This is a genomic window from Streptomyces sp. NPDC002446 (assembly GCF_053595675.1).
This window is the reverse complement of record NZ_JBSFYC010000002.1, coordinates 55,855-113,031: the sequence shown is the minus strand read 5'-3', so window position 1 is coordinate 113,031 and position 57,177 is coordinate 55,855. Positions and strand designations below refer to the sequence as shown.

49 protein-coding genes and 1 pseudogene (2 of these 50 cut by a window edge) are annotated in these 57,177 nt (G+C 70.1%); 18 read left to right on the top strand and 32 right to left on the bottom strand.

The window, feature by feature from the left end; translation table 11 throughout:
- Positions 1-383, top strand: the 3' portion of a protein-coding gene (locus ACWD6P_RS02185) for an ATP-binding protein (protein WP_451442069.1). The gene continues 2,164 nt to the left of window position 1, outside the view; the window shows 383 of its 2,547 coding nt (coding positions 2,165-2,547); its start codon lies off the left edge, out of view; it ends in the stop codon at positions 381-383.
- Here ACWD6P_RS02185 and ACWD6P_RS02180 read toward each other — a convergent pair.
- The 4 genes from ACWD6P_RS02180 to ACWD6P_RS02165 form a co-directional block, all read right to left on the bottom strand.
- Positions 373-1,185 (bottom strand): alpha/beta fold hydrolase, encoded by an 813-nt coding sequence (locus tag ACWD6P_RS02180; RefSeq protein WP_451442068.1) that lies wholly within the window; start codon positions 1,183-1,185, stop codon positions 373-375. The two genes, ACWD6P_RS02185 and ACWD6P_RS02180, sit on opposite strands and share 11 nt — an antisense overlap.
- Before the next feature lie 43 nt (positions 1,186-1,228).
- Positions 1,229-2,023: a methyltransferase domain-containing protein gene (locus ACWD6P_RS02175; protein ID WP_451442067.1), complete on the bottom strand. Its 795-nt coding sequence runs from the start codon at positions 2,021-2,023 to the stop codon at positions 1,229-1,231.
- A gap of 156 nt (positions 2,024-2,179) precedes the next feature.
- Positions 2,180-3,118, bottom strand: a complete 939-nt coding sequence (locus ACWD6P_RS02170; protein ID WP_451442066.1) for an RNA polymerase sigma-70 factor — start codon at positions 3,116-3,118, stop codon at positions 2,180-2,182.
- A gap of 180 nt (positions 3,119-3,298) precedes the next feature.
- Entirely contained in the window at positions 3,299-3,772 is a 474-nt protein-coding gene (locus tag ACWD6P_RS02165; protein WP_451442259.1) for a carboxymuconolactone decarboxylase family protein, read from the bottom strand.
- A 252-nt stretch (positions 3,773-4,024) separates the two neighbouring features.
- Between ACWD6P_RS02165 and ACWD6P_RS02160 the strand changes: the two genes are divergently transcribed.
- Positions 4,025-4,441 (top strand): MmpS family transport accessory protein, encoded by a 417-nt coding sequence (locus ACWD6P_RS02160; protein ID WP_451442065.1) that lies wholly within the window; start codon positions 4,025-4,027, stop codon positions 4,439-4,441.
- A gap of 106 nt (positions 4,442-4,547) precedes the next feature.
- Here ACWD6P_RS02160 and ACWD6P_RS02155 read toward each other — a convergent pair whose 3' ends face one another.
- From ACWD6P_RS02155 to ACWD6P_RS02125, 7 genes are all read right to left on the bottom strand, one after another.
- Positions 4,548-5,447, bottom strand: a complete 900-nt coding sequence (locus ACWD6P_RS02155) for a TauD/TfdA dioxygenase family protein (protein ID WP_451442064.1) — start codon at positions 5,445-5,447, stop codon at positions 4,548-4,550.
- A gap of 96 nt (positions 5,448-5,543) precedes the next feature.
- Positions 5,544-6,602, bottom strand: coding sequence for an ABC transporter permease (locus ACWD6P_RS02150; RefSeq protein WP_451442063.1), 1,059 nt, complete (start codon positions 6,600-6,602; stop codon positions 5,544-5,546).
- A complete protein-coding gene (locus tag ACWD6P_RS02145) occupies positions 6,599-7,450 on the bottom strand; it encodes an ABC transporter ATP-binding protein (protein WP_451442062.1) in 852 nt (283 codons plus the stop codon). Before ACWD6P_RS02145 ends, ACWD6P_RS02150 begins: the two co-directional genes overlap by 4 nt.
- A gap of 3 nt (positions 7,451-7,453) precedes the next feature.
- Complete coding sequence (locus ACWD6P_RS02140) at positions 7,454-8,551, bottom strand: ABC transporter substrate-binding protein (protein ID WP_451442061.1); 1,098 nt, start codon at positions 8,549-8,551, stop codon at positions 7,454-7,456.
- 427 nt (positions 8,552-8,978) lie between these two features.
- Entirely contained in the window at positions 8,979-9,059 is an 81-nt protein-coding gene (locus tag ACWD6P_RS02135; RefSeq protein WP_451442258.1) for a putative leader peptide, read from the bottom strand.
- Between the two features lie 225 nt (positions 9,060-9,284).
- Complete coding sequence (locus ACWD6P_RS02130; RefSeq protein ID WP_451442060.1) at positions 9,285-9,941, bottom strand: HNH endonuclease family protein; 657 nt, start codon at positions 9,939-9,941, stop codon at positions 9,285-9,287.
- Between the two features lie 97 nt (positions 9,942-10,038).
- Entirely contained in the window at positions 10,039-11,199 is a 1,161-nt protein-coding gene (locus ACWD6P_RS02125; RefSeq protein WP_451442059.1) for an alkaline phosphatase PhoX, read from the bottom strand.
- A gap of 306 nt (positions 11,200-11,505) precedes the next feature.
- On the opposite strand from ACWD6P_RS02125, the gene ACWD6P_RS02120 reads away from it, so the two are divergent.
- Together ACWD6P_RS02120 and ACWD6P_RS02115 are read left to right on the top strand one after the other, a co-directional pair.
- A complete protein-coding gene (locus ACWD6P_RS02120; protein WP_451442058.1) occupies positions 11,506-12,000 on the top strand; it encodes a hypothetical protein in 495 nt (164 codons plus the stop codon).
- A gap of 109 nt (positions 12,001-12,109) precedes the next feature.
- Positions 12,110-12,706, top strand: coding sequence for a hypothetical protein (locus tag ACWD6P_RS02115; protein WP_451442057.1), 597 nt, complete (start codon positions 12,110-12,112; stop codon positions 12,704-12,706).
- Positions 12,707-13,095: 389 nt separating this feature from the next.
- Here ACWD6P_RS02115 and ACWD6P_RS02110 read toward each other — a convergent pair whose 3' ends face one another.
- The gene (locus ACWD6P_RS02110) at positions 13,096-14,199 is read right to left on the bottom strand and encodes a PP2C family protein-serine/threonine phosphatase (protein WP_451442056.1); all 1,104 of its coding nucleotides are present in this window, start codon (positions 14,197-14,199) and stop codon (positions 13,096-13,098) included.
- A gap of 386 nt (positions 14,200-14,585) precedes the next feature.
- The gene (locus tag ACWD6P_RS02105) at positions 14,586-15,533 is read right to left on the bottom strand and encodes a LysR family transcriptional regulator (RefSeq protein ID WP_451442055.1); all 948 of its coding nucleotides are present in this window, start codon (positions 15,531-15,533) and stop codon (positions 14,586-14,588) included.
- A gap of 139 nt (positions 15,534-15,672) precedes the next feature.
- Between ACWD6P_RS02105 and ACWD6P_RS02100 the strand changes: the two genes are divergently transcribed.
- From ACWD6P_RS02100 to ACWD6P_RS02090, 3 genes are all read left to right on the top strand, one after another.
- The gene (locus tag ACWD6P_RS02100; protein WP_451442054.1) at positions 15,673-16,833 is read left to right on the top strand and encodes a diaminopropionate ammonia-lyase; all 1,161 of its coding nucleotides are present in this window, start codon (positions 15,673-15,675) and stop codon (positions 16,831-16,833) included.
- Between the two features lie 205 nt (positions 16,834-17,038).
- Positions 17,039-19,267 (top strand): RNA polymerase recycling motor ATPase HelR, encoded by a 2,229-nt coding sequence (gene helR, locus ACWD6P_RS02095; RefSeq protein WP_451442053.1) that lies wholly within the window; start codon positions 17,039-17,041, stop codon positions 19,265-19,267.
- 165 nt (positions 19,268-19,432) lie between these two features.
- Positions 19,433-20,863 (top strand): hypothetical protein, encoded by a 1,431-nt coding sequence (locus ACWD6P_RS02090; RefSeq protein ID WP_451442052.1) that lies wholly within the window; start codon positions 19,433-19,435, stop codon positions 20,861-20,863.
- 84 nt (positions 20,864-20,947) lie between these two features.
- Here ACWD6P_RS02090 and ACWD6P_RS02085 read toward each other — a convergent pair whose 3' ends face one another.
- The 6 genes from ACWD6P_RS02085 to cseB form a co-directional block, all read right to left on the bottom strand.
- The gene (locus tag ACWD6P_RS02085; protein WP_451442051.1) at positions 20,948-21,118 is read right to left on the bottom strand and encodes a hypothetical protein; all 171 of its coding nucleotides are present in this window, start codon (positions 21,116-21,118) and stop codon (positions 20,948-20,950) included.
- Between the two features lie 111 nt (positions 21,119-21,229).
- Positions 21,230-23,728 carry a SpoIIE family protein phosphatase gene (locus ACWD6P_RS02080; RefSeq protein ID WP_451442050.1) on the bottom strand — a complete coding sequence of 833 codons (2,499 nt, stop codon included), beginning with the start codon at positions 23,726-23,728 and terminating at the stop codon, positions 21,230-21,232.
- 192 nt (positions 23,729-23,920) lie between these two features.
- Positions 23,921-26,485 carry an FtsX-like permease family protein gene (locus ACWD6P_RS02075; RefSeq protein WP_451442049.1) on the bottom strand — a complete coding sequence of 855 codons (2,565 nt, stop codon included), beginning with the start codon at positions 26,483-26,485 and terminating at the stop codon, positions 23,921-23,923.
- A 70-nt stretch (positions 26,486-26,555) separates the two neighbouring features.
- Entirely contained in the window at positions 26,556-27,368 is an 813-nt protein-coding gene (locus ACWD6P_RS02070; protein ID WP_451442048.1) for an ABC transporter ATP-binding protein, read from the bottom strand.
- 186 nt (positions 27,369-27,554) lie between these two features.
- The gene (locus tag ACWD6P_RS02065) at positions 27,555-28,817 is read right to left on the bottom strand and encodes a sensor histidine kinase (RefSeq protein WP_451442047.1); all 1,263 of its coding nucleotides are present in this window, start codon (positions 28,815-28,817) and stop codon (positions 27,555-27,557) included.
- 5 nt (positions 28,818-28,822) lie between these two features.
- On the bottom strand, positions 28,823-29,491 hold the full coding sequence (gene cseB / locus ACWD6P_RS02060; RefSeq protein WP_451442257.1) for a two-component system response regulator CseB: 669 nt from the start codon (positions 29,489-29,491) through the stop codon (positions 28,823-28,825).
- Between the two features lie 356 nt (positions 29,492-29,847).
- Here cseB and ACWD6P_RS02055 point away from each other — a divergent pair, with 356 nt between their 5' ends.
- The gene (locus ACWD6P_RS02055; RefSeq protein ID WP_451442046.1) at positions 29,848-30,600 is read left to right on the top strand and encodes a DUF6796 family protein; all 753 of its coding nucleotides are present in this window, start codon (positions 29,848-29,850) and stop codon (positions 30,598-30,600) included.
- Positions 30,601-30,614: 14 nt separating this feature from the next.
- Here the strand turns inward: ACWD6P_RS02055 and ACWD6P_RS02050 are convergent, their stop codons facing one another.
- From ACWD6P_RS02050 to ACWD6P_RS02040, 3 genes are all read right to left on the bottom strand, one after another.
- Complete coding sequence (locus ACWD6P_RS02050; protein ID WP_451442045.1) at positions 30,615-32,027, bottom strand: WD40 repeat domain-containing protein; 1,413 nt, start codon at positions 32,025-32,027, stop codon at positions 30,615-30,617.
- Between the two features lie 169 nt (positions 32,028-32,196).
- Positions 32,197-32,502 carry a hypothetical protein gene (locus tag ACWD6P_RS02045; protein ID WP_451442044.1) on the bottom strand — a complete coding sequence of 102 codons (306 nt, stop codon included), beginning with the start codon at positions 32,500-32,502 and terminating at the stop codon, positions 32,197-32,199.
- A 201-nt stretch (positions 32,503-32,703) separates the two neighbouring features.
- A complete protein-coding gene (locus ACWD6P_RS02040) occupies positions 32,704-33,393 on the bottom strand; it encodes a YqeB family protein (protein ID WP_451442043.1) in 690 nt (229 codons plus the stop codon).
- A 92-nt stretch (positions 33,394-33,485) separates the two neighbouring features.
- Here ACWD6P_RS02040 and ACWD6P_RS02035 point away from each other — a divergent pair, with 92 nt between their 5' ends.
- Positions 33,486-33,659 (top strand): hypothetical protein, encoded by a 174-nt coding sequence (locus ACWD6P_RS02035; RefSeq protein WP_451442042.1) that lies wholly within the window; start codon positions 33,486-33,488, stop codon positions 33,657-33,659.
- A gap of 125 nt (positions 33,660-33,784) precedes the next feature.
- Here the strand turns inward: ACWD6P_RS02035 and ACWD6P_RS02030 are convergent, their stop codons facing one another.
- From ACWD6P_RS02030 to ACWD6P_RS02015, 4 genes are all read right to left on the bottom strand, one after another.
- On the bottom strand, positions 33,785-35,425 hold the full coding sequence (locus ACWD6P_RS02030; protein ID WP_451442041.1) for a glycoside hydrolase family 13 protein: 1,641 nt from the start codon (positions 35,423-35,425) through the stop codon (positions 33,785-33,787).
- A gap of 61 nt (positions 35,426-35,486) precedes the next feature.
- A complete protein-coding gene (locus ACWD6P_RS02025) occupies positions 35,487-36,320 on the bottom strand; it encodes a carbohydrate ABC transporter permease (RefSeq protein WP_451442040.1) in 834 nt (277 codons plus the stop codon).
- Positions 36,317-37,333 (bottom strand): carbohydrate ABC transporter permease, encoded by a 1,017-nt coding sequence (locus tag ACWD6P_RS02020; RefSeq protein WP_451442039.1) that lies wholly within the window; start codon positions 37,331-37,333, stop codon positions 36,317-36,319. Before ACWD6P_RS02020 ends, ACWD6P_RS02025 begins: the two co-directional genes overlap by 4 nt.
- A 14-nt stretch (positions 37,334-37,347) precedes the next feature.
- Positions 37,348-38,658, bottom strand: a complete 1,311-nt coding sequence (locus ACWD6P_RS02015) for an ABC transporter substrate-binding protein (protein ID WP_451442038.1) — start codon at positions 38,656-38,658, stop codon at positions 37,348-37,350.
- A gap of 438 nt (positions 38,659-39,096) precedes the next feature.
- On the opposite strand from ACWD6P_RS02015, the gene ACWD6P_RS02010 reads away from it, so the two are divergent.
- The gene (locus tag ACWD6P_RS02010; protein WP_451442037.1) at positions 39,097-40,146 is read left to right on the top strand and encodes a LacI family DNA-binding transcriptional regulator; all 1,050 of its coding nucleotides are present in this window, start codon (positions 39,097-39,099) and stop codon (positions 40,144-40,146) included.
- Positions 40,147-40,246: 100 nt separating this feature from the next.
- Here the strand turns inward: ACWD6P_RS02010 and trpS are convergent, their stop codons facing one another.
- Positions 40,247-41,356, bottom strand: coding sequence for a tryptophan--tRNA ligase (gene trpS, locus ACWD6P_RS02005; protein WP_451442256.1), 1,110 nt, complete (start codon positions 41,354-41,356; stop codon positions 40,247-40,249).
- A 495-nt stretch (positions 41,357-41,851) separates the two neighbouring features.
- Between trpS and ACWD6P_RS02000 the strand changes: the two genes are divergently transcribed.
- A complete protein-coding gene (locus ACWD6P_RS02000; RefSeq protein WP_451442036.1) occupies positions 41,852-43,561 on the top strand; it encodes a PKD domain-containing protein in 1,710 nt (569 codons plus the stop codon).
- Positions 43,562-43,836: 275 nt separating this feature from the next.
- Positions 43,837-44,448 (top strand): hypothetical protein, encoded by a 612-nt coding sequence (locus ACWD6P_RS01995; protein ID WP_451442035.1) that lies wholly within the window; start codon positions 43,837-43,839, stop codon positions 44,446-44,448.
- 105 nt (positions 44,449-44,553) lie between these two features.
- Here ACWD6P_RS01995 and ACWD6P_RS01990 read toward each other — a convergent pair whose 3' ends face one another.
- The 3 genes from ACWD6P_RS01990 to ACWD6P_RS01980 form a co-directional block, all read right to left on the bottom strand.
- On the bottom strand, positions 44,554-45,501 hold the full coding sequence (locus ACWD6P_RS01990) for a zinc metalloprotease (RefSeq protein WP_451442034.1): 948 nt from the start codon (positions 45,499-45,501) through the stop codon (positions 44,554-44,556).
- A 72-nt stretch (positions 45,502-45,573) separates the two neighbouring features.
- Positions 45,574-46,338, bottom strand: coding sequence for a hypothetical protein (locus ACWD6P_RS01985; RefSeq protein ID WP_451442033.1), 765 nt, complete (start codon positions 46,336-46,338; stop codon positions 45,574-45,576).
- Between the two features lie 88 nt (positions 46,339-46,426).
- A complete protein-coding gene (locus tag ACWD6P_RS01980) occupies positions 46,427-46,879 on the bottom strand; it encodes an Lrp/AsnC family transcriptional regulator (RefSeq protein WP_451442032.1) in 453 nt (150 codons plus the stop codon).
- A gap of 115 nt (positions 46,880-46,994) precedes the next feature.
- On the opposite strand from ACWD6P_RS01980, the gene ACWD6P_RS01975 reads away from it, so the two are divergent.
- Positions 46,995-47,612 carry a LysE family translocator gene (locus ACWD6P_RS01975; RefSeq protein ID WP_451442031.1) on the top strand — a complete coding sequence of 206 codons (618 nt, stop codon included), beginning with the start codon at positions 46,995-46,997 and terminating at the stop codon, positions 47,610-47,612.
- 66 nt (positions 47,613-47,678) lie between these two features.
- Positions 47,679-47,765: pseudogene (locus ACWD6P_RS01970) on the top strand (DUF4442 domain-containing protein); the annotation flags it as partial.
- A gap of 115 nt (positions 47,766-47,880) precedes the next feature.
- Here the strand turns inward: ACWD6P_RS01970 and ACWD6P_RS01965 are convergent.
- On the bottom strand, positions 47,881-51,564 hold the full coding sequence (locus ACWD6P_RS01965; protein ID WP_451442030.1) for a protein kinase domain-containing protein: 3,684 nt from the start codon (positions 51,562-51,564) through the stop codon (positions 47,881-47,883).
- Positions 51,565-52,500: 936 nt separating this feature from the next.
- Positions 52,501-53,646, bottom strand: a complete 1,146-nt coding sequence (locus ACWD6P_RS01960; protein WP_451442029.1) for an FAD-dependent oxidoreductase — start codon at positions 53,644-53,646, stop codon at positions 52,501-52,503.
- A 191-nt stretch (positions 53,647-53,837) separates the two neighbouring features.
- On the opposite strand from ACWD6P_RS01960, the gene ACWD6P_RS01955 reads away from it, so the two are divergent.
- The 4 genes from ACWD6P_RS01955 to ACWD6P_RS01940 all read left to right on the top strand — a co-directional run.
- Positions 53,838-54,620 (top strand): TetR/AcrR family transcriptional regulator, encoded by a 783-nt coding sequence (locus ACWD6P_RS01955; protein WP_451442028.1) that lies wholly within the window; start codon positions 53,838-53,840, stop codon positions 54,618-54,620.
- 134 nt (positions 54,621-54,754) lie between these two features.
- Positions 54,755-55,414 carry a GOLPH3/VPS74 family protein gene (locus ACWD6P_RS01950; RefSeq protein ID WP_451442027.1) on the top strand — a complete coding sequence of 220 codons (660 nt, stop codon included), beginning with the start codon at positions 54,755-54,757 and terminating at the stop codon, positions 55,412-55,414.
- Between the two features lie 272 nt (positions 55,415-55,686).
- Positions 55,687-56,484 carry a carbon-nitrogen family hydrolase gene (locus ACWD6P_RS01945; protein WP_451442026.1) on the top strand — a complete coding sequence of 266 codons (798 nt, stop codon included), beginning with the start codon at positions 55,687-55,689 and terminating at the stop codon, positions 56,482-56,484.
- Between the two features lie 190 nt (positions 56,485-56,674).
- Positions 56,675-57,177: the 5' end (the start) of a glycoside hydrolase family 15 protein gene (locus ACWD6P_RS01940; RefSeq protein ID WP_451442025.1), read on the top strand. 1,351 nt of this gene lie beyond the right edge of the window; only the first 503 of its 1,854 coding nucleotides appear in the window; its start codon is at positions 56,675-56,677; its stop codon lies off the right edge, out of view.

The following is a 57,177-nucleotide window of genomic DNA, read 5'->3' as shown; positions in this document are numbered from 1 at the left end:
CCGTCGACCCCGGACTGCTGGAGCGATCGGTGGCCAACATCGTCGAGAACGCGGTGAAGTACAGCCCCGACGGCGAGACCGTCCTGGTGTCCGCCAGCACTCTCGGCGACCGTGTGGAGATCCGCGTCGCCGACCGCGGCCCCGGCGTCCCCGACGACGCCAAGGACCGCATCTTCGAACCCTTCCAACGCTACGGCGACGCCCCGCGCGGCGCCGGTGTCGGCCTCGGCCTGGCCGTCGCCCGCGGCTTCGCCGAAGCCATCGCGGGCACCCTCACCGCCGAAGACACCCCCGGTGGCGGCATGACCATGGTCCTCACCGTCCCCACCGCCGCCGGCCACCCGCCGGCCCGGCCCGACCTCCCGGCCGCGGTCACCTCGTAAGCAGATTTCCGATACCGCTGTCCAGGAAGGAACGAACGGCTCGGGCGAACCCGTCAGGGTCGTCGGCGTAGAGCCAGTGTCCGCAGCCGGCGAGTTCGACCAGCTCCGTATGTGGCCGTTCCTGAGCCATCCGGCTCGCCGTTTCGCTGGTGAGGACGAAGCTCTCGCCGGCCCTGAGCAGCAGGGCCGGCTGCCGCGATGCGGCCCACGCGGCAGAGTGGTCCCCGGTCAGGGCGCGTTGAGAGGTCATCATCTCGGCGGTGTCGAAGAGCAGTCCCCAGCCGTCGTCGGACTCGACCGCGCTGTCGAGAAAGTAGCCGGCGTCAGGAACACCGTGCGCTTCGATCGCAGCTCCTAGTTCCTCGCGCGACGCCGCCGTGCGCGGCCAGCCCGAGACGTCGAGAACGGGGCGCGTCTCGGGCTCCTCATTGCGTACGGTCATGTCCGCGACGACCAGCGCGGTGACGAGTTCGGGGTGGCGCTCGGCCAGGAGGTAGGCGATGGCACCCCCCATGGAGTGCCCCAGAACCGTGGCCGGTGCGAGAGCGAGGGCGCGTAGGAAGGCAGCCGCATCCTCAACGTACTCGTCGGGGGTGAGCTCACCGCCGTGGTCCGACAGGCCGTGGGCCCGCTGGTCGAGCGCGATGACGCGATACCGCCCGGCCAGTGCTTCTGCCAGAGGGGCGAAGATCCGCCCCCTCCCGAAATGGCCGTGCAGGGCAAGGACGGCGGGTCCGGGCCCACCGAAGTCCAGAAAGGCGAAGCGACGACCACGAAGACGGATGAAGGACTCGGGCGGCACGGTGGGCTCCCTTGACGTGTGCGGGGGGGCGATGCCCCTGCCCCTACCCCTGATCCTCGTCTTCTTCTTCGTCTTCGTCCTCGTCTTCGGTGCGGTGAGCGATGAGGTGGAAGTGGCGGGCGATGTGGCGGTAGGGAGTGCGGCGTCCGGCCTCCCACTCGGCGTCCAGTACCTGGTCGAAGTCCTCGCTCACCGGCTCATCGCCGAGGTGGTCGGTGAAGACGCGCACGCCGTACCAGCGGATGGGGTGGATGTGGTGCGCGGCGAGGAGGCGCATGACCTCCTCGCGGTCGACGCCGCGGCTCGGCCCCGCCTCGGTTTCGGTGCGCAGCGCCTCCTGGGCACGTGGCCAGTCGCGTTCCAGCCCCGGGCGCATGGCCAGTGCCTCCTGCTGCCTGGCGAGCACTGAGGTCAGGCCACCGCTCGTGACGCAGTGGGCGAGGCCGCGTAGCAGGGGTGCGAGGTCGTCGACGTACATCAGCACGCCGTGGCACAGCACCGCGTCCCACCCGGTGCCGGCGAGCTGCGGCGCTTGCTCGCCGGTGCCGTGCAGGAAGGACAGAGTGCCGTGGGCGCGCTCGGCATACGGGAGCCAGGCGGCGCGGGCCTGGGCGAGCGCGGTCTCGTCTGGGTCGAGAAGGGTGACGTGGTGCCCGCGCTGGGCGAGGCGTTGGGCCTGGATGCCGGCGCCGCCTCCGATGTCGAGGATGTGCTGCGGTTCGGCCGGGAGATGCTCGGCCAGGGCCCGGTCGACCAGGGCGTGCCGGAGGGCGCCGCGCAGCGTGCCGCAGTGGCGACCGTACGCGGCAGCAAGATCGGTGTTCCACGTGTTGGTCACCTGGTGGTGCTCCTCAAACAGGTCAGGGACGAGCCGGGCACGGGCACACGGGCCGGGCCGTAGGTAGCCTCCCCCGACCGGCGGCTGCGGCCGCGCACGTTTGCGGGCGTGTCCTGAGCTGCCGTTGAACGAGCCGGACCGGGCCGCTTCTCGGCGTCAGTTCGGCTGCCGGCGGGCCTGCTTCACCTCGCGGTCGACGGCCCAGGCGTCGGCGACCGGCCCGATGTGGCCGAGCTTGTCGGGGTTGATCACCGAGCGGATCGTCTGGATCTGTCCGTCGAGTACGTCGAGCACCATGGTGTTGAGGACCTTGCCGTCGCGGTCGCGGAAGATCGCGCCCGGCTGGCCGTTGACCTCGTGCGGCTCCCACGTCACGTCGATCCGGGCTATCGAGGGGAAGACGGCGGCAAGCAGTCGGGCCACGTTCTGGGCGCCGAGGACGGCCCTGGCCAGCTGCGGGGCCTTGCCGCCGCCGTCGCCGACCATCGATACGTCGGCGGCGAGCAGCTCCTGCAGGCCGGCCACATCGCCTTCGCGGAGGGCGTCGAAGAACCGCGACGCCAGTTCCTCCCGTTCCTCGCGGGCCGTTTCGAAGCGCGGCCGCCCGGCCTCCATATGCCGCCGCGCCCGCACCAGCAGCTGCCGGCACGCCGCCTCCGACCGCCCCACCGCCGCGCCGACCTCGTCGAACCCAAAGCCGAACACCTCCCGCAGCACGAACACCGCCCGCTCCAGCGGGCTGAGCCGCTCCAGTAGCAGCAGCGCCGCCATCGACACCGAGTCCGCCAGCTCCACCGACCGCGCCGGATCCTCATAGGGGTCGCTCAGCAGCGGCTCGGGAAACCAGGGCCCCACGTACTCCTCCCGCCGCGCCCGCGCCGAACGCAGCACATCGATCGAGATCCGCGTCACCGCGGCCGACAGAAAGGCCCTGGTCGACGTGGGCCGGGTCGATGAGCCGTCAAAGCGCAGCCAGGTCTCCTGCACCGCGTCCTCGGCCTCCCCCACGCTGCCCAGAATCCGATAGGCAATCGAAAACAGCAGCGGCCGCAGCTCCTCGAACTCCTCGACCTTGGACTCCTCGACCTTGCTCACGCCGAATCCCCTCCCCTTGCAGCCCTCCCAGCGGGCCGTACTCGCCGGCGCGGACCTCTTCGGGTGATCATCCGGGCCACGGGCAAGCCAGAGTAATGCTCCCGAGACCGGGGCCCGGAGTCCGCAACCGGACCCCGAGCCAGGTGCCGATCCCGATGCCGATGCCGATGCCGATGCCGTTCAGTGGAACTGCCCGGCCTCGTAATCGCCGGCCGGCTGCTGGGTGATGACGTTCAGCCGGTTCACCATGTTCATGAAGGAGACCAGGACCACCAGGGCGGTGAGCTGCTCCTCGTCGTAGTGCTTGCCGGCGTTCGCCCACACCGCGTCGCTGACCCCGCCGGCCGCGTCCGCGACCCGGGTCCCCTCCTCCGCCAGCTCCAGCGCGGCACGCTCGGCCTCGGTGAAGACCGTGGCCTCCCGCCACGCCGCGACCAGGTTCAGCCGCACCGAGGTCTCGCCGGCCGCGGCGGCCTCCTTGGTGTGCATGTCGATGCAGACGGCGCAGCCGTTGATCTGGCTTACGCGAAGTGCCACCAGTTCCTGCGTCGCGGTCGGCAGCGGCGACTCCTTGAGCGCCTTGCCCGCCGACATCAGGTACTTGAAGGCCTTGGGGGCGGTCGGGCCGGTCACGTAGTTCAGCCGCGCGTCCATGGTGTGCTCCTTCGTGGTCATCAGTGCCTACACCCCTGAGACGAGGTAGCCCGACGCCCTGTGACATACGCGAAGGTGACCTGCGTCTCCCCGCCGTCGGCACCCGTCAGCCGACGAAGCAGTCACCGTCCCCGTCCACGACCCTCACCAAGCCCCCGGACGACACCGAGTCCCCGAGTCCCACCGCCCTGACCTGCAGTCATTACCCCATCAGATATTGACTTTACGCGAACTTTACTGTTGTCTGCGGGCATGAACAGACGTATCCGCACCGCCGTGTGCGTCCTCGCCACCGCCGGTCTCGCGCTGGGCCTCGGCGCCTGCTCCGCGGCCGAGGAGAAGGCCGTCGACGCGGTCGACAAGGCCGTCAACGAGACCTACCAGGTGACGTACGAGGTCTCCGGCAAGAACGTCGACGAGATCGAGTTCTCCGCCGGCGCGGGCTCCGCGGCCAACCCGAAGCTGGAGAAGGTCGCCAAGCCGCGGCTGCCGTGGAAGAAGACCGTGACCCTGCGCGGGATCATGCCGCCCACCGTCGTCCCCGTCTCGACGGACCCGACTGGTGCCGGCCTCACCTGCAAGGTGATCTACAAGGGCAAGGTCATCAAGGAAGCCTCCGGCGACAACGTCGTGACCGGCTGCATCGCCGTCTCGCCGATCAGCGGATAGGTCCGCGACAGACCGGCGGATACCTCGACAAGGTCCTGCCGAGCACCTCCGGGGGTCCCGCAGGAGGTGCTCGAACGGACCTCGGCGACTGACGGACCGGGGGGCGTCAGGCCACGGCGGGCGTGTAGTGGTCGGCGTCACCGCCTTCGAGGGCGCGGCTGGCGGACCCGTCGATGCCCACCGGAGCGTCCCCGGCGACGGTCACCCGGTGCAGCAGGCGCGGCAGGTCGCCGTAGTCGTCAGGGGCGTAGTGCTGGGTGATGCGGTTGTCGAACAGGACGACGTCGCCGGGTGTCCAGGCCACCCGGACGATGTTCTCCGGCCGCGTCACATACGACTGGAAGATGCGCAGCAGGTCCCGGGATTCGGCGGGGCCCAGGCCCTCGATGGTCTGCGCGAAGCCTCCGATGAACAGGCCGCGCTCCCCCGTCTCGGGGTGCACGCGTACCACCGGGTGGGCGGTGCGGTACTTGCGCGAGACGAACTGCCTGCGGTGCTCGGCCGCCTTGTCGTTCTTCGGCACGGCGTAGTCGTAGTCGTTGGTGTGCACCGCCCACAGCGTGTCCGCCAGCTCGCGCAGCGGCTCGGGCAGGTCCCGGTAGGCCGCGGCCGAGTTGGCGATCAGCGTGTTGCCGCCGTAGGGCGGGACGACGATGCTGCGCAGGGTCGACGCCTTGGGGGGTGTGCGGACGAAGGTGACGTCGGTGTGCCAGTGGTTGGCGCGGATGCCCTCGTCGCCGTCGACCGGCAGGATGTGGGGCTGCCCGTCCACGGACGGGACGGTGGGGTGGGCGGTGGTGAGCTCGCCGAAGTGGGAGGCGAAGCGCAGCTGGGCCGCGTCGTCCAGCTGCTGGCCGCGGAAGACGAGCGCCTTGTGTTCCAGCAGAGCCGCGTTGATCTCGGCGACGATCGCCGGGTCGAGGTCGGCGGAGAGGTCGACGTCGACGATCTCGGCGCCGATGCGTCCGCCGATCCGGCGGATGTCGAAGCCTGTACTGGTGCTCATGTGTGAGTTCCTTTCGGGATTTTCGGCTGTCTCAGGAGGTGAGGGCACAGGAGGTGAGGGCGAGGGAGGTGCCGTGCGCTGGGGCGGCTGCGAACGTCAGCTCGTCGCCGGGACGCGCCACGAGCTGAGCCGCTTCTCCACGGCCACCAGCAGCTGGTTGAAGGCCACGCCGATGACGGAGATGGTGACGATGCCCGCGTACATCTGCGGAATGGCGAAGTTGTACTGGGACGCGTTGATCAGATAGCCGAGACCGGCCTTGGCGCCGATCATCTCGGCGGCGACCAGGACGACGATGGACACCGCCCCGGCCAGCCGGATTCCGGTGAAGATCGTCGGCACCGAGGCCGGCAGGATCACCTTCTGGAACAGCCGCGGGGCGGACAGGTCCATGGACTTCGCCAGCCTCAGCAGGGTGGGGTCGACGGTGCGTACCGCGCTGATCGTGTTGAACAGGATCGGCCATGCGCACGCGTACACCACGATGGAGATCTTCGACGTCTCGCCGATGCCGAGCAGCAGGACGAACACCGGCAGCAGGGCGAGGGCGGCGGTGTTGAGGAAGACCTGCAGCAGCGGGTTGAGGAGATCGGCGACCGGCCGGTACCAGCCGATGAGCAGGCCCAGCGGTACGGACACGCCCACGGCGATGCCGAATCCGCTGAACGAACGCACCAGGCTCGCCTGCGCGTTGTCCGCGAGCTGACCGTTGGCCACGAGTTCCCACCATGCCTGGGCGACCTCGCTGAACGGCGGCAGGAAGGTCCGGTCCACCAGACCGAGGCGGGGCGCCAGCTCCCACGCGAGCAGCAGGGCGACGATCGCCGCCGACTTGGTGGCGCCGGTCAGTGCCGCGCGCAGGAGGCGGGGCACCACGGAAGCACGGCGGAGCCGCGGTGCGCTCAGGGCGATCGGCAGGGCGGCCGCGGGCTCCCCAGCGGACTCCGACGGAGTGCCGGTGGTCGCCGACGGAGTGTCGGTCGTCGCCGACGGAGTGCCGGTCGTCGCCGTGGAGAGTCCCTCCAGATGATCGGGTTCCTCCAGATGATCGGGTTCCTCCGGAGCGTTGAGTTCCTGCAGGCCCTGGAGTTCCTCCGGGGCCTGGAGTTCCTCCGGGGCCGTGCGCCGAGTGCTCGAACCGCTTGCGAGGCTCATACGGAGACCTCCTCCTTCTCCAGCAGTTGGGTCCTTGTCACCTCGTCGTGCAGAAGCGTCCAGATCTCATGTCGGTACCGTGCGAACTCGGCGCTGGACCGCAGGTCGTCCGTCTCCGTGCGGGAGTCGAAGCCGATCGGTACGACCTGCTTGATGCGGCCGGGCCTGGAGGTCATGACGGCCACCCGCTGCCCCAGGTAGACCGCCTCCTCGATGCCGTGGGTGATGAAGACGACGGTCTTTCCGGTGCGCTGCCAGATGCGCAGCAGCTCGTCCTGGAGCGACTCCCTGGTCTGGGCGTCCAGTGCGGCGAACGGCTCGTCCATCAGCAGGACGTCGGGGTCGTAGGCGAGAGAGCGGGCGATGGCCACGCGCTGGCGCATACCGCCCGACAGCTCGTGCGGGTGACGGTTCTCGAATCCGGAGAGCCCGACCAGGTCCAGGTATTCGCGGGCCCGCGCGGTGCGCTCACGCCGCGGCACGCCGGTCGCCTCCAGGCCGAACTCGATGTTGCCCAGGGCGGTGCGCCAGGGCAGCAGGGCGTACTGCTGGAAGACGATGCCGCGGTCCAGGCCGGGCCCGGTCACCGGTTCGCCGTCCAGCAGGATCCGTCCGGCGGTCGGACGGGCGAGGCCGCCCAGCAGGTCCAGGAGCGTGGACTTGCCGCACCCGCTGGGGCCGACCACGACGACGAACTCCCCCGCGTCGATCCGCAGGTCGACACCGTCCAGGGCGGTGAACTCGCCGTCCCCGTGTGCCGGGCCGCGGCGCTGGCCCCTCCCCCTCTTGGCGGGAAAGGTCTTGCGCACCCGCTCGAACTCGATCTTCGGTGTGGCGGATTCCGGCATGGGTCAGCTCCCGCTCTTGGAGGTCGGCTCGGCCGCGGACGACGTGTCCTTCGGACTGTTCTTTCGGTTGCCCTTCCGGCCGTACGCGTTGAACTCGTTGGTATAGAGGTCCGACGCCTTGACCTGGCCCTTCTCGATGTCACCGCGTGCGGCGAGCCAGTCGATCCACAGCTGGAGGTCCTTGTCGGCGATGCGCCCGGCAGTCTCGGCCACGCCGAAGGACTTCCAGTACTTCAGCGGAGCGGTGCTCTCGTTGCGGCCACGCTTCTTGACGATCTCGATCTGCCGGTCGATGACCTCTTCGCGTGGTGTGGCACGGGCCCACTCGATGGCGCGCGCGACGCCGGTGACGAAGGTGCGCGCGGTGTCGGGGTTCTGCTTCAGAAAACGGTCGTTGACGACGTATGTGCCGGCGGAGAAGTCTCCGAGCAGCTCATGGTCGGTGAACAGCGGTCTGATGCCGCCGGTCTGCAGGGCCTTGTCGCGCAGGATGTCACCGAGGACGCCCACCTGGATCTGCTTCTGCCGCAGGGACTGCTCGGTGTTGACCGGGGGCACCACCAACGGCTCGACCTTCTCGATGTCCGCCCGCGACAGGCGGTGGCGTTGCAGGTAGATGTCGAGCATCGCCTCGGAGTGCGCGCCGAGGGTGTTCATCCCGACCTTCTTGCCGACCAGGTCACGGGCCGAGTGGATCGGGCTGTCCTTGAGCACGTAGAAGCCGTTGTAGGCGGCCTTGTCGACGCCGTAGTAGCTGATCACCGCCGTGATGGGGGCCTTTCGCGCGGCGAGCTTGACGACGGCTCCGTTGAACGCGCCGCCGAAGTCGACCTGACCGGTGGCCGCCGACTGGATGTCCTGCGGCCCGCTGATCGTGTTGCCGACCCACTTCAGCTTTACGTCCTCCAGGAAGCCGAGGTCCTGGGCCAGTTCGGGCAGGATGACGGACCCCGCCCACCCCTGGTACCGCAGGGTCTTGGTCTGCCCCTCGGCCGCGCCGCCACCCCCGGTGCCGCAGCCGGCCGCGACCGCCGAGAGACCCAGCAGGGTGAGGAACTGTCGTCGGCTCGATGGCGTGCTCAGCTTGGTTATGGAGCTCATGGAGGGTCCTGTTCAAGTCGGTGGGGTGGAGCGGCGGCGGTACGCGTACGGCGTCGGCTACGGACGCGAGCGGAATGGCGGGAGGAGGCGCCGGGTGGGCCACGGTGCGGCGGCGACGACCGGGACGTGGCGGCCCAGCACCCGGGCGAATCCCTCCGTCACCTGCGAGAGCCGCCGCCGTTCCGCTTCCGTCGGGCGGGGACACAGCCCGAGATGCGAAATCCGATAAGGAATTCAGCAGGGAAAAGCGAAACAATGGGCACGCGACACCGAACCCGGCGAACCCGGCAGATTCCAGGTGGGCATGGGCGCGAATCACCGGGCAACCGCGAATCACCGGGCAACGGGGCATTCCCGAGGCATCGACCGCACGGGAATCAGCGGTGGCTCACATGGTGACGGGTGACGCAGGTCGTCGGCGGCTCAATCAGCCAGCGGCACAGATGGCGCTGGCCTGGCGTCGCAGATCGACGTGCCGGCGTGCGGTGAAGTTCTCCGAGTGACTCACACTCGGGAGGCTGGCAGCGAATATCGGCCACGTCAATGCGACGAGAGCCCTCGTCTCACTTTCTGATTCCACCGTCACACGCGCGCAGCATTTCCTTCACAATCACAATCACAATCACAGCCGCAGACCGGCCCCTGGGCGGCGGGTCAGCGGGGCCGGGAACCGCCGCCCCCGACCCCGCTGCCGCCGCAAAAAAATGTGTGTCTCAGACGGACCGACGTCCGATCACGAGGAGCAGGTGTTGAGCATGCTCTGCAGCGCCGTCTTCTCGCTGGACTGGAGGGTCAGGCCCCAGTGGTACTTGGACCGTATCCACATCTTGGAGTAGGTGCAGTGGTAGGAGGACAGCGGCGGAGTCCAGGCAACCGGATCCTTGTCGCCCTTGGACTGGTTGACGTTGTCGGTCACCGCGATCAGCTGGGGATAGACGAGGTCGTTGGCGAAGTCCTGGCGCTTGCTGGTCGTCCACGAGCTGGCACCGGAGCGCCAGGCTTCGGCCAGTGGGACGACATGGTCGATGTCGATGTCGGATGCCGCGTGCTCGGTGATGCCGTCGTAGGGGCTGTACCAGCTGCCGGAGTCCGGGTAGCAGTCGCTGCCGACCACCACGTTCGAGCCGTCGCGCTTGAGCACCTCTTCCCGTGTGTTGCAGGTGCCCGAGATGGTGATCCAGTGCGGGAACAGGTCGCGTGAGTAGCCGGTCATGCTGCCTTCGGCGGTCACGGTCAGCGCATTGAGCTCGGACTGGGCGGCGGACTTACTGGGGATGTTGGGCGGGGTGGCGTGGGCCGGGGTCGTCAGCGTCGTAGTCGACAGTGCGACGGCGGCCAGTGCCGCACCGGTCAGGCCGAACCAGTGGCGTCGGGACAGGGCACGGGACACGGATCCTCCTTGGAAGAAGGCGGAATGGGACTGGTGGCCCCGGCGCAGGAGCAGGAGCCGGGGCCACCAGAAGCCGCTCGGGCTGGTACCGGGGCGGTCAGGTGCGGAAGGGACCGGTGACCTCGTAGGTGATGCCGCCCGAGGAGCTGCCGCTCGTGCCGCGCTGGCTGGAGAAGTACAGCCGTGTGCCGTTGGGGGAGAAGGCCGGTCCGGTGATCTCCGAGCCGGACTGCCCGGTGATCCGCAGGAACGGCGCGACGATGTCGTCCGGGGTGATGATGCAGATCTCCATGTTGCCGCCGTCCTCGGCGACGAACAGGTCGCCCGAGGAGGAGCCGGTGACGTTGTCGACGCCGGTCAGCGGAGCGGGGCCGGGGTTGACCAGGTTGTCGTCGTACGCCAGCTCGTAGGTGCTGTTGGCCAGGTTGAGCTGCCAGACGCGGTTGTCGCCCTTGGTGGTGAACCAGACGGTGTCGCTGGCGTAGTGGCAGCCCTCACCGCCGTTGAACCGCTTGGCGCCGGAGACCTGGTTGCGGGTCGTGGTGGGGGAACCGTCGGGGTCCGGCACGGTGCCCCAGGTGAACGAGCCCGAGGTGCCGGTCCCGGCCTTCAGGACCTGGAGGGTTCCGGAGGACAGGTTGCCCCAGGTGGTCGGGATGAACCGGTAGAAGCAGCCGTCGGTCTCGTCCTCGGTCAGGTAGATCACCTGGCGCCCCGGGTCGGCGGCGGCCGCCTCGTGCTTGAACTTGCCCATGGCGTCGCGCCGGGTGGCGGCGTTCACCCCCCACGGGTCGGTCTCGTAGACGGAGCCGAGGGAGACCTCTTCGCAGGAGAGCCAGGTGTTCCACGGGGTGGCGCCGCCCGCGCAGTTCTGCCGGGTGTTGGACAGGATGCGGTAGGCACCGGTGATGGTGCCCGAGGAGTTGAACTTGACGGCGCTCGCACCGCCGCTGGGGTTGATCTCCGAGTTGGAGACGTAGATCCAGCCCGAGCCGTCGGCGAAGCAGGCGCCGCCGTCGGGAGCGTTGTGCCAGGTGTACGAGGTGCCGGAGACGGTCTGGCTGGAGCGGGCGATGACCCGGCTGGTGAAGCCGCTGGGCAGCTGGATGCCGTTGGCGTCGGCGGAGCCCAGCGCACCGTAGGGGCCGGGGCCGTTCTGGGCCGGGGCCGCGTAGGCGGCGCCGTGCAGGAGGGTGCCGCCGAAGGCGGCGGCCGAGGTGCCGATGACGGCTCCGCGCAGGAAGGTACGACGTTCCATATCTACTCCTTCGTCAAAGCACAGCGGAAAATCAGGAGTTGAGCGCCTTGCCGACTGGTCACCGAGGAGAAGGTAGGGCCGCGGCACCTGGCTGATCAGGGGCCCGTAGGCGAACTCTTTCCGGCCGACCGGTGAGTAGGTTTTGCGCAGAAACGATCACTCACGCCACCAAATGAACGACGGGGGAACTTTCCGGACTGCGGATGGGCCGGAAGCGAGCGAGCTCCGCAGGCCCGGCCCGTCTCCCCGGCCCCTCGACCGCTAACCGGTTGCCCGATGAGCAGCCGCGCAGCGAAGATCGGCCGCATGACAAATCGGCACCACGGGCGCCTGGACGACGCACCTCTTGAGCAGCTTTTCCCCGACGCCGGGGAGGACGACTTCGCCCTCGTGCGGTATGCGGCCGCACAGCTGGAAGTGGACTGCCCGCCGGGGATCCCGCTGGAATGGGAGTGGGGGCCGGGGACGCTGTCGCTGGAGATCACTGTGCACGACGGGGCCGACGACCGGCTGGCGTTCCTGCTGGACGCGGACTGCTCGGGAGAGTACTGCGAGAACGTCCATGTGGAAGTGAACGTGGCGTGCGGATGCGAGGAGCAGCACACCACACACGTCGTGGACCCGACCACGGTACTGCTGACCGAGCTGGCCGACTTCCAGGCCTTCGCGCTGGGTTTCGCCTTCCACCTGTCGGCGGATCAGCTCAGCGGCTGGCTCAAGGACGAGAATCGACGGACCCCGGCTTACTGGCGGTCCAAGGCGGGGGTACCGGCGCCTGGTTCGGCCGCATCGGTGGCCTGAGGGCCTGCCCGGTGGGTCGGTCGTGCGGCGCTGCCCCGGGAGGCGACGAATGCCGCGCGGCCGAGGTCCCGAAGCCCAAGGCCGCGCTGCGTGTGCCATGGTGCTCGCCATGAAGTCCGAGTCGAGCGGTCCGGTGCGTTACAACGACCCGGGATGGTGGCTGGCGCAGTTCGCGGACCGCATTCTGGTGGTGTGCCCGCGGTGCGGGGGCCGCGCCCTGGTCGTGCCCAGGCCAGGTCTTGAGGCACCCCGGTTCAGTGACCTGATGTTCATGCCGCGCCGACTCGTGTGCGCAGCGTGCGGGGCCACGGACGAGTGGGAAGCCGAGGTGGCGGGCACCACCGTTCTCGTGGGTCCGGCGCTGGGCGGCACCGAGGATCCGTTCTTCCGACAGCCGCTGTGGCTGCAGACCCGTTGCGTCGGGCAGATCCTCTGGGCGTACAACGAGAAGCACATCGATGAGCTGGTCGCGTACGTCAGCGCCGGGCTGCGCACGCACGTCGCCTCGCCGACGATGGCGATGTTCTCGCGGCTTCCGGTGTGGATGAAGCGGGCCGACAACCGCCCCGAAGTCCTGGCAGGCCTGGGAACGTTGCGGACTCTCGCCGAACGCTCGGCCCCGGATGAGCGCTCTGACACCGCGCACCGCCGAGACGACCGGCCGCGTCCGCGCAAGAACACCCTCTTCAGGGGAGGCCCCTACTAGGGCGTGTCCGATGGGTCATGGCCGGGTCCGCGACGAACGACACGGCCGCGAACTGGTAGCCCACCCGGCCCAAGCCGGCCGGCTCGGTGGTGACATCACCACCGTCGACTCGTTGGCTTGGCGTGAAAAACACACGTCATGCACTCACCGGTCTCGCGCTTGCGATCGTTCTTCTTGCCCCTGTGTCGGCACAGGCCGCGGCCGCTCCCCTGGACGACCCGCTTCCTGTCCAACCCCACCTCAAGGTCCCCCTGAGCGGCCTCCTCACGCACCACGCTCTCCCGGTCGACTGGCGGGTCCTCGGGGTCGGCCTCTGATCCGCCGGACACCCCGTGGTCGGCCCTGTCGCGCACGTCCTCCCGCCCACCGCCACCTGCGCCGACACCACGCTAGGCAGCGGGGGGCGGGCGACGGCGCCGGGTGACCACCAGGATGGCCATGTCGTCCTCGCGTACGCCCTCGGTCCAGCGGCCGACGTCTTTGGTGAGGGCATCCAGCAACGCGTCGGGGTCCCGGAACCGCCTGCGCAGGCGCGCGGCGAGGACCGGATCGTAGAACGTCCCTCGCCCGTCCCGCGCCTCGGTGACACCGTCAGTCACCAGCAGCAGCGAGGCCCCCGGAGGCAGCCGCACCACATCGACAGGCGCGGGGCAGGCGGGAGTGATATCGCCCAGTCCCACCCCGAGGGGCAGCTGCGGGGTGGTGGGGTCGAGCTGTACGAACCGCCCGTCGTGAACCAGGTACGGAGGCGGATGCCCGCGGTTCACCAGGCTCAGCACCTCCCCGTCGGCCGACACCTCGGCCAGTACGGCGGTGGTGAAGCCCTCCGTGGAGATCACCGGGCCGCCACCGGCCGCTGCCCTGGCCAGCGCCTCGTCCATCCGCTGCCCCAGCGTGACCAAGGTGGGAGCGTATTCGGCCTCCTGACGGAACGCTCCGATCGCGACCGATACGGCGGCGACGGCCGCCATGCCCTTGCCCCGCACATCCCCGATGATCATCCGCACCCCGAACGGCGTCTCCTGCACCGCGAAGAAATCACCGCCGATGCGCGCCTCTGCCTGCGCCGCCGTATATCCCGCAGCCACGTCCAGCGGCCCGACCCGCCTCGGCGGATCCGGGAGCACCGCCCGTTGGACCGCCTCCGCGACATCCCTGGCCAGCGCCAGATCACGCCCCTGTCGCACGATGAGCCGGTTGACGCCGAGAGCCAGTACGCCGATCAAGCCGACCACGGCCAGGTCGACGAACAAGGGTGTCGCCGGGCGTTCCCGTTCGATGTCCACCGCCACCGAGACCACACACGTGATGCACACGACGGCGAGCGCGGAGCGGAAGGAGAGCGTGGCGCCCGCGACGAGCGGTGCGGCGGCCAGCAGCGGGAGCCCCGTGTACGGCTCGGGCGCGAAGAGGTCCAGCAGCACGCCGACCACGAGGGCCAGCGCCGCGAGCATCCACGGCACCTTCGCCAGTGTGGGTTGCAGGACTCTCACAGTGCATCTCCTGCTGCCGGGCCACACTCGCAACCCGGAAGGAACAGGGCCACCGCACGGTTCGCCTTACCGCCCGCTCCTGTTGGCGCATCCCTGCTTGTACAACCGTTTACACAACCGTTTGTACAACTGCTTGTGCACCCCCTGCTTGTACATCCCGTGGCTTCACATATACGCCTTGTGGGGCAAATGCGCTCGTCACAGGCGCACTCCCCCACGGCAAAGGGCCTTCACCTGCACTTCTTCCCGCCATCCGCCGCCGGCCCTCGGACTGCACTGCACCGTGCCGCTTCTCGGTCACGGCAGGGCGGCGTGATCTTGAGATGACCGTGGCGTCAGGACACCGCCTCCGGCCAATCCCTTCGACACGAATGGTGAATCGTCGGTCACGTGGTGTTGGACGGGGTGGGCGGGTTGGACGGGGTGGACGGCAAGGACGTCGCCCACAGGAGCGCGTCCCGGCACGCCTGGATGGCAGGGTGCTGGCTGCGGCCTCGGCGGACGACGGTGAAGATGCGGCGTGTTCGCTGACCGCGAGGGAGCTTCCGCAGGGGCACGGTCGGGCGTTCGCCGCTCCAGACGAGGTCGGGCAGGAAGGCAGCGGCGTGATTCTGCTCGACGAGGCGCAGGTGGAGCAGGAGGTCGGTGGTCTCGAACCGTACGTCGGGTTCAAAGCCGGCGTCGCGGCACAGGGTCATGGCCCAGTGCCGCGCGGCGGTGCCTTCGGGCTCCATCACCCAGGGGTGGTCGGCGAGCGAACGCAGCGCCGCCATCGGGCCGTCGGCCGCCGCGCCCTCGCCCGGTCCGGGCAGTGCGAGGTGCAGGGGGTCGTCGAGCAGGTCCTGCTGTTCGAGTTCGGCCGGTCGCGGGTTGGGGTTGCCGGGGTACTCCTCAGCGAGGACCAGGTCGAAGTCGCGGGACTGCAGGGCGGGAAGGGCCTCTTCCGGTTCCCTCTGCGTGACGTGGACGCGCAGGTGCGGGTGCAGTTCCCGCAGCAGGCCGAGCGCGGCCGGCACCAGGGCCAGGGCGGCCGTCTGGAACGCGGCGATGCGCAGGGTGCCGGTCAGCTCGGTCAGGGAGGAGGCGATCTCCGCCTCCGCCCGCTCCAGGCGTTCGAGGACCGCTTCGGTGTGGGCGACGAGGATCTCGGCCTGCTCGGTCAGCCGCACCCGCCGCCCGACCGGCTCCAGCAGCGGTACGCCGACTTCGGCTTCCAGTTGTGAGAGCTGCTGGGAGACGGAGGAAGGAGCGTAGGACAGGGCGGCGGCGACGGCCGCCAGGGTTCCCCGGTGCTTGAGTTCGCGCAGCAGACGCAGTCGGTGCAGGTCGAACACTGCCAGAGCACTCTCCTCGCCCTCGTGGAACGACAGGGCCTCGATCGTTCGTCGTTCGGGTTTCGTTCGGTTTTTTCGATGAGTACAGGTCGGAAACCTTCGCTGGACCGATCATAAGACGACAGCGGATGCTGATCCCATGCCTGAGAACGTTTCCTCTCCCTCCCCCCGTACGCCGCGGTGGTTCGTGCGGCCCGGTGCCCGTACCTGGCGGTGCGCCCCCGCACCCGCCGAGGTGCGGGGCTTCCACGCCACGCTCGCCGACTACGCACCCACTCCGCTGACCGAACTCCCGCCACTGGCAGCGGAACTGGGGGTGGGCCGGGTCTTCGTCAAGGACGAGTCGTGCCGTCTGGGGCTGCCCGCGTTCAAGGCGCTGGGGGCGTCCTGGGCGGTGCACCGCGCCCTTGCCGGGCGGGCCACGGGCGGCACAGCGCCGGGCCCGGTCACCCTGGTGACCGCCACCGACGGCAACCACGGCCGGGCGGTGGCGCGCATGGCACGCCTGCTGGGGCAGCGCGCCCACGTGTTCGTCGCGCAGGGCGTGCATCCGCAGGCCGTGGCGGCCATCGTCGCCGAAGAGGCGAAGGTCACCGAGGTCATAGGGCCGTACGACGAGGCCGTACGCCTGGCGGCCGAGGCGGCTGCCGCGCCGGACACGGTCCTGGTCCAGGACACCGCCTGGCCGGGCTATGAGCAGGTCCCGGCGTGGATCGTCGAGGGCTACTCCACCCTCTGCGCCGAGGTCGACGAGCAGTTGGCGGCACAGGGAGTCGCCGAAGGACCTGACCTCGTGTCCGTACCAGTGGGCGTGGGCTCACTGGCCCAGGCCGTCGTCACTCACTACCGCAGCCGCCCGTCCGGGCGGGCGCCGGCACTGCTGTCGGTGGAGCCGGAGACCGCGGCCTGCGCCCTCGAAAGCCTCACCGTCGGCGAACCCGTCAGCATCACCACCGGCGACACCACCATGGCCGGGCTGAACTGCGGCACCCTCTCCAGCATCGCCTGGCCTTACCTGTACGGCGGGCTGGACGCCGCGGTCGCCATCCAGGACGCGGACAGCGCCCGGGCGGCCGCTCGCCTCGCGGCCCTCGGTGTCTCGTCGGGTCCCTGCGGGGCCGCGACGCTCGCCGGTCTCCGCACCGTGCTCACCGGCGCGGGCGCCGACGCACGCCGTACGGCGCTGGGGCTCGGCCCGTCCTCGGTGGTCGTACTGCTGAGCACCGAAGGCCCGGACGCCAACCCGCACGCCACCGCCGACGCTTCGCGAGGGCTGGGGTCCGTCCACTGCGGGGGCTGAAGGCAAAGGGGAGTACCCACTCCTTGCCACTTTCAACTTATAGCGCACAGGGGGGCTTGCGGCAAGGCCCCGGTCGTACCGCAGAATCACTGGCCTAAGCCAGAACCTGCGGGAATGGGAGATTCACGAAGTGAGTTCATCTTTGTCAGCTTGTGGGGCGCGCGGTGACGTCGAACCGGTGGGACCGCAGAGCGGAGCTGATGCCATGAACCCTCTGACCACCAGTGCGTTTGACCTTCCCGGCCAGCTTTCCCCGAAGGCCGACCCGATGCTGATCGCCGGCGACGAGCAGCACTTCGCGGCCATAGCGGAGAGTCTGGAGCAGTCCATAGCCGAACTGTCCGACCGCCTCGATGCCGCGCGCAGAGCACCGGGCGGTATGGGCCGGCAGGCGATGGAGCGGGACACGGAGATCCACCAACTGACCGGTCGTCTGCGCACCTTGCGTCGCTTCGGCCTCGACCTGTGCCTCGGACACATGGTCAGCGCGGACAACCCCGAGCCGGTGTACGTCGGACGGCTCGGCCTCACGGACAGCGCGGGTCGTCGGCTGCTGCTCGACTGGCGCTCCCCCGCGGCCGAGCCGTTCTTCGGAGCCACCCACGCCAGCCCGATGGGCCTGGTGAGCCGCCGCCGGTATCGCTGGACCCGCGGGCGGATCAACGACTACTGGGACGAGGTGTTCACCGCTGACGGGCTGGAAGGGCACGCGGCACTCGACGACCAGTCCGCCTTCATCGCCAGCCTGGGCGGCAACCGGTCGCCCCGGATGCGGGACGTGCTCGGCACCATCCAGGCCGACCAGGACGCCATCATCCGGGCGGGATCCCGTGGCGCGCTCGTCGTCGACGGCGGGCCGGGTACGGGGAAGACCGTCGTCGCCCTGCACCGCTCCGCCTACCTCCTCTACTCCGACCCGCGGCTCGGTCACCGTCGGGGCGGCGTGCTGTTCGTCGGTCCGCACCGGCCCTACCTGGCCTACGTCGCCGACGTCCTCCCCAGCCTCGGAGAGGAGGGCGTACAGACCTGCACCCTGCGGGACCTCGTCGCCGAGGGAGCCGGGGCAGCGATCGAGACCGACCCTGAGGTGGCGCTGCTGAAATCGTCCGCGGACATGGTGCGCGCGATCGAGAAGGCCGTCAGGTTCTACGAGGAACCGCCCGCCGAGGGGATGACGGTCACGACCGACTGGTCGGACATCTGGCTGAGCGCCGAGGACTGGGCCGAAGCGTTCGAAGCAGTGGAGCCGGGCACCCCGCACAACGAGGCGCGCGAGCAGATCTGGGACGAGCTGGTCGCGATCCTGATGGACAAGTACATGGACAAGTACGACGGCGACGAGGTGTCACCCGACCTGTTCCGCAGGTCGCTGCTGCACGACGAGGAGCTGGTCACCACCCTCAACCGCGCGTGGCCGCTGCTCGAAGCGGCCGACCTCGTCGGGGACCTCTGGTCGGTCTCCGCCTATCTGCGGATGTGCGCTCCCTGGCTCAGCCCCGACGAGGTGCAAAAGCTGCAGCGCAAGCAGGCCCCGCAGGCCTGGACGGTGTCCGACCTGCCGCTTCTGGACGCGGCGCGGCAGCGGCTGGGCGACCCGGAGGCGGCCCGGCGCAAGCTCCGGCACAAGGCCGTCCTCGCCGCCCAGCGCGAGCGCATGGCGCAGGTCGTCGACAACCTGATCGAGGCCGCATCGCAGTCCGGCGCCGACGGTGACGACGGCGAAGGCCTGGTGACGATGCTGCGGGGCCAGGACGCCCAGGTCAGCCTGGTCGACGAGTCCGAACTGCCCACCGAGGACCCCGACCTGCTCGCCGGGCCGTTCGCGCACATCGTCGTGGACGAGGCCCAGGAGCTGACCGACGCCGAGTGGCAGATGTTGCTGCTGCGGTGCCCGTCCCGGAGCTTCACCATCGTCGGGGACCGCGCCCAGGCCAGGCACGGATTCACGGAGTCGTGGCAGGAGCGGCTCGAACGGATCGGGCTCGACCGGATCCATGTGGCCGCCCTGAGCATCAACTACCGGACGCCGGAAGAGGTCATGGCGGAAGCCGAAGGGGTCATCCGAGCCGCGCTCCCGGACGCCAATGTGCCGACCTCCATCCGCAGCAGCGGCATCCCCGTCGCACACGGATCTGTTGCGGATCTGGACGCGATCCTCGACACCTGGCTCGCCGCGCATGAGGACGGGATCGCCTGCGTCATCGGCGCCGGTGACATCGGAGTCGGCACGTTCCGGGGGTCGTCCCAAGTTGGCACGTTCCGGGGGTCGTCCCGCGTCCGGTCGCTGACGCCCGAGCTCTCGAAGGGGCTTGAGTTCGATCTGGTCGTCCTCATCGAACCGGAGTCGTTCGGCGAGGGTGTCGAAGGAGCGGTCGACCGCTATGTCGCGATGACCCGGGCGACCCAGCAACTCGTCATCCTCACGACCTCCTGACGTCGGCCAGGCGGCCAAGCGGCCAGTCGGTGGGCCGCCCCGGCACCGGGGCGGCCTCCTCCCGTTGCGGCTGAGAGGAGCATCACAGGGCAATCGGCCATTGCCTACGGAGTGTTCGAGGAGACTTCCCGAGGAGACTTCCTGAATGCTCGAAAGTTGCGGACCGTGCTGATCGACCTCGTGCTCGCCGTGGTGCTGGCGGGAGTTGCCCTGGCGCTGACGGGAATCGTCATGGCGCTGGTGGCTTTGGCAAAGCTGGATCCCGAGGACCGATGGCGTGCCCGGCCCTCCATGCGCCCCCGAGTACGAGCCGCAGCAGACCGGACGCTCCATCTGGTACTGCGCGTCCATGCCCACACGGTGGTCCCCGCAGTGCGCCGGTACGTGCGGTGGAGCGCCCGTGGGACCACACGTCATCTGAGCTGGGCCCGCCGGGGGTTCGGGCGGGACGCGGCCCGGCTGTTCCCTCGCTCACCCGCGGTGCGGTCCGCGGTGTCGGACTGGTACGGCAGCATTCCGCTGGCGGGGATCGCCTACGTCATCAAGGCATGCGTCCTTCTCCTGGTAACGGTCAACATAGGCGTCATCGTGACCAGACTGGTGACCGGAACGGCTCACCTGTGGGACAAGAGCCGGAAGGCGGCTGCCCCTTGGCGGGCACCCGGAAGCCCGTCCACGGAGCATGCCGTCGAGGGCGGTGGGAGCGAGCGGTTGGACCCGCTCGTCGCCCTGCTGGCGGCGCTGCGCAAGGCGGGCGGCGCGCTCGCGGAGAAGACGGGCCCCTATCTGTCGGCACTCACCGATCCACTGGTCAGGCCCGTGGAGGCGATCATTGCGGCCTGCGCGCTCGTTCTGGGCGCGATGGTGCTGTTGGCGTTGCGAGTGGTGTGGGTCGTGCTCCGGCAGGTGGCGAAGCCTTCCTACCAGGACCTGGGTCCGCACTATGCCGCGCCCGCCCCCCGGTTCGCGTGGGCCCGGCGGCTGCTGAGCCTGCGGGTGGGAGCAAACAGGCGGAACCGTTCGGTGGTGGTGTTGGTGAACTGTCTGGCCCGAGTGGGGGCCGCCCATGCGCATCAGCGCTGGTCGGTGCGCAACCGTCTCCCGCAGACGGCGCCACGGGTGCATCTGGCGGACGCGGAACAGGTGGTGTGGTCGGCCTGGCAAACCCGGCACGCGGCGATCCGCGGTGTGCTTCGGGCCCGGCACAAGGAGCACGCGGCAGAGGTGGTGGGGGCTTTGCGAATGATGGAGGCCCGGCAGGACACCGATGCCGACAGAGGACGGGTCTTCGAGGACATGGCGCGGATGCTGGCGAAGATCGCCGAGCGGTACGCGCAGGGCCGTACTCTCGCGCTGTTGGACCCCGAGGACCTGACCGACGCCTCCCGGGCAGTCAATCGCGAATGGGTACGCCTGGTCGTCCTCGGCCTCGTCGTCATCGGGTCGGCGGTGGGAGCCTCTGCGCTGGGCGTGTCGGACGCCGCGATCGCCCAGGTCGTGGGCATCGTCAGCCTCGTCATGGTCGGTTTGCTGTACGGGGCCCGGCTCGCGCCGACGGACCTGCTCGACGTGGTCCGTGGGCAGAGCCGCAAGTGAGCGGAGTGCAGGGCCGGAGCGGATCACCCCGGACAAGGTCGGACTGCCGCAGGTCGCGCTTGAGCTCCGCGTAACGGTCGCCCGCTAGGCGGGCGTTGAAGCTCGATTGCGCACGGCTGCGGCCCAGGCGGCGAGCAGCTGCTCGTACTCGTCCTGCTCCTCGGGCCACAGCGGCCGACCGGTGCGGGCGGCCATGAACGCGCGTATGCGCTCGTTGGCCTCGGCGGTGGCGTCAGGGACGCAGGTGATCGCCATGCCGCAGATGGTACGGGCAGTCACTGACAAAATCGCATGGATTGCTGGTCCTTAGGCTGTTCGCATGATCCGTGCAGCGGCGGGTGACGTCGGCGACGCCCAGCAGCGGCCCTAACCACGAGGTCTGACTGAGGTGTCGTCTCGGCGTCGCGGGCCGGAGTCGTACTCGGTGAGCAGCAGGGCGATGTCGTCGGCCCGGTAAGCGGAGCGCCGGGCGTTGTGCAGCAGCCGGTTGGCGAGCTCGTCCAGGGAGTCGGCACGGGCGTGGGCCAGAGAGGCTCGCAGACGGTCGATTCCCACGTCGATGTCGGCTCCGGGTTCCTCGACCAGGCCGTCCGTGTAGAGGGCGAGGACGGATCCCGGCGGCAGGTCGATCAGGGTGCTGGGGTACCTGCTTGCGCGCTCCACGCCGAGCAGGGGGCCGATGTCGAGTTCAAGGACTTCGGTGGTTCCGTCGGAGCGGCGGAGCAGGGGTGGGGGGTGGCCCGCGGTGACCGCGTGGGCTTGGTGGGCGGGGGGTTCGAGCTGGATGTAGCAGCAGCTGGCCAGCAGCCCGGGGTCGAGGTCGACGAGGGTCCGGTTGACGCCCGCCATCACCTCGCCGGGTGTGTGGCCCACGGCAGCGAAGGCCCGTACCGCACTGCGCAGCTGGGCCATGGTGGCCGCGGAGGCGATGCTGTGCCCCTGTACGTCTCCGATGATGAGACAGACCCCCTTGCTCGTCGGGATGACGTCGTACCAGTCACCGCCGATGTCCATCCCGCTGGTGCCGGGCAGATACCGCGCAACGGTGCGGATGCCCGGGACCACCGGCAACCGGTGCGGCAGGAGCGCCTGTTGCAGGCCACGTGCGACGGCGAACTCCGAGTCGTAGAGCTGCGCGCGTTCCAGGGCCTGGGCGATCAGCCCGGCCAGTGCGGTCAGCACGCCGCGGTCCCGCTCCGTGAAGCGATGCCTGGTGTCGAAGCCGAGGACGCAGATGCCGACAGGGTGACCGGAGGCGATCAGCGGCAGGTACACCCAGGAGCTCACCTCCGCGGTGGGGGCGGCCGGGTAGTCCTGGGAGAGGTCCTGCTGCGATTCGATGAAGAGAGGCGTGCCGGAGGTCAGGGCCTCGGTACCCGGCAGGGCGGCGTGCAGCGGAGCGCCCTCCAGCCAGTCGAGGAAGTCCTCGTGGTCGCCGGCGTGAAACAGCAGGTGCATCGTTTCGTTGCGCACCACGTGGATCGCGAGCTGCTGACCTCCGAAGGCGGGCAGGAGCTGTTCGGAGACCACTTCGCAGACTTCGCGTGTGGTGACCGCCTCGGTCAGCGCGCTGCCGAGCTGCAGGACGTGGTGCATGACCCCCAGGCGCGTCGGTGTGCCGGCGGTCGCCGACTCGGACGGGGAAGCGGGGGGCACCGAGGCCGAGGGCGGCGGGCCGAGAGGCACGATCCGGACGGTCACCCCGTCCGCTGCCGGCTGGAGGGAGAAGGCAAGCCAGCGGTCGGGTGAGCGGCTGGCCAGGAAGGAGGCCGGCGCCTGCGAGATCATCGCGGACCGGTGCCGGGACTCGAGGTCGGGATCGGACAGCCACGGCAGCACGTCCCAGAGCACCTGGCCCAGCAAATTCTCACGGGGGACGCCCAACAGCTCGAGGGCGCTGTGGTTGGCGTAGGTGACCCGCCCGTCGGGGGCGAGAGAGAGCACACCGTCCCGCAGCCGCTCAAGCGCTGCGACGGCCGTGCCGCCGTCGTGGGCGTCGACGACCGCGCCGACCAGGTGGGTGCGGGCCCGCGCGTCGTCGGTCTCCGGTACGCGTCCCCACAGCTCGACCGTGCGGTACTCCTGGCCGCCGTCCCTGCCGTCCCGAACGCGCAGGCGCCGCGCGGTGATCCGGCCCCCGGCGGCCGCCTCCCGGGCGCCGGAAAGGAAGGCCGCGAGGTCACCGGGGTGCAGGCGGGTGGCGAGCGTCTCTGCGCGTCCGTCGAAAGCGGGAGGGTCGAGGCCGAAGATCGTGCAGAACTCGTCGTCCGCCGAGAAGGTGCCGGCGTCGAGGTCCCAGCCGAACAAGCCCACTCGCACGGCAGCCGCCGAAGGTGCCGGGGTCTCGACGAGGTTCGTCTCCGGGTCGCATTGCAGCGGATCGCCGGTACGGGCACGGAGGGCGGCGAGGGAGTCCCCGAGCCGGTCGGCGATGGCCCGCACATGGCGGCGCTGAGCCCGGGAGAGCCCCTCGCTGCCGGGCGGTGCCGCCCAGACGATCGCCAGCGCCCCGAAGGTCTCCGCCCCCGAGCCCACCGGCACCGAGCAGGAGCCGAAGGCGTACGGCAGGGCGACCGCGAGCTGGGGGTAGCGGCGCACCGTCTCCTCAGCGTCCGCCAGGTGGACCGTGCGCCCCGAACTGTAGGCCGTGGCGACGGGGATGGGGCTGCTCACCGGGATCCGGCGCCAGCCGCCGAGCAGCGAGGGCGGTACCCCGTACGTCGCGGCGAGCACGATCGACCGGCGGTCGGGGGAACGGAGAAAGACACTCCCCGCGTACGCGCCGGTTCCGGCGACGGCGTCCGCGACGGCTGCGGCGAGCAGAGTCTCCCGCTCCGCCGTCTCGCCGACGGTCATCCCGCGCATACCTCCAGTGTGCGCAGGTCGGTACACCGGGCCCAAGGCGGCGACCCAGCGAGACACGGCGATCACAGCTCGCAGGGGCCCGCGCTGCCTGACAGCGATCCCGCCGCCAGGCACCGCCCCGGGCCCGGCCCGCCGGCGGAAGCAACGGGACCCTCGCCGCTCAGGTCGCGTCGGCGGGCCGGCGGCCGTGCGTCACGTCTCCGCGACGGCTTCCAGCGGGCTCAGGGCGGCTGCCCGGCGGGCCGGGACGGCGGCTGCGACCGCGCCGATCGTGAGGGACACCAGGCACACGAGGAGCAGCGTCCCCCAGGGCAGCACCAGGGAGTACTGCGTCATCGCGCCGTTGGCCAGCGCGCCGACCGCCCAGGCCCCGAACAGCCCGCCTGCCAGGCCCAGCAGTGTGCCGAAGGCGGCGACGGTCACCGACTCCAGGCGGATCATCCGCCGGATTCCGGTGCGGTCCATGCCGATGGCGCGCAGTGCACCGATCTCGCGGGTGCGTTCCGACACCGACATGGCCAGGGTGTTCACGATGCCGAGCGCGGCGATCACGGCGCCGATGGCGAGCAGCCCGTACATCAGGGTCAGCAGGTTGCCCAGGGTGCCGGCGGCCTCGTGGACGAGTGCCTGCCGGTTCTGCACCTGGAGCAGCGGGCTGTTGCCCACGGCGGTGCGCAGTCGGTCCTCGGTGGTCTGCGAGATCGCGCCGCTGTCGGTGCGGACCAGGATCCGCTGGACGGAGCCGGGCTTGAAGCTGCTGCGCTGCACCTCGGTACGGGCGCCCAGTGCGTCGTGGGCGGTGGGGTTGTCCTTGTAGACGCCGACGACGGTGTACTGCTTGAAGTCCTGGTCGCGGCCCATGCGGGCGTTGAGCTTGCCGCCCGCGCGCACGCCGTGCTCCTGGGCGAGGGTGCGGGAGACGGCGATCCGGCCCGGCCCGAGGTCCGTCAGGGAGCCGCTGACGAAGTCGAGCTTCATGACGGCGTTCACGGTGGCGGGGTCGACGCCGGAGAGCTGCCGGACGCCGCCGCCGAGGAACAGGGTGGAGTCCGTGACGGCGGTCGCGGTCCGCACCCCGGCGATGTCGGACACTCGCGGTACGGCGGCCGGGTCGATTCCGCTGGTGGTGTCGCGGGTGCTGATCACGTAGTCGGCGCCGAGGCCGTCCGCGGCTTGGCGGTCGAGGGCCTGCCCGGTGGAGCTCCCGATCACGGCGAGCCCGGCGACCAGCGCGGTGCTGATCATCAGGGCGGAAGCGGTGGTCGCGGTGCGCCGCGGGTCGCGCAGCGCGTTCTCCCGGGCGAGACGGCCGGTGATCCCGAAGCGTCCGGTCAGTCGTCCGGTCAGCCGGATCACCGGGGCGGCGAGCAGCGGCGCCAGCATGATCATGGCGACGAGGAGGGCGGCGCAGCCGAGCATCGCGCTCTGCAGGTTCTCCTCCGAGGCGTCCTTCGCCCCCGTGAGCGACACCAGGAGGCCGCCGCCGAGGGCGAGAAGGGCCAGCCCCGCCACGGCACGGATCCTGGACCGGGTGGTGGAGGGCGGCTGCTCGGCCGAGCGCATCGCCTCGATGGGCGCGACCTTCGCCGCCCTGCGGGAGGGCAGCCATGCGGCGAGCACGGTGACGCCCACGCCCACGCCGAGCGCCGCCACGACGGGGCGAGCGCCGATCACCAGGGGGCCGTGAGGCAGCGTGTCCCCGGCGCTGCCCAGGACGTCGGGCAGTACCGAGGCGATGCCGAGGCCGAGCAGGAAACCGACGGCCGAGGCGACGAGGCCGAGCAGGAGGGCCTCCAGGAGGACGGAGCGGACCATCTGGCGGCGTGAGGCGCCGATCGCCCGCAGCAGAGCGATCTCGCGGGTGCGCCGCGTCACGAGCATGGTGAAGGTGTTGACGACGAGGAACGAGCCGATGAAGAGGGAGACCCCGGCGAAGACCAGCGGCAGCTTGGTGTAGCCCCGGGTCAGGGTGTCGACGTAGGTGGCCTGCTGGGCGGCCTGGGCGGCGCCGCTGGTGGCCTCGGCCCGGCCGGTGGGGAGTTGGGCGGTGATCCGGTCGGCGAGCCGGACCTGGTCGGTGCCGGGGGTGGCGGACAGATCGATGCCGGTGTAGTGGCCGGGGGACGCGAACAGCCGCTGGGCGGTCGCCTTGTCGAACAGCGCGAGAGTGCCGCCGGCGGTCACCCGGGTCTCCTTGGTGGAGACGATGCCCACCAGCCGCTTCGTCATGACGGGGCCGTCGGTGGCCAGCGTGACGGTGTCACCGATGCTGAACCGGCCGGCGGCGGCGGTGCCGCTGTCCACGGCGAGTTCACCGCTGTTCTGTGGAGCGCGTCCCTTGGTCAGCGGATAGCGGCTGTCCTTGCCGTCCTTGCCCGGTACGTAGGCGGCGGCCAGGTTCGCCCACGCCTTACCGGCCCGCAGCGGGGTGCCGTCTGCCCCGTTCAGGGTGGCCGAGCCGTCGGCCGACGGGCGCACGGCGGCGACACCGGGTACGTCGGCCAGCTTCCTCGCGAGTGCGTCGTCGAGCACGGTGGCGCGCTGGTCCGCGGAGGCCCCCGGTGGTGGGTCCTTGGGGGTGACGGTGACCGCGATGTCCGCGAAGTTCTTCGATGCGGCGGCGCGGTAGGCCGCGGCGGAGGAGTCCGCGAAGACGAGGGTGCCGGAGACGAATGCGACACCCAGGCAGACCGCGAGGACGGTCATGGCCAGACGGGCCTTGTGCGCGAGGACGTTGCGCAGGGCTGTTCTCAGCATGGGGAGCTTTCGGGGACGTGGGGTATACGGGGACGTGGGGTATACGGGGACGGGCTGGGGTGACGGTGAGTCAGCTCGTATGTGAGCGGGTGTCGAAGGCGGGGGTCTCGGGGTTCCTCCCAGAAAGGCGCAGCATCCGGTCCAGGACCCGGTCCGGGGCGGGCTGTGCCATCTCGTCGACCAGGCGGCCGTCGGCCAGGAAGACCACGCGGTCGGCGTAGCCGGCGGCGACCGGGTCGTGGGTGACCATGACCACGGTCTGGCCCAGCTCGCGCACCGAGTCGCGCAGGAAGCCGAGGACTTCGGCCCCGGCGCGGGAGTCGAGGTTGCCGGTGGGCTCGTCACCGAAGATGATCGCGGGGCGGGAGACCAGGGCCCGGGCCACCGCGACGCGCTGCTGCTGCCCGCCGGACAGCTGTCCGGGCCGGTGGTCCAGGCGCTGGGCGAGGCCGACCATGGAGACCACGCGGTCCAGCCACTGCCGGTCGGGTTGGCGGCCGGCGATGGCCAGCGGCAGCGTGATGTTCTCCAACGCGGTCAGCGTCGGCAGCAGGTTGTACGCCTGGAAGATGAAGCCGATCCGGTCGCGGCGCACCTGGGTGAGCTGCCGGTCGTTGAGCGTGCCCAGTTCGGTGGTGCCGATGCGGACGGAGCCGGAGCTGAACGCGTCGAGCCCGGCGGCGCAGTGCATCAGGGTGGACTTGCCGCTGCCGGAAGGGCCCATGATCGCGGTGAACTCGCCCTCCCGGAAGGCGATGCTGACCCGGTCCAGGGCGACGACACGGGTGTCGCCGCTGCCGTAGACCTTCGACAGGTCGGTTGTGGCGGCCGCGATTCCGGTCGTCGAGCGCGGTGTGAGCGTGCCAAGGGGTTCGGCGGTCACGGGGACTCCTCTTCGGGTGCCAAGGGTGCACGTCGAAGGGTGTCCGGGGAACGTATCGGAGCCTGGGCAGCCGGGTATCGGCGTCCGCGCCGCTGCGTATCTGTTCCGCGGCGGTTTGTATCGGTGCCCGCGCCGCTCTGTATCGGTTCCGTGGGGGCCGGGATCGGTTCCGTAGGGGCCGGGCGGTCAGTCCGGCAGGCGCAGGGTGGCGACGGCGCCGCCGTCCGGGGCGTTGTCCAGGCGCAGCTCGGCGCCGAGGAGGCGGGCCTGCCCCAGGGCGATGGTCAGGCCCAGGCCGTGGCCCGAGCCGCGCTCCCTGGTGCCCGTGTGGAAGCGGCGCGGGCCCTCCCGCAGCAGGTCAGGCGGGAAGCCGGGGCCGTGGTCGCGTACGACGACCGTACGGCCGTCGACGGTGACCTGCACCGGGCCACAGCCGTGCCGGTGGGCGTTGATGACGAGGTTGCTGACGATCCTTTCGAGGCGGCGCGGGTCGGTCTCCACCGTCTGCATGGACTCCGCGCGCTGTGGGTCGCCGGCGCTGACCTCGGTGTCGAAGCCGGTGCGCGTCACGGCCTCGCTGACGACCGCATGGAGCGGGACCCGGGCGCGGACCGGCTGTTCGGCTCCGGCGTCCAGTCGGGAGATCTCCAGCAGGTCCTCGACCAGGCCGCGCAGGTCGCGTACCCGGGCCCGGAGCAGATCCTCCGTCTCGCCGGGTGGCAGCAGGTCGGCGGCGGCCAGCAGACCGCCGACGGGGGTGCGCAGCTCATGGGCCACGTCCGCGGTGAACTGGCGCTCGGTGCGCAGCCGTCGGCTGAGACTGTCCGCCATGAGGTCGACGGTGGCGGCGATGTCGGCCACCTCGTCGCGCCCGTCGGTGGGCCCGGTTCGGGCGTCCAGGTCCCCGGCGGAGATCCGGCCCGCGGTCTCGGAGACCTGCCGCAGCCGGCGGCCGAGCAGCCCGGCCCCGTAGACCGCCAGGGGCGTGGCCGCCCCGAGTGCGATCAGCGAGGCCACCGCCATGGTCATGTCGAGCCGGCGCAGCGTATGGAGCTCCGAGCTCATGTTGATCCGGACGGCCAGTACCGGACTGTCCGGGCCGCCGACGCGCTGGGCGCCCCAGAAGCTGGGCCCCACGTTGTTGTCGATGCGCCCGTCGTAGGCCGTGTGCCGGTCGCCGTCCGCCGGACGGCGCAGCGCGGCGGGCAGCTCGGCCGGATCGAGATGTGCACCGTCCATCAGCGTCCCGGTGCTCCGATAGGTGTTCATGGCCGCGTACACGGTGTTGAAGGCCCGGGCTTCGGCCCGGCTGCGGATGTCCTGTGCGGTCCACACGTGCACCAGCACGCCCACCGCCGCCGCGACCAGGCAGGCCGTGGACGCGGCCAGCGCGGCGATCTTCCAGCGCAGGGGTACGCGGGCCGGCCGCGGCCGGTGGAACGGGCGCACCTGCCTCAGCGCCTGAGCTTGTAGCCGAAGCCGCGGACCGTCTCGATCCGATCCCGGCCGAGCTTTCTGCGCAGCCGCTGCACACACAGGTCCACGACCCGGCTGTCGCCGTCCCAGCCGTACTCCCACACGTTCCGCAGCAAGGTGTGCCGCTCCAGCACGATGCCCGGGTGGGCGGCGAACTCCAGCAGCAGCTTCAGTTCGGTCGGGGTCAGCGCCACCGGGCTCCCGGAGACGGACACCTCCATGCCACCGGTGTCGATGGTCAGGTCCCCGAAGACCAACGACTCCCCCTCGGATTGTGGCGGCCCGTCGCCCGTGGGCCGCTCGGGTTCTGGCGCCGACGGGTACGTCGCCCGCCGCAGCAGCGAGCGGATCCGCGCCACGAGTACGAAGGTGTCCACGGGTTTGACCACGTAGTCGTCCGCCCCGGCCTCCAGACCGGCGACGACGTCGAGCCCGTCGCCGCGAGCGGACATCATCAACACCGGCACCAAGCTGGTCTCCCGGACCCTTCGGCACAGGCCGATCCCGTCCAGGCCGGGCAGCATCACGTCCAGAATCAGCAGGTCGAAGCTTTCGTCGCGGAAGAGCTCCAGCCCCGCCAGCCCGTCGGCCGCGGACTTCATCTGGTAGCCGTAGCGCTCCAGGGCGAGGGTGAACGACCGGCGCATCAGGTCGTCGTCCTCCACCAGCAGCACGCGAACGGGTCGCGGAGAGGCCGGAGCCGGGGCGGACGGGGACACGGGCGGATGGCTCCTGTTCGGACGGTCGTGGGGCGGGCAGCCGTGGGGCGGGTGGTCGTGGGGCACGGGCCCGGTGTGCACTCACCCCCGGCCCGCGACCTGTGAGAACGATAGGGCAGACGCCCCTTACGACCCCCTCCGCCATGGCGCGGCGCCCCGCTTCGATGGACAACCAAGCGCTTCCTGATACCTGCCCGATACAAACCCGCGCCGTTGAGCGCTCGCTGGACAGACAGACCCCTCCGATAAGGTTAGCCTCACCTAACTAACCCGGAGGTTGTGCAGTGCGGACGGACATCGGCAGCAGGACGGGACAGATACGCCTCGCCGGGATCGCGGGCGTTGTGGCATCGATCGCCTGGCTCATCGGCGACATCTTGCTCTTAGGCAAGCCCATGGCGTCACCCGGCCATCACCCCCTTCTAAGCGCCTACGACGGAACGACCGGTGACTCACTGGCGGCGATGCTGCCGGCGTCCACGACGCGGCTGGCGTGGGGAGCGCTGCTCGGCGTGCTGACCGGTCCGCTCTATCTGGCCGCGTGCTGGCATCTGCACCAGGGACTGCGGCCGGCGCGCCGATTGCTCTCGCTGCCGCCTTTCCTGCTCCTGACCGCAGGTTTCGCCCTCGCCCCCTTCGTCCATGGCTCCTTCTTCTACTGGGGCCAGGCGGCCAGGGCGATCGACGCCTCCGGCGGGCGGTCCGCCGCCCTGACCACGTTGCCGGGCGACATGGCGGTCGTGCTGTTCATCCCGTACGCGGTACTGCTGGCCTGCTGGGTGCTGGCTTCCGTCTGGATGGCGGTGTGCGTGCTCCGGAGCACCACCGCCTTCCCACGGTGGATGTGTGCGGTGAATCCCCTGGCCTGCATCGCCGCCGGGGCCCTTGTCACCACGCTGACGCCCGGTGCGGTGGGGACCGCGATCCAGGGGGCGCAACTGAGCCTCGGCAACCTGCTGTTCTTCTCCCTGACGACCGTGACGCTGTGGAACGCCCGCCGGAGCGCCGACGAGCGAGGGCTTGGCCTCGGCCACTGATACGAGGCGGCCGCTCAGGGGCGCTGGCCATCGCCTGGTCCCATCCGGAAGACGGCGATCTCCGTCTTGCCGCAGTGGAACTGACTGTCGGCCGTGGGTTCCAGCGCGACGGCCAGCCAGCGGCCGTCGTTCGGGGACCAGGCGAGTGCGTCGATGTACGTCCTGAACTGGTGGCCCAGGATGATCTTCTTGTCGGCCATCCGCCAGATGCACAACTCGTGCGGCCGGCTCTTCCCGAACTCCAGATAGCCCAGCTTCCGACTGAAGCTGCCGATCGCCAGGTAACTCCCGTCAGGGTTGGAGGCGAGCTCGAACAACCGCTCCGAGGCGTCCACGACCTTGTCGACCACCTCACCCTTCGCCGGGTCGACCACGTACAGGTTCTCCTGCGCGCCGAGGAACAGCCGCGAGGAGTCACCGGAGAAGGCGTGGCACTGGATCGGGTCCCAGCCTCCGGCGTGGGACAGCCTCCGGTGGGGCTCACGCTCCTGCCCGTGCAGGTCGAAACCGCCTTCGCCCGCGTTGTTCCGGCTGATGCGGTACGCACCGTCGCCGGAGCGCCGGTGTCCGCGCTGGAAGGGCGCCTCGACCTCCGCGCCCTGGTCCACGTCGTAGGCCCACTGCGCTTCCCCCTCAGGCTGGTCCCCGGTGCTGTAGCCCTTGACCGCGAGGACGTGCTCACCGGGCACCCACATCATCAGCGGCACGATCCAGTCACCGGCGGAGGTGTGCACGGTCTCGCTCCAGTCGGCGGTGTCGTACACCCACACCCGCCCCTGGTCGCTGCACACCGCGAGGTACTTGCCGTCGTCGGAGAACTCCATACCCACGACGGAGTCGTACCGGACGCTGCCCTTCGTCGCCTCGAACGGCCGTATTCTGACCGCCGGTTGGGCCAGGTCGGGTATGTACGGCGCGTCCTCGGCCGTCCAGCTGTCGCCGTTCATCGGGAACGCGGCCGAACCCCAGGCCTGCCCCTCGCTCAGGTGCTCCAGCCACCTGCGGTCCGTGACGCGTATCTCGTACTCGCCCTGGATGAGCAGTTCCTCGTCCTGCCAGATGCCGCCACGCTCGTAGTAGAAGTCGTGGAGGTCTTCCCACTGCGCCTCGGTGGGCGGGTCGTTGAGCGTCTCCGTGCGCCGGACCTGCGAGATGAAGCGGCGTGCGTGGGTGTCGACCCATTCGTAGTTCAGGATGTCGTCGGTGCTGACCAGCCTGCCCAGGGGGCCCTTGCGGGCGTCGTCGTCGCTCAGATAGCCCGCCGCGCTCTCCCAGAGGAAGTGCAGGAAGACGCCCGGCTCCTCCCCCGGCAGCGGGATGTGCGTACGCGATCCGGTGTCGTAGTAGACGACGAGCACCTGGATTGTGGCGCGGAGCCGGTCCGGATCGACTTTCCGCACCCGTACGCCGTACATGTCGGTCGACATCGTCGTCCCCTCAGGAAGTGACTCGCAGAGGCAACCGGCGAAGGCGAGAGCCGGTGGCGCCTCTCAGACACGTTCGATGTTCGCAGAGGGGTCTGACAGTGCTGCAGAAGTACCCGAACCGACGCACCGCCCCGCCACCCTGTCGGATGGCGGGGCGTGGAGGCGTCTCTTATTCCTTGCCGCCGCCGCCGAAGCTGTTGTTGCAGCCGAGGGACGAGCCCATCTTGGTCTCCTGCGCACCCGCGGCACCCTCGCCACCGAGCAGGTTGCCTGCCAGGCCGTTCGCGATCCCGACCTCGCCGAGGACGTCGACGTTCAGGTCGTGCGAGCGGCAGGAGCTGCCCTGCTTGATGTCGAACTTGCTGCCGCCGCCCTTGCCGCCCATCCCGCCGTCGGCGTGAGCGGCGCCGGCGCCGAGCATGGCGATGCTGCCGAGGGCGGCGACCAGGACGGCAGCCTTGTGAAACTTGCGCATTACTTCTCCGGTAGGTCGAGCGGATGCGATCAGTACATGATCGACTTCGTACGGTTACGAAAGGCTAATGCGCTATATCCCGTCCTGTTAAGCGACGCGCCGAAACGCGTATCCGCCCGCCGCAAACGGGTGCCACCCCTCCGGCGGAGGGCGCCAGCCCTCACCGACGGGAGGCACCGTGCATCCGTACGCATCGGCCCCCTACTCCACGGCCGGGCCCGACTGCCGGAAAGTCCGCCAGTACTGACGTCGCTTCTCGTCCCGCACGACGACACCGAGTCGGGCCAGTTCGTCGCGGAGCTCTCGCACGTCGTCGCCGGACGGCCCCTTTTTCTCCAGGGCTCCCTGGCGGGCGCTGAGGAAGGCGTTCGCGGCGTCCGGCAGCTCGGGAGTGTCCGGGACCCAGCGCCGGAACTCGGCTTCGTACGGATCGCCGTCCGCCCATGCATAGCCGTGCTCGGCGAAAGCGCCGGAAAGCCGGCCGGCGTCCAGATCGCACTCCTCCCGCGCGAGTTCACCGCCATCGCGGCCGAGCAGGACGTGATGCTTGCCGTCTCGGCACACCGTGGCGATCGCGTCGTACGGGAACTCCCGGTCCCGGCCCTTGCGGGTGAGCACCACACGCTCGTCCGACAGGCGGATGACCAACTCCTCGTGCTGCGCGACGAGTCCGACCACCAGCCCGGCCACCGCACCCGCGGCGGGCAGCCAAGGGCCGGGAATCGACGCCAGGAGCCGGGCGGGCCCCTGCAGAGGCGCCCAGGGCAGCGACACCAGCCAGTCGGCGAGCAAGCCGGCCAGCCAGCCGACGCCCGCCCCCGCCAGCACGCACACGGCGTAGACGCATACGGTGCCCCACACCGACCGGCCGAGCACGGTGAGCCGGCCCAACTGCCCGTCCTGTTCAGGGCTGGACCGCCCTGCTCGACACCGTCGGTCTCCTCGCGGCCCCCGCCACGGAGCCGCTAGTCCCGGCGCGCGTCATGGACCCGGACGACACCGCGGCCTGGGTCATGGCGCTCATCGCCGCTCTCTACACCAGCGCCGCCACCGATCCCTCGTTCCGTCCGGCGGACCAACTCCCCACCCTGCGCCTGATCCTCCACCGTTTCCTGCGCCCCCACGCCACTACGGTGGCGGAGCCGCCGAGAGCGTAAGCGGGAGGTTCGGAGCGAGCGACGCACATGCGTGACGGCGGCCTGACGTCGCATCAGGCCGCCATCCGCTGACGCCGTGACGCCGTGACGCCGTGACGCCGTGACGCCGTGACGCCGTGACGCCGCTACAGCGCGAGCCACACCGCGGTGTCCGGTGCCAGCCGGCCGTCCTCGACGGGACCGCTCGCCAGCAGCACCGCCTTGTGCTCCGGCAGCCGGTACGGCTCCGCCGAGAGGTTGGCGACGCAGGCGAAGCCCGGCTCGCGACGGAAGGCGAGCACTCCGGCGGGGGCGTCGAGCCAGGTGAGGCCGCCGTCGCCGAGTGCCGTGTGGTCGCGGCGCAGCCCCAGGGCGCGCCGGTAGAGCTCCAGCATGGATGCCGGGTCGCCGGTCTGGGCCTCGACGCTGAGGGCGCTCCAGTCCGCGGGCTGGGGCAGCCAGGGCTCGCCGGTGGCTCCCTCGGGGCTGAAGCCGTACGGGGTCTGCTGCCCGGACCACGGGATGGGCACGCGGCAGCCGTCGCGTCCGGGGTCGGTGTGCCCGGAGCGTTCCCAGATGGGGTCCTGCAGCGCGGCTTCGGGCAGGTCCTCCACCTCCGGCAGTCCGAGTTCCTCGCCCTGGTAGATGTAGGCACCGCCGGGCAGGGCGAGCATCAGCAGGGCCGCGGCGCGGGCCCGCCGGGTGCCGAGTTCAAGGTCGAGCGGACCTTCGGGCCGGTAGGGCTCGTTGGGCAGCCACTTCCTGACGGGCTTGCGGCCGAAGCGGCTGGGGTGGCGTACCACGTCGTGGTTGGAGAGCACCCAAGTGGCGGGGGCGCCGACGGAACCGAGGTTGGCGAGCGAGCCGTCGATCGTCTCGCGCAGCGCCTCGGCGTCCCAACTGGTCATCATGAACTCGAAGTTGAAGGCGGTGTGCAGGCCGTCCGGCCGTACGTACGCGGCGAGCCGCTCGGGGCTGTCGGCCCAGGCTTCGGCGACGAACGACCGGTCGCCGGGGAACTCGTCGGCCACCTTGCGCCATTCCCGGTAGATCTCGTGCACCTCGTCACGGTCCCAGTGCGGGTGGTCGATGCTGCCCGCCAGCGGCGGGGCGACGGGGTCCCTGCGGGGCGGCAGGTCCGGCAGCTCGGGGTGCTTGACCAGGCCGTGCGCGACATCGATACGGAATCCGTCCACACCGCGGCCGAACCAGAACCGCAGGATGTCCTTGAACTCCGCGAGGACGTCCGGATGCTCCCAGTTGAGGTCCGGCTGCTCGGGGGCGAACAGATGCAGGTACCACTGCCCGTCGGGCAGCCGGGTCCAGGCCGGTCCGCCGAAGCAGGACTGCCAGTCGTTGGGCGGTTCGGCGCCGTCCGGGCCGCGGCCCTCCCGGAACACATAGCGCTCCCGCTCCGGGCTGCCCGGCCCCGCGGCCAGCGCCGCCTGGAACCATTCGTGCTGGTCGGAGGTGTGGTTGGGGACGATGTCGGGGATGACGCGGATGCCGTGCCGGTGGGCCTCGTCGATCAGCGCCTCGGCCTCCGCCACGCTCCCGAACAGCGGGTCGATCTCCCGGAAGTCCGCCACGTCATAACCGTGGTCGGCCATCGGCGACTTGTACCACGGGTTGATCCAGATGGCGTCCACACCAAGGGACTTGAGGTACGGCAGGCGGGAGCGGATGCCGGCGATGTCGCCGACCCCGTCGCCGTTGCCGTCGGCGAAGCTGCGGATGTAGACCTGGTAGATGACGGCGCTGCGCCACCACGGTGCGGTGTTGGGCATGGCTGTGCCTACTCCTTGCAGATAGGGGTGTGCGGGAGAGGGGTGCGCGGTGCGGGGGCGGCTACTTCGCCGCACCGGCGGTGAGGCCGGCGACGATCCGGCGCTGGAAGAGCAGCACCACGATCACCAGGGGAATGGTGACGAGTACGCCGGCCGCCATCTGGCTGCCGAAGGGCGTCTCGAACTGGGTGGCCCCGGAGAACTTGGAGATCGCCACGGGGGCGGTCTGCATCTCCGGCTTGTTCGTCATCGACAGGGCGATCAGGAACTCGTTCCAGGCCGCGATGAAGGTGATGATCGCGGTGGTGAAGATGCCGGGCGCGGCCAGCGGGATGATGACCTTGCGGAAGGCCTGGCCGCGGGTGCAGCCGTCGACCATGGCGGAATGTTCCAGCTCCCGGGGCATCTGCCGGAAGAAGGCGGTGAGGTTCCAGACCGCGAGCGGCAGGGTGAAGGACATGCTGGGCACGATCATCGCCTGGTAGGTGTTGATCCAGCCCATGTCGACGAACATCTTGAGCAGCGGGACCGTGATCGAGACCACCGGGAACATGGAGGTGGCGATGATCAGGGTGAGTACCAGGCGCTTGAGCCGGAATTCCAGCCGCGCCATCGCATAGGCGGTGAAGGTGGCCAGGATCAGCGCCAGCACGGTGGTGACACCGGCCACCACGAGGCTGTTGAGCAGCGCGCGGGTGAAGGACTGGGACGGGTCGAGGACCGCGAGGTAGTTCTCGAACGAGATCCGGGTGGGGAAGAGCGAGTTGTCGAAGATGTCGGAGGTACGCCGGAGGCTGGAGACCAGCATCCAGTAGAACGGCGCGAGGCAGTAGGCGACGACCGCGGCGACACCCGCGTACAGCAGCCACTTGCGCACGGTCGGCGAGAGGGTCATGCCGCCACCTCCGTACGTCGGCGCGGCAGCCATCTGCTGCGCCTGGGGCCCGACTCGTCATCCCCGACGACATTGGCGCCGAGCAGCCGGACGAAGGCCAGCGCGATCAGGAAGACGTACACGAAGAGGATCACCGCATAGGCCGCGGCCGGTCCGAACCGCACATTGGCGGCCTGGTCCTGGGCGAGCATCGACAACGTCTCCACGGACGACTTCTGTGCGCCGATGAGGATGTACGGCAGGTCGAACATGCGCAGCGCGTCGAGCGTCCGGAAGAGCACGGCCACCAGCAGTGCGGGCTTCACCAGGGGGAGGGTGATGTGCCAGAACTGGCGCACCGGGCTTGCCCCGTCCATCCTGGCCGCCTCGTAGACCTCTTTGTTGATCACCTGGAGGCCGGCCAGCACCAGCAGGCCGATGAACGGCGCGGTCTTCCAGACGTCGGCGAGGATGACGGCGACCTTGGCGTGGAACCCCTCGGTCGTCCACAGCACATGCTGCCCGGTGAGGGCGTTGGCGATGCCGTCGCTGTTGAAGATCCAGCGCCAGAGCAGGCCGGAGACGGCGGTGGGGATCGCCCAGGGCACCAGGATGCTGGCGCGGACCAGGGCCCGGCCCTGGAACGCGCGGTGCATGATCAGCGCCATCGCCACCCCGATCACGGTTTCCAGCGCGACCGTGGTGAAGGTGAGGAAGGTGGTGTTCCAGAAGGCGTTCCAGAACCGGGCGCCCGCCTCACCGAAGATCGCGGTGTAGTTCTCCGCGCCGACGAAGGGGTCGGTGTCCCGGACGAATCCGGTCTCGGGGTCGATTCCGGCGGTACCGAACAGCGAGTCCTTGAGGGCCACGATCGTCGGATAGAGGACGACGACCGTCAGCACCAGCAGTGTCGGGGAGATCAGCAGGGTCGCGAGCCGTCCCGAGCCGGCGGTCGCGCGGGGGCGCCGGCGCCGGGGAAGGACGGGGGGCGCGGGCGCCGTGAGGCGTGCGGGTGGGTTGTGCGTGGTCACCATCGGCCGGGCTCTCCTTACTCCGCCGCGGGCTGCCGAAGGGCCTTCTGGAGGTCCTTCAGGGCCTGCTCGCTGTTCTTGCTGCCGGTCAGGGCCGCATAGGCCTCCCGTTGGATCGCCGCGGTGACATCGCCGTACTGGTAGACCCGGGGGCGCGGCACCGCGTGCAGGATCGACTTCCTGAGCGTCGGGAGGTACGGATACCTCCTGACGAGCGCCGGGTCCTGGTACAGCGCCTTGTACGTCGGCGCGGCGGGTGCGTGGGCGAGCGTGAAGCGCTGGAGTTCCTCGCTGGAGAAGAACTTCATGAAGTCGATCGCCGTGGCCTTGTTCCTGGCCGAGGCCGACAGGGCGAGGTTGTGGCCTCCCAGGCTGGATGCGCCGGGACCCTTGAGCCCGGGAAGCGGCGCGACGGCGAACCTGCCCGCGACCTTGCTGGAGCCGTCCTTCTTGGCCGCCAGGGGGTACATGTACGGCCACTGCCGTTCGAAGATCACCTTCCCGGCCTGGAAGACCCGGCGGCCGTCTTCCTCCTGGTAGGTCAGCGCGTCCTTCGGGATGACGCCGCGCCTGAAGGAGTCGACCAGGAAGTCCAGTCCGCGCTTGGCCTGCGGGCTGTCGACGTGCGGTGTGCCGTCCGGGCCGGTGATGACACCGCCGGCGGAGTTCACGGCCTCGGCGAAGTTGACGGTCAGTCCCTCGTACTTCTGGAACTGCCCGGCGTAACAGCTCATGCCCTTGGCTTCGGGCAGCTTGCGCACCTTGGCGCAGTCCGCGGTCATCTCGGCCCAGGTGGCCGGGGGACGCTCGATGCCGGCCCGCTTCAGGAGATCGCTGCGGTAGTAGAGCATGCCGCCGTCCGAACTGGCCGGGACGGCGTAGAGGCCGCCGCGGTACTTCCCGGTCTCCACGATCGGCTTGAGCATCCTGGCCAGCGGAAATCGGTCCTGCGGCAGCGGGTCGACCCAACGGTGCGCGGCAAACTCCGAGGTCCACACGGCATCGAGGGACAGCACCGTATAGGCATCGGACTTTGTCTGCGCGTTCTGGATCATCTGCTGGCGCTGGGCGTCGGGGTCCGTGGGCAGCTGGATGAAGGTGACCCTCTCCTTCGGGTGCAGCCTGTTCCAGCGGTCGAGCACCAGCTGGACGGAGCCGGTGGCGTCCTTGCCGGCCACGTACGTGATGGGGCCGCGGCCCTCGAACGACGGCTTGCCTGCCGACACGGTGGCGGCGCCGCCGGGCGCGCCGCAGGCGGCGAGGGCCGAGAGCCCTGCGAGCACCGCTCCGGCACTCCGCAGAGCCCTGGTGGTTCTTGCTGTGGTCATGCGGGGGTCTCATCCCTTCACCGGCGGGGAACGGCCCGCTGGATCGCATGGACAGGAAGGTGAAAGCTGAAAAGAGAGCCATGAAAACACGACGGATACGCCGTGAATGCGCTGCCACGCTCGTCAGATAGGAAGAAACAGCAGGTCAACGCCTTGAAGGTTCGCTTCACTCAGGCAGAGGCACCCACTCCGTGACAGCGCTTTCAAGCTAGGAGGCCACACGGGGTAAGTCAATGCGTTACGTCGCGGAAATCCGCCGGCCATACAGATGCACTCTGCAGCCTTTACCCGGAGCAATAGCGGACTCCGGAGGATCACTGGGCGGGATCACTGGGCGGCTCACTGGGCGGGATGCCGCCCGCATCGAGCCGCACCGATCTCATGACAGCGCTGTCATTCACCGTCGAAACCGTGTGCTCGCTGTGCTACCTTCCGCTCATGCCACCAGCTCAACGGCACCCCACGATGGCCGACGTCGCCGAGCGGGCCGGGGTCTCCGCTTCCACCGTTTCGCGCACTCTGCGCGGCCTTTCGACGGTCTCGCCCGAAGTCCGCACCCGGGTCGAACAAGCCGCCCGCGAGCTGAACTTCGCGGTCTCCCGGCAGGCCGCCAGCCTGGTCACCGGCAAGACCGGCGTGGTGGCGGTGCTCGTGCCCACGCTCAACTCCTGGTTCATCGGCTCAGCGGTGTCCGCCCTGGGGCCGGAGTTGCGCACCGCGGGCATGGACGTCCTCGTCTACATCACCCCCGAGATGTCCGAGCGCGCCGACTTCTTCGAGCGGCTGCCGGCCCGGCGGAACGCCGATGCGCTGCTGGTCTTCTGCTTCGACCTCACCGCCGAGGAGAAGGCGCGGCTGGACGACCTGCAGATGCCGGTCATCTACGTCAGCCAGCACGCCGAGGGCTGCCCGAGCGTCTACGTCGACGATGTGGCCGGGGCATGCCGGGGCACCCAGCATCTGCTCAATCTCGGGCACCGCCGCATCGCGTTCGTCCAGTCGGTCGGCGCCAGCGGATTCGCGTTCAGCTCCAACGAGCGGCTGGTCGGCTATCAGCAGGCGCTGACCCGGGCGGGTGTCCCCCTGGACGACGACCTGGTGGTCGCCGCTCCGGCCAGCGACAAGCGCAGCATCGCGGAGGCGGTCGGCGAACTGCTCAGCCTGCGGGAGCCGCCCACCGCCATCTTCGCCGAACAGGACGAGCTCGCCTCCTGGGTGATCTGGACGCTGCGCAAGGCCCGTGTGGAGGTGCCCGAACGGATCTCCGTCCTCGGCTTCGACGACCACCCGATCGCGGAGTGGTCCGATCTCTCCACGATCGCCCAGTCCCCTGAGGACATCGGCCGCGCGGCCGGCGAACTGGCCCGCTCGCTGATCAACGACCCGGACGCGGACCCCGCGCGTCATATCGTCCTGCCCACCCGGCTGATCCCGCGAGCGAGCACCGTTGCGCTGCCCAACGGCGGCACGGAGGGGCCGGACTGCTGACCGGCGAGGCACGGGGCCGACGACCGGCCCGCCCAGAAGCCCTGGGCGGGCCCGGTGACGGGACAGCCGGCCGCCGGCACCGCCTCCGCGCGGTGATGCGCTACTCGTAGAGGCCGTTCATGGCCCGACGCGCCTCGTCGAGGGTGGCCTCGGCGATCGCGTGGGCGCGTTCATTGCCCTGGCGCAGTACTTGGCGGAGATAGCCGCGGTCCTGGGCGTACTGGGCGCGGCGGGCTCGGATCGGCGCGAGGTATTCGTTGACCGCCTCGGTGACGCACTTCTTCAGTGCGCTGGCTCCAGCGGGGCCGATGTCGTCCGCGACCTCGTACGGGGAGCGGTCCTGGCAGAGGGCGGCCAGCAGAACGAGGGAGGAGACCTCGGGGCGGTTGGCGGGGTCGTAGGTGATGTGTCGCTCGGAGTCCGTCTTGGCGCCCCGGAGTAGCTGGGCGGTCTCGTCGGCGTCGGCGGCCAGCGTGACGGCGTTGCCGCGGCTCTTGCTCATCTTGGTGCCGTCGGTGCCGAGCAGGAGGGGCGCTTGCGAGAGCAGCGCCTCCGGCTCGGGGAACACCGGGTTCCCGTGGCCGTAGCGGTCGTTGAAGCGGCGGGCGACGGTCCGGGTGAGTTCGAGATGGGGAAGTTGGTCCTGGCCGACCGGAACGAGATTGGCCTTGCAGAAGAGGATGTCGGCGGCCTGGTGGACCGGGTAGGTGAACATCAGGCCGCTGACAGCGGATTGCCGTGAGTGGGCGATCTCGTCCTTGACGGTGGGATTGCGGCGGAGCTCGGCGACCGAGACCAGGCTGAGGAAGGGCAGCAGGAGCTGGTTGAGGGCGGGAACGGCGCTGTGCGTGAAGATGGCGGACCGGGCCGGGTCGACGCCGACGGCGAGGTAGTCCAGCACCAGTTCTTCGACGTGCCCGGCCAGGTCGTCGGCCACGTCCCGGTCGGTCAGGACCTGGTAGTCCGCGATGAGCACGAACATCTCGACCCCGAGCTCCTGCAGGCGGACGCGGTTGTGGAGCGTTCCGAAATAGTGGCCGAGGTGCAGCCGGCCGGTCGGACGGTCCCCGGTCAGCACGCGGAACCGTCCCGGCTCATCGCGGATCAGCCTCTCCAGCACCGCACTGCGGGCTTGTGCGGCGGACGTCCCGAGCGCATCGGCCCGAGCTGCGTCGTCTACTGGAAGGGTGCTTCCGGTGGCGTACGGCATGGGGTTCACAGGTTCTCCTGGTGGTGAGTGCCGCCGTCAGGACGGCGCATCCCGGTCCAGGGAACGCAAAAGGGCCGTCCATCCGAACGGCCCGGTCATGACTGAAGGTGGCCGCTCCTACGAGGAGCGCCACCAGCTCAGACACGACGAACGATGCATACGGCAACGATAGCGGGTCCCGGAGAGCCCGTCATCTCCGAGCTCAAGTCGTCACACAACAGCCCCCGTAACTGCAGGTAAGTGATCAGTTTCACTCAGTATGGGACCTCGCTCGCGGTCCACGCCCGTCTCCTGACTGCCATCATCCCTACCGATGCGGAACTCAGTCGATTCCGCATGGACCGAAATGACGGCGAAAACAGAGGTGTTGGCGTGAGATTAGCGTGGTCGCGGCGGGTGGCGCCGAGGCGGACGGGCTCCGGCGCGGGTTCCGTTCCGAGTGGGCCCGGGGTGGCTCGTCGCTCGTTGGCGGCGAGGTGTTTCGCGGCGGTCGGCGTGGCCGGTGTGCTCCTCGGCCAGCTCCTCGGCGGGCCTCCCGCCGCGGCGCACACCATTGCCCTGCCGGGATCGGCATTCCCCCTCGTCCTCGACGTGGACCTGACGCCGAATCCGGTGTGCAGCGGAGCCGTGCGCGGCCGGGTGGAGCTCTACGATCCCGCCGCGGCGAAGGCCGGAGCCACCGTGGAGTGGCGCGTACGCGCCGGCCAGGAGCAGCTGGCCGGCGGGCGTCTGGCCATGGACGCCAACGTCGGCACGGCGGAGTTCAGCATCCCCTACGACCGGGTGCCCGCGACCGAGACCGCGCTCCAGATCGACGCCCGTATCGCGGCGTCATCCGACGGCCGCGCGCCCGGCCGCTACGGCAAGGTCTGGCGGGACACCATACGCCGGGGGTGCGACCCGGTACGGGTGGCGTCCGTCGGTGACTCCGTGGTCTGGGGGCAGGGCCTGGACCACGACCAGAAGTTCCCGTACCTGACGGGCCAGGCGCTCGGCCGGGAGACCGGCCGGGGCGTTCAGCACATGGACTACTCGATCTCCGGCGCGGTGCTCGACGCGCCCGAGCTGCCCGCGGGCAACGATGACGCGGCCTGTCTGCACACGACGGAGAAGCAGGACCCGGACGGCGACGGGGAGATGGAGTTCGGCGAGGTCACCCAGCAGATGCCGGACGTTTTCTGCCAGTTGGAGAAGGCGGGCGCGCAGGCGCGGGCGGGCGGCTACGGTCTCGATCTGGTCGTGATCAACGGATGCATCAACGACCTCGACCCCTTCTTCGGCATCGGTGTCGGCATCACCCCCGGCTCGAAGAACCTGCCCGAGGCAGTGAAGCGCGAGTGCTCCGGCATCGGTGCGGCAGCGGAGAACCCGGCCAAGGACGTGCCCTACTTCAGCGGCGCGAAGGTCGGGTACGGCGGGCGTGGGATGCGGGCGGCGATCGAGAAGGCCCATTCCCTGCCGGGGCGGCCGAAAGTGCTCGTGGCCGACTTCTACTACGCGCTGAGCCGCAGCAGTTCTCCGATCCCGGTCAAGACCTGTTCGACCCCGGGGGTCTCCGGTGCGTGGCTGACCTCGTGCAAGGGCGCCCTCGGCATCGTGTCCGAGCGCTACGAGCAGTACACCCAACTGGCCAACGCCGCCTACCATCAGGCGGCCGCCGCCGCCAACAAGGCGTCCGCGGACGGCCCGTACGCGGTCGCGGCCGACGGACTGTTCACCGTGGACAATGCCGTCCTCACCCGGGACTCCAAGGTGTGGAGCACTCCGGTGACCGACCCGGCGTTCCCGCTGCGCACACGGGCCTGCCCCGAGCTGAGCGCAACCCCTCTGCAGTGCCTGAGCGCAGCCGTCGGTCACCCCGACATCGAGGGCGCCCGGCAGTACGCCGAAGCGTTTCTCCTCAACCCGAGCGTGCGCGATTGGTTCCGCCTCCCCCGGCAGGGCCCCCGGGCGCAGCTGAACGTCCCGGGGAACACACACGTCGGCAGTGAGGTGCGCCTGTCGGTGACGGTGGACGGCAAGCCGCCGGCCGCCGGGTACCGCTACCACTGGTACTTCGGCGACGGTACGCAGCGCGAGACGAGCGAGGCGGCCGTCACCCACGCCTACGAGCACAAGGGACCCTGGCTGCCACGGGTCGTGATGACCGGCCAGGACGGCGGAAAGGCCCTGGTCGAGGCCCCCCGGCTGCTCACCGCGGACTGAGGCTCCGGGCTCCGGCCCGCGCCCGGCCGAGGGGCGGCTCGCAGCAGCGGGCCGCCCCTCGGCACGACCGCGCCGTCCGCCGGAAGGCTGATGTGCCGTGTCCGCCGCCCACGGAACGGCTGCTCGTGACCACCGCACGGCGTGACGGGACATCCGCTCCCGGGACCACGTCCTGACGCCTCCGCGGTGCGGGCGAGCCGGTCCCGCCCGGCCCCCTTGAGCAGCGCGAACTTATGATCAGCTTTCACGTGAGGCACGAAAACGGGGAGACGGCAATGCGTCCCAAGAACTGGATACGTTCGGCAGCGACCGTGGCGCTGGCGGTCGTCGCCGCCAGCGCCTGTGGGCAGGACGACCCGCCGCTGACCAAGGGCACGCCGGTGCCGAGCCCCACGGCGTCACCGCAGAAGGACTCCGCGCCGCAGCACCCCGCGCCCGGCGACAAGGCACCGGCGCTGGAAAGGATCAAGTACGACCTGGAAACGCGGGTCCTGGCCATGGGCGGCATGGTCCCCAAGCAGACGAGCAGCACCTGCGACACCGACAAGGTCGGCGACAAGCCCCAGACGTTCACCTGCACGGTGACGTACATGGGCACCGAAGTGCCCTTCCGGGTGGAGACGAAGGGCGGCTTCATCCTGGTGCAGTACACCGCCACCCCCACCAAGGGCGGCGTGATCACCCGCGAAGGCGTACAGGCCAAGGCGTGGAAGGACTACGGCACTCTCGGCGAGAAGACCCGCAACTCCCTGCGCTGCGACGAGATCCCCGCCGTCCGCCTCGTCCCCGTGGACAGGCCCAGCGGTTACCGCTGCTACATCGGCGAGGGCGGTCTGAAGGGCACCTACGACGTGATCGTCGGCAGCAACGGCATCCGTCTCCGGTAGGGCGACGTGCCGGGCCCGTACGGCGAGTGCCTGCCGCTCTACGGCATCGGCCGCGACACGCTGCCCGCGTGCCGCGGCCGCTGACCGGTCCGGGCCGCCCGCCCGTCAGCCGCCGTTGAACGACGACCGGACGCTGTCCAGGGTGGCCTCCATGCGGGCCACCTGACCCTTGGTGAACATGAACATGGCCCTGTCGTCGGTGTAGTCCATGTAGTTGACGAACATGTCGCCGTCCGGGTCGTTGCTGCAGGACAGCCGGGGGAAGGTCGGGGCTCGGAAGTTGGGACCGCCGGAGTTCGGGGTGTCCGCGACGAGGTCGCTGCCGTTGCAGCCGCCGTCGTCGTCGCCCCAGATGTGCAGCAGGTTGAGCCAGTGCCCCACCTCATGGGTCGCCGTGCGCCCACCGTTGAAGGGAGCGGTGGCGGTGCCGGTCGTACCGAAGAACCGGTGGCCGATGACCACCCCGTCCGTCTCTGTGGGACCCCCCGGGAACTGGGCGTAGCCGAGTATCTCGTCGGGGTCCGCGGGGTCGAAGATGCGCGGGCAGACCCAGAGGTTGAGGTAGCGGTCGGCGGGCCAGGCGTCGTGGCCGCCGCTCGACGAGTCCTTGACGGCGTTGGTCCGTATGTTGAACTTCGTGGACTGGGTCTGTGTGCGAGTGATGCCGTCAGTGGGCTGTCCCTGCGGATCCTCCGTGGCGAGGTGGAACTCGATGCGACTGTCCGCCACGAGCGGTTGCCAGACCGGCGGGACCTGGTCGATGTCCGGATTGAGCGCCCGGAAGTCCTTGTTCAGCACGTCGATCTGGCTGGTGACCTGGTCCTCGCCGATGTTCTGTGCGGCGGTGTTGAACACCACGTGCACGACGACCGGGATGTGGGTCAAACCGACGCGTGCCGTTGCCTCGGCGCCCATCTCGTAGGCGAAGGCCTGGTTCTCGATCTGGACACGGTTCGCGGCGTATGCCGGGCTCTCGGCCATCAGCATGTGGTGCACCGGCATCGTGCCGCAACCTCGGCGGGCAGGGGCGGTGGTCTCGTCGTTCTCGGGCATATCGCAACTCCAGATTCAAAACCGCGAAACGCGGTGTGGCCGGCAAGGAATTACTCACTCCGGCAAATCCCGCTACCGGTTCAGGTGCGCGCGGGCAAGGGCGGTGAGGACACTGGCGGTCTTCGACGTCTGAGGCGAGGGAGCCTGGAGGTCCAATTCCAGGAGGGCCCGCTCCAGCAGGTCCTGTGCGCCGGAGGCTTCCGCGGGGTGCGCCCGGAGTGACAGCTCCAGGAAACGCAGGTCGGCGCCGACGCTCCAGAATTCCGCGGTGAGCGGGTGGATCAGGTCACGACGGGACGGCTTCCACTTGATGGCCTGGACCGGGCCGAGCGGCACGAGGTCCGCCAGGTCGTCGTCCGTGACCTCGACGCTCGCCAGCAGCCGTTGCTGATCACGCGTCAGCCGGGGCCGCCGCGCATCCTCGTCCCCGTCTCCGCCGTCGACGGCGGGCCGGTCGAAGTCGTCCTCCACCTTCAGCGAGGCCGCCCAGACGCGGCTACGGCCGGTCCAGTCCTCCTCGATCTTGAACTCCCAGTCCTTCCCGTCACGACTCGCCCGCCAGTCGGCGGGCAGGGTGTCCGGGACGCACGGCCGCAGTTTCACGGTCAGATCGTCCGCATCACCCTTCGCGGGCTTCCGCAGCCGGATCACAACTCCCGCCTCCGACAGGGGAAGACGGATGTCGTCGCCGTTCGTCCACGGTTTGTCCCAGAAGTAAATCGAAAGGCCCTTGCCGTCCTCGGCTTCCAGCCCGAGCGTCCGGCGCGCGGACTCGGCCGCCTCGTCAGACAGGATGGTCTTGACTTCGACCTCGGCGTCCTTCAGCGCATCCGCCATATTCCCTTTATCGCATGGGGGTACCCAGCGCGCATCCTTGCCCCATCCGTGCTCCGTCCGTGCTCCGTCCGGCCAGGCGGGACGGCTGCTACTCGGGCAGCGGGCGGTCGTGGACGACGTTCTTCATCACCAGGGTGGAGGTCAGGCGCTGCACGCCCGGCAGCTTGGCCAGCTGCTCGTCGTAGAGCTGCTGGAAGGCCCCGAGGTCGGCGGTGGCCACGCGCAGGAGGTAGTCGGGTTCGCCGAACAGGCGCTGCGCCTGGATCACGTGCGGGACCGCGGCCACCGCCTCCTCGAAGGAGGCGACGGTGTCGGGGTCCTCCCAGCGGAGTGTGGCGAAGACGAGGGCCTCGAAGTCCAGGCCGAGGGCACCCGGGTCGACGACCGCGCGGTAGCCGCGGATCGCGCCCTCCCGCTCGAGGTCGCGCAGGCGGCGGTGGCAGGGCGAGACGCTCAGCCCCACGCGGGCGGCCAGCTCGGTCACCGTCAGGCGGCCGTCCAGCTGCAGCTCGGTAAGAATCTTCCGATCCAGGGCATCCATGAAGAAGATTCTTCCCCATTGGGCGCGATCACGAGGTAAAGATGGAAACATTTTCGGGCATGTCGCGCCTAATGTTCCCTCTCGGAGCGAGAACGCGAGAGGGAACGAACGATTCATGGATACGACGACGGTGGCGGCCTTCCTGGCAGTGGACCTGCTGCTGGTGCTCACCCCGGGCGCCGACTGGGCCTACGCCATCGCCGCGGGACTGCGGGACCGGTCGATCATCCCCGCGGTCGCCGGCCTGATAGCCGGATACGCGGGCTACACCCTGCTCGCCGTGGCCGGCCTGGTGGCGATCGTGGCGAGCTCGGCGGCGTCGCTCACCGCGCTGACCGTCGCCGGGGCCGGCTATCTGATCTGGCTCGGCTGGGGAGTGCTGAGGCGGCCAGTGGTCGTGGGCGCGTCCACGGAGACCATGGCCTCCTCACGTCGGCGGATCATGCTCAGGGGAGCCGGGACCAGCGGCCTCAACCCCAAGGCGCTGCTGCTGTACTTCTCGCTGTTCCCCCAGTTCATCGCGCCGACCGGCGGCTGGCCCGTCGCCGCGCAGACCGGGCTGCTCGGCACGCTTCATATGGCCGCCTGCGCCGTCGTCTACCTCGTCGTCGGCGTCCTGGCCCGCACCGTGCTGAAGGCCCGGCCCTCGGCGGCCCGGGCGGTCACCCGCGCCTCCGGTGCCATGATGATCGCCATCGGCGGATTCCTGCTGGTGGAAAGCCTGACGGGCTGACGGGGCCCGCTCCGCCTCCCGTTCGCAGACAGGAGGCCCGTCGAAGGAGAGTGCACGTGGCAGACGGCGGTCGGATCCGTGGTGAAGTCCGGACGCACCCTGTCCGTCTGCCAGTTGGAGGTGTTCGGCGTCCAGGACGGCCGGCGAAAACTCCGGGACCCCGGAAGCCGTTACGGCCGCCACGTGACCGGCAACGGCATCACCGTGCGCGTCGCCGCCGTCCGTGGCGGCCCGCCTTCCGGTGTGAACCCGGTCGGACCGGGCTGGGTCATCGCTCCCCTTGCGCGGCTGCCATCCGTTGCAGTCGGGCTCGTACCCCCTCCGGTCGCAGCCAGCCGAAGCCTGCGTCCTGGAGGATGCGCAGCAAGCCGTCGGTGTCCGCTCCGGTCCAGTGCTGGCCGTGCCGGGCGAGGAATCCCTGCAGGTAGGGGGCTGCTGCTTCGTCCCAGTCGGCTGTTTCCCGGGCGGCCAGTTCCCAGTCGAGCTCCCACAGTCGGGCGCCGTCGACCTGGCTCCACGAGAGCGCGCGACGGCTGTCCGAGGCGACGACGAGGTCATCGACCGGCTGCCGGTGTTCGCCGAGGACACGCAGGCAGCGGCCGGTGCCGACGTCCCACGCTCGGATGGTGAAGTCGCGGCCGACGGACAGCGCGAAGCGTCCGTCCGCGGTGAACCGGAGGGTGGCCGGGGTGTGGCCCGGTTCCTTCTCGAACCGCCGGAGGCGTTCCCCGGTGGCGACCTCCCACAGCTGAATGGCTCCGGTGTCGTCGCCGGTCAGCAGGTGGCTTCCGTCGGCGCTCAGGCTCACCGCGGTCCATCGCACCGGAGGCGACCGGAGATCGTCGAGCATGGCGAAGAAGAGTCCTTCGCCTTGCGGGCTCCGCGCTTCCTCCTGGGGGCGCGGTGCGTCGATGCTGCGGACGAGCCCGCCGCTGGCCACATCGGTCACCAGCACCGCGTGGAGGAGCCCGTCGGCCACGGCCACCAGGTCGCGGGGGCCGGCCCAGGCGGCGCTGTCGACGTGGTTGTCCAGCGTGGAGAGTACGGAACCCGTGCGCAGGTCCCAGAGTTGGGTCCGGTAGCTCCAGCGGCTGACCAGCGCATGCTCGTCGTCGGCGGCGAAGCGCACCGACCGTATGCCGCGTTCGCCCTCGCCGAAGGTGCGCAGGCACGCGCCGGTGTCGACCGACCACAGCCGCACCCGGCCGTCCTCACCGGACAGCAGCCGGCGCCCGTCAGCGCTCAGGCGGAGGCAGACCGGATGCGCCCCGCGGGGCGATACGCCGATCTCGCGCAGCTCGGTGTCGCTCTCGACGTCCCACAGCCGGACCGTTCCGTCGGTGTGGCAGATCGCGGCGACCGTGCCGTCCTGGGAGAGGTCGGCCGACTGGATGTGCCCGGTGGCAAGCGTCTTTCCCGGCCAGGAGGCGCGCAGGCCCGTGCGGACCGAGGAGCGGGCCAGCGTCCGCCAGACGGACAGTACGCGCGGGTCACGTTCGTACCCGGCCGTCGCGCGCGCCCGGGTGAGCAGGCCGAGCGCGGTGGGCAGACGGCCGTCGGCCAGCGCGGCTTCCGCCTCGGTCACTTGTGCCTCGACCCGCGCCCTCAGGTCCATGAGTTCGGTGACCGGCCGTGGCCGGCTCAGCTGGAAGGCCGCGGTGTCGGATCCGGTCGGCAGCGTCCAGCGCCGGACGGTGCCGTCGTCGCTCGCCGAGACCGCCTGCCGGGCGTCGCGCGCCAGCCGTACGTCCGCGACATGGCCGCTGGCGGTTTCGCCGTCGAAGGTTCGCAGGCAGCGGCCGTCGGCCAGGTCCCAGAAGCGGACGGTGCGGTCCATGCCGCTGGAGAGCAGGAACCTCGCGTCGCCGCTGAGCGACAGCGCCCACGCCCCGCTGCGGTGCCCGTGCAGCGTACGGACGCACCGGGCGTTCACCAGGTCCCACAGCCGGATGGTCCCGACGGCGTATCCGCCGGTGACCGCGAAGCGCCCGTCGGCGGAGACATGGAGGGTGCCCGGAGCGATGCCTTCGGATATCGGCGCGGTGTGCCACCCGCGCCCGCTCGCCGGCTCCCACAGCCGGAGCCGGTCGCCCTCGGCGAACAGCGCCGTACGCCCGTCGGCGGTGAGGTCGATGCCCGCTCCCCGGCCGCGGGTGCCTTCGTGCACCACGGTCCGTCCCCGGCCCCGGAGGTCCCAGAGCACGACCTTCCCGTCCTCCGCCCACATCACGACCCGTGCGTCGGCGCTGATACGGACGGCGCTGTAGTCAAGCAGCCCCGCGTGCGCCCCGCTCCTGTCGCGCGACGGCCGTACGTCCAGGGTGTACAGGCCACGGCCCGCCTTCAGGTCCCAGACCTGAATCGTTCCCCCGCTCAAGGAAGCCCCGACGCTGCCGTCGGGACTGATGTCGACGGCGAGCACCGGACGCCGGTGCTCGGTGCGTGTCCCGCCGTCCAGATCGCCCCACAGCACCGATCCGTCGGGGTGCACGGTCGGGGTCAGGGTCCGCAGGCAGCTCCCGCTGTCCAGGTCCCACAGCCGTACCATCCCGTCCCGGCTCCCGGTCAGTGCCAGGGGCGCCTCGGCCGCGAGGCGGACCGGTTGGGCGAGGGGCTGCTCCCCTCGCCAGGCGAGCGCCGAGGTCTCGGTACAGCGCGCGTCGGCGCCTCGGGGGGACTGCACGGCGCGCAGCGCCGCACGGAGGTCCGACTCGTCGGGAGCCTCGCGCCGCACCGACTCCAGCAGCGCGCGGGCGGAGTCCAAGTCGCCGCGTTCCAGGTGCACTTGGGCGAGCAGATGCCGGGCCTGCCAGGAGTCGCCGCCGGCGCGGATGCCGTCGAGGGTGGCGATGAGGTTCTCGTCGGTGATGTCCGCGCGTCGCCACCGCCGCAGGCCGCGGTTGTAGGCCGCCGCGAGGTGCTGCGGGTCAGCCTCCGCTGCCGCCGCGAACGACCGGTCGGACTCCCTCGCCCTGCCGAGGTCGAGCAGGGACAGGGCACGGTTGTTCAGCTCGTCCGCCAGCAGATCGGACGCCTTGGGCGCCCGGCGGGGATGGGGGTGTCCCAACGCCCGCTGATAGATCCCGGCCAGCTCGGCGGCGATCTCGGACATCGCTCCCGGCCTGCGCGCGGGGTCATGGTGCAGACAGCGTTCCAGCAGGTCGGCAAGGTCCGACGGCATGGCAGGCGGGCCCTCGGCCGCGGGCATTGCCGGCGCCTGGGCCCGATAATGCGCGAGGACCTCCCCCGCGACCTCGCCGGCCTGCCAGGTCGCCCCTCCGGTGAACATCTCCAGCACCGATACGGCATAGCTGTACACGTCGGTGCGCCGGCCCAGCGGCTGTCTCTCGACTTGCTCGGGCGAGGCGTATCTGCGGGTGTTCCCGCCCGCCGGAACCGGGATGCTCACGCCTGACGGGGTGTCGTCCTCGGCCGCCGTGAGAGCGACCGCACGCGCCCGGGCAATGCCGAAGTCCGTCACCTTCGCCGTGACGGCGCCCCGCCCTGCCCTCTCCATCAGGACGTTCGCCGGTTTGACGTCCTGGTGCACAAGACCTCGGCTGTGCGCATGGTCGAGGCCCCACGCGAACTGGATCGCGACATCGAGCATGCGGGCCAGCACCCCGTGATGGTCCCCGTTGTAGAGCCTCCGGTCGTGGATCCAGTCGTGGAGACTGCCGCCGGGGACGTACTCGGCGAAAACCCTCGGGACGCCGTCGAGGACGCGTACGTAATGGCAACTGCACACGTGCGGGTGCAGTCCCAGCGACACCCAGGTCTCGGCCTCCGTGACGAACTGTTCCCGGCCGGCGTCGTTCCACCGCTTGGATTGCGGGCTCTTGACCGCCAGGTCGGCGCCCCACCCCAGATGCCGGACCTGATGGACTATGCCCATCCCGCCCTGTCCGAGAATCCCCGTCACCCGATAGCGGTCGTCTATGAGGTCACCCACGCGCCACGGCGCCGCCTCCCCCGCCGCGCGACCAGGCTCCGGCCGGCCGCCGCCCAAAGAACATGCCATGACCGGAATTGAAGCACCGGTGGGCAGGCTGACGCCCAGTGATCGCGAAAACCGGCCATGCGACGAAGGACATGGAGACGAAGGACATAGGCCGATCGGTCGCTTCACATCGAAATACAGCCGGACGGCATCACATGCATCACACGCAAAGGGCGCCTCGCACATCGAGGGTATTGCAATGCAACAAGTCGAGGAGAATACTGAATAGCTACACCTGCAGGGAAGGTCCGGAAGCGCGCTGCGTGTGGCCAAGCGGCCCACGCAGCGTTTGCGTTGCGCAAACCCGCGTTGCCGCAACCTTCGAGGCCAGCCCTTGGAGGACCAGCCTCAAAGTCATCTCGCGGGGTCGCTAGAACCGGCCTCCTCGGCCAAAGCCGTGCCCCCGCCCGAAACCGCGTCCTCGACCGTAGCCGCGTCCCCGTCCGCGTCCACGTCCACGGCCGCGTCGACCGTAGCCGCGTCCACCGTAGTCGTCATCCCAATCGCCGCAGCCATTCCTGCGCCTGAGAGGAAGTACGCTTCGGAAGCTCATATTCGCCTCCCTGGATCTCTGATGGCGGTCCAGCCCTCTCCAGTTGGACCACTTCCCACGCTACGCCGCGACACGAACCAAAATCAAACGGAAAACTGCTGAAAATTCACGTAAATTTGGACGCTTACGTGCACCCAAAGTGGCCGCCGGTTGCTCTCCGAATTCCACCTTCCCTACCGGAAAAGGGGATTCGAGGGGACTCGGCCCCACCAGCGGAACCATCTGGCTGGTGCTGCTTTGCATCTGACGAAAGGGCACGGAAGACGGCAAAGCGTGCCGCTCGAAACCCCCCTCGACGGCGCCGAGTTGGTCGATGAGCGGCGTACCGCCATCGCCTAAATCACCAGCACGCCCTGGAAGAATTCCAGCACTCCCGCTGCGCCGCGCGGGGACATGAGCAGTTCCATGATGCGTGCGGACTTCTCGGCGGCCGCGGCGCCCCGCTCGAACATCGCGCTCTCGTAGGCGTGGAGAGCGCCGGCCAGGTCGTGGGGGTGGTGTGCGGCGAGGGCGAGGGCGAGTTCGGCGCCGTCGAGCATGGCCACGTTGGCGCCCTGTCCGACGGGCGGCATCAGGTGGGCGGCGTCGCCGAGGAGCGTGATCCCCGGGGTGGCCGGCCAGGTCAGGCCGACGGGCAGCGCGGTGATCGGACGGGGCACGAAGGTGTCGTCACATGCCTGAATGAGGGCTCTGAACTGGGGCGCCCAGTCGGCGAACAGGTCCGTCAGCGCCATACGGGCACGAGCGGGGTCCTCGAACGGGATACCGCAGGTGGTGAGCCAGTCCTCGGGCGTGTGGAACGACAGGTAGATGCGCACGCGGCCGTCGCCGTTGCGCTGGGCCGCCAGGGATCGGCCCGTACCGAGAGCCCAGTAGTTGCCGCGTCCGACCATGGCGGCGAGATCGGGATGCGTGCGATCGATATCAGGGATGCCGCATTCGACGACGTTGCTGCCGACGTGGGAGGGCTGGGCGTCGGTCAGCAGCGGACGGACCCGGGAGCGGGCGCCGTCTGCTCCGACGAGCAGGTCGCAGTCGGCGGTGGTGCCGTCGGCGAAGTGGAGCCGGTGTCCGCCTTCGGGCAGGGCGACGGCGGTCCGAAACGCCCTCCCCCATACGACGGTCCCTTCCGGGAGAGCGTCGAGCAGGGCGTCGCGCAGGTCTGTGCGGTCGACCTCGGGCTGGTCCAACGAGGCGTCTTCGGGGGTGTCCTCTTGGAGCAGCAGGGTGCCGGTGTGGTCGAGCAGGCGCATGTCCTGGCCCTCGGGACGCGCTATGGCCAGGAATTCGGCCTCCAGCCCGGCCTCGCGCAGGGCGCGTTGACCGCCGTCGACATGCAGGTCGAGCATGCCTCCCTGGGGGCGCGCGGTGCGTGAGGGCTCGCGCTCGTAGACGACCGAGTCGATCCCGTGGACGTGCAGCACACGGGCAAGGGTCAGACCGCCGAGGCCGGCTCCGACGATGGCGATGCGAGGGGTCATGAAAGTCCACCTTCTCTTCCGGCTCTTCCGGGCGTCCGTCCGATACAGATCCGATCCGATCCGGCCCAACCCGATCCGACCCAACCCGATCCGATACAGCGCATCTATCAATACACTGTATCGATGCCGCAGGGAACGGCTTATCGTTGCCTGCGTAAGTCACAGAGAGACCGGTGAAAGACGAGGGCGCCATGACGGCCGGTGGACCAGACCCCGACGAGGGCGACCGCGGCGGCAGTGCCGCCGGTGCCGACGACGGTTCCGGCGAGCGGACCACACTCATCTGGGAACGGCCCGAGCCACCCAGCCGACCGGCCCCCAGCCCGCTCAGCAGGGCCGGCATCGTCCATGCCGCGATCGAACTCGCCGACGCCGACGGGCTGGAGGCCGTCTCACTGCGCAAGGTCGCCGCCGCGCTCGACGCGGGGCCGATGCGGCTCTACCGCTATCTGTCCACCAAGGAGGAGCTGCTGGACCTCATGGTGGATGCCGTCTACGGCGAGATCCCCGCGCCCGAGCCGGCCGGCGGGGACTGGCGCCACGCCCTGCGCTCCCTCGCGCGCGACACCCGCCGGGCCGCCCTGCGGCACGAGTGGTTCGCCGATCTGCTCGGCGGGCGGCCCCACCTGGGCCCCCATGCGCTGGCCCATCTCGAAGCGGCGCTGGCCGCTTTGCACGACGCCCCTGGCTTCGGCGACATCGACGCAGTGGTGGGGGCCGTCGACTCACTCCAGGCGTACCTGATCGGGGCGATCCGCAAGGAGGTCGCCGAACTGCGCGCCGAGCGCACCACCGGCATGGACGAGCGCCAGTGGCAGCACGCCGCCGGCCCCTACCTCAACCGGGTGCTGGCCACCGGCCGTTACCCCACACTCGCCAAGTTCGTCCGGGACGCCACCCACCCCACCCCGGACGCCACCTTCGACACCGGCCTCGAGCACCTGCTGAACGGCATCGCCGCCCGGTCCCGTTAGCAGAGCAACCTCGCAGCGGTTCCGGGCGTCTCCGATCACAAGAAAGTGATCATGGAATCAGTGATCATGGGAGATCATGGGATCCGTGATCACGGGATGTACGTGGGATGCAAAGGCAAAAGGGGGTAGCGGGGATGGCGATCACACTCGCTGAGGAGATCGTGCTGCTGTCGCTGGACGATGAGTCCGGTTCGGCGAAGCAGCGGCAATCCGCGGGGTGGGCGGTGGCGGGAGGGATCCTGCTCGAACTGGTCCTGGCCGGGCGAGTGTCCATTGCCGGCAAGCACCTCGCACTGACAGACATGACGCCCACCGGCGACCCGTTGCTCGACGGGCGGACGGCGATGATCGCGACCTGGATGCGTGGCCGCACGAAGCGACGGGTGACGGACTGGCTGACGAAGGATCAGTCCAAGGCCGTCAGTGCGGCTCTGGAGAGCCTGTGCAGGCGCGGAGTGGTCGTGGAGGAGGAGCACAAGGCACTCGGCGTCTTCCCGGTACGCCGTTACTTCGAGGCCGATGGGGCCGTCGAGGCTGAGCTGCGGGAGCGGCTCGGCGCCGTGGTACTGGGTGGAGTCGCGCCGGACACCCGGACGGCGGGCCTGATCGCGCTGATCCACTCCGCCAAGCTGCACCGCCTGGCCTTCCCCGACCGGCCGCGCAAGCAGGTCGCCGACCGGATGGCCCAGGTGGCCGCCGGACAGTGGGCGGCCGAGAGCGTTCACGCCGCCATCCGCGACATGCAGGCGGCGATGATCGTCACCGTGGCCGCGGCCTCCGCGGCAGGGAGCTAGGTGTATTGACCTGGTGAGCAGGGCGAGTGCGTCGGCCGAGGGAGTGCCGGATGCGGCCTGGTAGACCACGAGTTGCTGTCCCGGTGCGCTGTTGATGGCGAAGGCCTCGTAGCGTCCTGGACATCGCCCTCCAGGCCCTGCGCGATGAGGTGGCCGCCTCGCGCGACCACGTCCTCGCCACCGCAGGGCCCGGTGATGCGGTCCGGCGGACGGGCCACCAAAATGGGGGTGGCCCCCCGCGCCGTCGGACGGCGCCTGAAAGGTGGCAGGGCATGCGTGTCTCGCTGATCCAGCTCGCGGTGTCGGACACCGAGTCGGCGGATGAACGCCGTTCGCATGCGGCCGAGTCGGTCCGTGGTCGGGCCGGTGACGACCTCGTGGTGCTGCCGGAGCTCTGGACGACCGGCGCCTGGGCCTACGACGCCTGGGAGGCGGGTGCCGAACCGGTCGACGGCCCCACGGCACGGGCCATGTCGGAGGCGGCGCGCGCCGCGGGCGTATGGCTGCATGCCGGCACGGTGGTGGAGCGCGGGAGCGATGGTGCGCTCCGCAACACCGCGCTGGTCTTCGACCGCTCCGGAGCGCTGCGCGGGGTGTACCGGAAGATCCACCGCTATGGCTTCACCGTCGGCGAGGCCGCTCAGATGGCCGCGGGGCGGGAAGTCGTGACGGTCGCCGCCGAGTTCGGCACCCTCGGTATCGCCACCTGCTACGACCTGCGCTTCCCCGAGCTGTTCCGCGCGCTGGTCGATGCCGGTACGGAGATCCTGGTCGTGGCGTCCGCATGGCCGGCCCGGCGCCGTGAACAGTGGCGGATCCTGGTGCGTGCCCGCGCCGTCGAGGAGCAGGCGATCGTCCTGGCCTGCTGTGCCGGCGGCACGCACAGCGAGATGGAGCAGGCCGGCGGAAGCCTGGTCGTCGACCCGTGGGGCACGGTGCTCGCCGAGGCCGGGGACGGCGAGGAAGTCCTCACGACGGACGTCGATGTGGATGTGGTGGCGGCGATCCGGGAAGAGCTGCCGGTCCTCAAGGATCGTGTACTCGCCTTCGCCGCGCCCCCTGCCGGGTAGGCGGCGGCCGGTTCAGGTGCTCCGGAGGTTCGTCGGCCGGCGCGGTGGGCGGTGGCCGTTGTCGGCGATCACGGCCGCGACCAGCGCATATCGCAGGTGTCCGAACTCGGCGCGCCGCGGCCGGGCCCCCGGCATACGCTGATCGTGGGGCCGTATGCGGGTGCGTCGCACGCCGAAAGGGGGCGCCCCGATGGACGACTACCCACTGATCGAGAACCATGGCCTGCTGGGCGATCTGCAGACCGCGGCACTGGTGACCACGGATGGGACGGTCGACTGGTTCTGCCTCCCGCGGTTCGACTCACCCAGCGTGTTCGGGGCGCTCCTGGACAAGGACAAGGGCGGGCACTGTACGGTCCGTCCTCTCCACACGACCTATGCGACCAAGCAGTTGTACCTGCCGGACACGGCGGTCCTGGTGACCCGGTTCATGACCGAGGCGGGCGCCGGTGAGGTGCTCGACTTCATGCCTCCGACCGGGACGACGGTCACGCCGAGCCACCGTCTGGTGCGCATGGTCCGGTGTGTGCGCGGCAGCATGACCTTCGAGGTCGAGATCGCCCCGCGGTTCGACTACGGGCGCAAGGCCCACCGGTTGCGCATCACCGAGCACGGGGCGGTGTTCGCCGCGGACGGCGGTGGGGAGCTCACCGTGCACACCGTCCGCGAACCGGAGGACGCCCGGCTGGTGGA

Bases quoted from the DNA above. Each gene is read 5' to 3' on its own strand.
- ACWD6P_RS02025 (WP_451442040.1), bottom strand. From the start codon at position 36,320: ATGACCCTCTCGCCGACCGTGCGCAAGTGGCTGCTGTACGCGGGTGTC.
- ACWD6P_RS02145 (WP_451442062.1), bottom strand. From the start codon at position 7,450: ATGCCGGAATCCGCCACACCGAAGATCGAGTTCGAGCGGGTGCGCAAG.
- ACWD6P_RS02080 (WP_451442050.1), bottom strand. From the start codon at position 23,728: ATGCGCGGGATGACCGTCGGCGAGACGGCGGAGCGGGAGACTCTGCTC.
- ACWD6P_RS01955 (WP_451442028.1), top strand. From the start codon at position 53,838: ATGACGGCCGGTGGACCAGACCCCGACGAGGGCGACCGCGGCGGCAGT.
- trpS (WP_451442256.1), bottom strand. From the start codon at position 41,356: ATGCCGTACGCCACCGGAAGCACCCTTCCAGTAGACGACGCAGCTCGG.
- ACWD6P_RS02140 (WP_451442061.1), bottom strand. From the start codon at position 8,551: ATGAGCTCCATAACCAAGCTGAGCACGCCATCGAGCCGACGACAGTTC.
- ACWD6P_RS01975 (WP_451442031.1), top strand. From the start codon at position 46,995: ATGGATACGACGACGGTGGCGGCCTTCCTGGCAGTGGACCTGCTGCTG.
- ACWD6P_RS01945 (WP_451442026.1), top strand. From the start codon at position 55,687: ATGCGTGTCTCGCTGATCCAGCTCGCGGTGTCGGACACCGAGTCGGCG.
- ACWD6P_RS02010 (WP_451442037.1), top strand. From the start codon at position 39,097: ATGCCACCAGCTCAACGGCACCCCACGATGGCCGACGTCGCCGAGCGG.
- ACWD6P_RS01990 (WP_451442034.1), bottom strand. From the start codon at position 45,501: ATGCCCGAGAACGACGAGACCACCGCCCCTGCCCGCCGAGGTTGCGGC.
- ACWD6P_RS01980 (WP_451442032.1), bottom strand. From the start codon at position 46,879: ATGGATGCCCTGGATCGGAAGATTCTTACCGAGCTGCAGCTGGACGGC.
- ACWD6P_RS02075 (WP_451442049.1), bottom strand. From the start codon at position 26,485: ATGCTGAGAACAGCCCTGCGCAACGTCCTCGCGCACAAGGCCCGTCTG.
- helR (WP_451442053.1), top strand. From the start codon at position 17,039: ATGAACCCTCTGACCACCAGTGCGTTTGACCTTCCCGGCCAGCTTTCC.
- ACWD6P_RS02100 (WP_451442054.1), top strand. From the start codon at position 15,673: ATGCCTGAGAACGTTTCCTCTCCCTCCCCCCGTACGCCGCGGTGGTTC.
- ACWD6P_RS01985 (WP_451442033.1), bottom strand. From the start codon at position 46,338: ATGGCGGATGCGCTGAAGGACGCCGAGGTCGAAGTCAAGACCATCCTG.
- ACWD6P_RS02085 (WP_451442051.1), bottom strand. From the start codon at position 21,118: ATGGCGATCACCTGCGTCCCTGACGCCACCGCCGAGGCCAACGAGCGC.
- ACWD6P_RS02015 (WP_451442038.1), bottom strand. From the start codon at position 38,658: ATGACCACAGCAAGAACCACCAGGGCTCTGCGGAGTGCCGGAGCGGTG.
- ACWD6P_RS01960 (WP_451442029.1), bottom strand. From the start codon at position 53,646: ATGACCCCTCGCATCGCCATCGTCGGAGCCGGCCTCGGCGGTCTGACC.
- ACWD6P_RS02050 (WP_451442045.1), bottom strand. From the start codon at position 32,027: ATGTCGACCGACATGTACGGCGTACGGGTGCGGAAAGTCGATCCGGAC.
- ACWD6P_RS02160 (WP_451442065.1), top strand. From the start codon at position 4,025: ATGAACAGACGTATCCGCACCGCCGTGTGCGTCCTCGCCACCGCCGGT.
- ACWD6P_RS02020 (WP_451442039.1), bottom strand. From the start codon at position 37,333: ATGGTGACCACGCACAACCCACCCGCACGCCTCACGGCGCCCGCGCCC.
- ACWD6P_RS02030 (WP_451442041.1), bottom strand. From the start codon at position 35,425: ATGCCCAACACCGCACCGTGGTGGCGCAGCGCCGTCATCTACCAGGTC.
- ACWD6P_RS01950 (WP_451442027.1), top strand. From the start codon at position 54,755: ATGGCGATCACACTCGCTGAGGAGATCGTGCTGCTGTCGCTGGACGAT.
- ACWD6P_RS02125 (WP_451442059.1), bottom strand. From the start codon at position 11,199: ATGGAACGTCGTACCTTCCTGCGCGGAGCCGTCATCGGCACCTCGGCC.
- ACWD6P_RS02155 (WP_451442064.1), bottom strand. From the start codon at position 5,447: ATGAGCACCAGTACAGGCTTCGACATCCGCCGGATCGGCGGACGCATC.
- ACWD6P_RS02120 (WP_451442058.1), top strand. From the start codon at position 11,506: ATGACAAATCGGCACCACGGGCGCCTGGACGACGCACCTCTTGAGCAG.
- ACWD6P_RS01995 (WP_451442035.1), top strand. From the start codon at position 43,837: ATGCGTCCCAAGAACTGGATACGTTCGGCAGCGACCGTGGCGCTGGCG.
- ACWD6P_RS02165 (WP_451442259.1), bottom strand. From the start codon at position 3,772: ATGGACGCGCGGCTGAACTACGTGACCGGCCCGACCGCCCCCAAGGCC.
- ACWD6P_RS02115 (WP_451442057.1), top strand. From the start codon at position 12,110: ATGAAGTCCGAGTCGAGCGGTCCGGTGCGTTACAACGACCCGGGATGG.
- cseB (WP_451442257.1), bottom strand. From the start codon at position 29,491: ATGCGCCGGTCGTTCACCCTCGCCCTGGAGCGCTACGGCTACCAGATG.
- ACWD6P_RS02150 (WP_451442063.1), bottom strand. From the start codon at position 6,602: ATGAGCCTCGCAAGCGGTTCGAGCACTCGGCGCACGGCCCCGGAGGAA.
- ACWD6P_RS02045 (WP_451442044.1), bottom strand. From the start codon at position 32,502: ATGCGCAAGTTTCACAAGGCTGCCGTCCTGGTCGCCGCCCTCGGCAGC.
- ACWD6P_RS02035 (WP_451442042.1), top strand. From the start codon at position 33,486: ATGGACCCGGACGACACCGCGGCCTGGGTCATGGCGCTCATCGCCGCT.